The sequence below is a fragment of the Sagittula sp. NFXS13 genome, assembly GCF_040148795.1.
Taxonomy (GTDB): Bacteria; Pseudomonadota; Alphaproteobacteria; order Rhodobacterales; family Rhodobacteraceae; genus Sagittula; species Sagittula marina.
On record NZ_JAGEMH010000003.1, the window covers coordinates 386,766 to 443,221 of the forward strand.

Consider the following 56,456-nt stretch of genomic DNA (forward strand, 5'->3'; position numbering starts at 1 on the left):
ATAGCGCAGCCAAAGCAGGCTGGCGATTGCGATGATCCCGGCCATCATCACCACCATGAGCAGCGTCACCATGGCTTGCAGGATGCGCAGGCTGCGGGGGGGCTGATACTCAGCAGTCTCGGGAGCGTCCATGGAGCGCCTTTGTGTCACGATCACGGCCAACCCGCCGCCGCGTCTTGATAAGGCGCTGGCGCGCGATGTGCCAGAGGCTGCGTCCCTGTCGCGCACCCGCCTGTCCAAATTGATCGCCGAAGGCGCGGTGACACGCGGCGGCGAGGTGTTGACCGATGCGAAAGCGCGCGTCGCCGAGGGTGACGTGATCGAAATCGCGGTGCCGGAGGCGGTGGATTATGATGTGCTGCCGCAGGATATTCCGCTGTCCATCGTTCATGAGGACGCCGATCTGATCGTGGTGGACAAGCCTGCAGGGATGGTGGTGCATCCGGCGCCTGGGTCGCCGTCAGGAACGCTGGTAAACGCATTGCTGCACCACTTTGGCGGAGAGCTGTCGGGTATCGGCGGCGAGAAGCGTCCCGGCATCGTGCACCGCATCGACAAGGACACCAGTGGGCTTTTGGTCGTGGCTAAGTCCGACCGGGCGCACCATGGCCTTGCGAAACAGTTCGAGAAACACACTGCCCGTCGCGCCTATCTGGCGCTGGTGCACGGGGTGCCGGATCTGGCGGACCCACGCCTGATCGGCACGCGGGGCGTGTCCACCGCGCCGGGGGGCGAGATCAGCATCACCTCCGGCCTCGGGCGGCACAGGACAGATCGACAGCGCCAAGCGGTGTTCTTTGACGGGCAGGGACGGCACGCGATCACCCATGCCAAACCGTTGGAGACCTTTGGAGACCCTGCTTGCCTGACGCTTGTGGAATGCCGGTTGGAGACGGGGCGCACGCATCAGATCCGTGTGCATATGGCACATGCGGGCCATGCGCTGGTCGGCGATCCGGTTTACGGTGGTCGGCGCAAGCTGAAGGAAAGCGCGTTGTCGGCGCAGGGCTTTGCCTCGGCCAACGCATTTGATCGTCAGGCGCTGCACGCGGCGGAGCTGGGCTTTGTTCATCCCGCGACGGAGGAGGAAATGCTGTTCTCCTCGCCGCTGCCGCAGGACATGGCCGAGATGCTGGCGGCGCTGCGCGGCTGACAGCGCTCTCGTTCCGCCGTCATTCCTTTGCAGAAAAGCCGACGAGAACCTCCCTTTGGGGCGGTTCTTTCTTATGTCTCCCCGAAAGCTGATAAAAAATGTCAGAAAAGAAGGCGGGCTGTGCGCACATGCACGTTAGATCGTGTTACAACGCCTTTCTTTCGGATTGGGAACGGTTAGGATTGTTTAACGTTTAGGCAATATGAAACTTGAAACGGCGCTCTCGCATACCCATTTGAATGTTAAAGGTCGTTACATGATCGCCAGAAAAGGGACAGACATGAGCAACTATGCAAATCTCCCGGCGCCGTCGCCGGAAGCCGGTCTGAGCCGCTACCTTTCGGAAATCCGGAAGTTTCCGCTGCTGGAACCGGAAGAGGAATACATGCTGGCCAAGCGCTGGGTCGAGGAAGAAGACACTGAGGCCGCGCACCGGATGGTTACGTCTCACCTGCGACTCGCGGCCAAGATCGCCATGGGATACCGCGGCTACGGCCTGCCGCAGGCAGAGGTGATTTCAGAGGCGAACGTCGGCCTGATGCAGGCTGTGAAACGGTTTGATCCTGAGAAGGGCTTCCGCTTGGCGACCTACGCCATGTGGTGGATTCGTGCTTCGATTCAGGAATATATCCTGCGGTCTTGGTCGCTGGTAAAGCTGGGCACGACCTCTGCACAGAAGAAGCTGTTCTTTAATTTGCGGAAAGCGAAGTCGCGGATCGGTGCATTGGAAGACGGTGATCTGCGTCCGGAGCATGTTCAGAAGATCGCCACCGACTTGGGCGTGACGGAGACCGAGGTGATCTCCATGAACCGGCGTTTGTCCGGTGGCGACGCCTCCTTGAACGCGACTGTCGGGTCCGAAGGCGAAGGGACGATGCAGTGGCAGGATTGGTTGGAGGATGAAGATGCCGACCAAGCTGAGGATTACGCCGAGCGCAACGAACTTGAAGCGCGCCGGGAACTGTTGACCGCCGCGATGGACGTTCTGAACGATCGGGAAAAGGACATTTTGACCCAGCGTCGGTTGGCGGAAAAGCCTGTGACACTGGAAGATCTGTCCGGTCAGTACGACGTAAGCCGTGAGCGTATCCGCCAAATCGAAGTCCGGGCGTTCGAAAAACTGCAAAAGCGTATGCAAGAGCTTGCCAAAGAGCACGGTATGCTCGCTAGTGCATGAGATAGGGATCGGTTGAGCGGCCGGTTCCTGACGACCCTGCCCAAGACTTCCCTCACAGATTCAAAGGTTCGGGTTGGCCCCCGTCGGAGAAATCCGGCGGGGGTTTTTGCTTACCGACGGCCGTAGCTTGCGGTCGCAGGTCTGTGCGCTAACGTGGGCGGACAGACGTGAGGGAGAGGAACAATGGCGCACCATGTGAGATGGGGCATTCTAGGCGCGGCGAAATTCGCGCGCGAGCATATGGGACGTGCGATACATGCCAGCGAACGCGGGGCACTTGTGGCGCTGGCCACTTCTTCGATCGAGAAGGCGGCACCTTTTGCAGCGTATGTGCCGGGGCTGAAGGTGCACCTGTCGTATGACGATTTATTGGCCGACCCGGAGATCGACGCAGTCTACATTCCGCTGCCAAACCATTTGCATGTGGAATGGTCAAAGAAGGCCTTGCATGCAGGCAAGCACGTATTGGTGGAAAAGCCTCTTGCGATGGAAGCGTCACAGTTCGACGATGTCATCGCGGCACGTGACAGCTCAGGCAAGCTGGCGGCAGAGGCTTATATGGTTGTGCACCACCCGCAGTGGGCCAAGGCCAAGACGTTGTACGAAGAGGGGGCAATCGGCACAATCAAACGTGTGTCGGTGGCGTTCTCTTACGACAACCGCGCAGACACCAGCAACATACGCAACAATCCTGAAACCGGCGGCGGCGCCATCCCGGACATTGGTGTCTATGCCTATGGCACGGTGCGCTTTGTGACCGGGGAGGAGCCTTCAGACATCCTGTCCACATGTATTGAACGCGAAAACGGCGTGGATGTCTGGAGCCATTTCACGGCGCGCTTTCCGTCGTTCCATTACAGCAGTGTCGTGTCGATGCGCATGGCGCCGTTCCAGGAAGTTGTGTTTCATGGAGACGGTGGTGTGATGCGACTGACCGCGCCGTTCAACGCGGGCGTTTACGGCGAAGCGTCTGTCGAGGTGCAAGATACGTCGCTGGAGGTCACGCGCTGGCGCTTTCCTGCGGTCAATCACTATGTAAAGCAAGTGGAGGCATTCAATGCGTCTGTGCTGGATGGGGTGGCGTACCCCTGTCCGTTGGAGTTTTCCAAGGGCACGCAAAAGATGATCGACATGATCTGGGCGGCCGACAGAGCCTAAGGTTTGAAATGTACTCGCCCTCGCGTTGCAGGGCTGCCGGGGGCGAGTGTTGTTTTACAGATCCTGGATCGTGATCACGACTTTACCGGTTGATTTGCGGGTGCGCAGCATTTCGAGACCTTCATCGGCCTGATCCAATGGAAAGGTGTTGGAGACATGCGGGTGCAGCCGGCCGTCTGCGTGCCATTGCATCAAAGTCGCGAGGCTGTCCGTCAGCACCTCCGGTTTGAAGGCCAGATAGCCGCCCCAATAGACCCCGAGAACCGAGAGGTTCTTGACCAGAAGGTGGTTGGACTTGATCTGGGGCACCTCGCCTGAGGCAAAGCCAATGGGCAGAAGGCGAGCGTCCGGCTTGCACGCGCGAAAGGCGGCGTCCCATTGGTCGCCGCCGACAGGATCATAGACCACATCCGCCCCGCCCAGTGCCTTTACCTCGGCACGGATGTCTTGCGTCCTTGCGTCAATCAGGTGATCCGCACCGGCGGCCTTGGCGGCTTGCAATTTGTCCGCGCCCCGTGCGCAGGCGATGACATTTGCCCCCATGAGTTTGCCAATCTCGACGGCGGTGAGGCCGACTCCCCCGGCAGCGCCCAGAACCAACAATGTTTCCCCCGGCTGCAGGCGCGCACGATAATCCAGCGCGACGTGGCTGGTGCCATAAGCGATCTGAAAAGCTGCGGCGTCAGTGAAGGGCATGGCGTCGGGCAGTTTGACCGCGCGGATGGCGTCGAAACAGCCAAGCTCCGCCAGCCCGCCCTGGCCCCCAAAGACCGCCACGCGGTCGCCAACAGCGAAGCCCTTGACGCCGTCGCCCAGCGAATCAATAACCCCTGCAACCTCCATTCCGAGCGTGAAAGGGTGGGAAGGTGTGTCCTGATAGGTGCCTTTGATCATGAGAAGGTCAGCAAAATTCAACCCACAGGTGGCGATTCGGACGCGAATCTCTCCTTTTGCGGGTACGGGTTCCGGAATTGTGATTACACTTGGACGTGTGTCTGGGGCTGGTACTACGTACGCACGCATAGGGTGCTCCTATTCTTTCGAGTATTACTCCTGCGCGAATGCGCCGATGCTTTGAACTGAAGAATGAACGTCGTACAGCCCCACATCAACAATACTTAAGTTTTTTCAACTTTATGTTGAAAAGCAAACTTGTTTACCATCTTTAGGCGCTTGTTTGGGTTGATTTTGGATACATATTTGATGTAGCACCATAGGCCATACACGTGCAGGATGAGGCTGGTACGGGTCACGATCCAATTACCGGGCCGCTCATCGGCCAAACCCAAAGAACAGGAAAAAAAAGATGGCGCACCCCGTTGATGTTCACGTTGGCAAGCGAATTCGGCACCGTCGCTGGCTCGTGGGCATGACCCAACAGCAACTCGCTGAAAAGGTCGGTATCAAGTTCCAACAGATTCAAAAGTACGAGACAGGGGCAAACCGTGTCAGCGCATCCCGGCTTTGGGATATCGCCGACTCTTTGGAAGTTCCGGTCAGCTTCTTCTTCGAGGGCATCGAGTCCGAGAGCGGAGCGGCCCTGACATCGGAAAATGTTCCGTCTGACATCCTGGGTGACAAGGAAGCACTCGACCTCGTTCGGTCCTACTACGCCATCCCGGAAAACCAGCGCCGTCGCCTGTTTGAGTTGGCGCGCGTCCTGTCCGACGTGGCTTGAGCCAAGACATTATCTGCGATAGCCGGAGGAGGGTCTGGCTAACGCAGAGGTAATGCTGGTGGATATTTCAAAAGAGCTGGCAGAGGAGTTGACCTCCACTGCTGAGGCACTCGCCGATGCAGCGCGTGACGTTATCCTGCCATACTTCCGCCAATCCGGTGGGCTTGAGGTGCAAAACAAGCTGAGCACGGGGTTTGATCCTGTCACAGCAGCAGACAAGGCTGCGGAACAGGGCATGCGCGCCGTTCTGGCAACGCGTCGGCCCGACGATGCAATCCTTGGCGAAGAATTCGGACATAAAAGCGGCAGCACGGGGCTGACTTGGGTTTTGGACCCGATTGACGGCACCCGCGCGTTTATGTCCGGCACGGCCACGTGGGGCGTGCTGATTGCCGTCTCTGACGAGACCGGGCCGCGCTTTGGCATGATAGACCAACCCTATACGGGAGAACGGTTCCGCGGGGGTTTGGGCATGGCCAATTGGCAAGGTCCGCGCGGCGGTGGAGCGCTGTGCACGCGGACCACCGGTGCGCTGAGCGATGCGATTTTGTTCACAACCTTTCCCGAAGTAGGCACCCCTGCGGACCGTGCAGGCTTTGAGGCCGTTCGCGACGAAGTCCAGCTGGTGCGCTATGGCATGGATTGCTACGCTTACGCGCTGTTGGCGATGGGCCAGGTCGACCTTGTGATCGAGGCGGGGCTGCAAGCCTATGACATCCAGGGGCCGCTGGCCGTCATCCAAGGGGCAGGTGGCATCGTCACCAACTGGCAGGGCGGGCCCGCGCACGACGGTGGAAGGGTCCTCGCAGCGGCCAACCCGAGCATACACGCGCAGGCGCTGGAGATCCTCAAACGCTTCTGAAGGGGCACCATATGACCGATTGGCTGATCCGCAACGCGCAAACGGTACTGACGATGGATGACGCAGGGGCGGAGCTTTCGGGCGTCGATATCCGCGTGTCGGACGGGGTCATTGCAGAAATCGGCACGGGGCTGACCAGCACCGGCGAGGTGATCGATGCTGCGTCCTGTGTTGTCACGCCGGGCTTGGTCAACACCCATCATCACCTGTATCAGACCTTGACGCGCGCCGTTCCTGGTGGGCAGGACGCGCTGCTGTTTGGCTGGCTACAGACGCTCTACCCCATTTGGGCGAAGTTCGGCCCCGAGGAGATGTTCATTTCTGCACAGATTGGCCTGGCGGAGCTGGCGCAGTCTGGCTGCACGCTGACCTCCGACCATCTGTACCTGTACCCGAACGGCGCCCGCCTGGATGATACGATCGCGGCTGCGCGTGAAGTGGGTTTGCGCTTTCACCCCACACGCGGGTCCATGTCGATCGGTGAAAGCGACGGTGGATTGCCACCTGATGCGCTGGTGGAGCGGGAGAGCGCGATCCTGGAGGACTGCATCCGTGTGATTGATGCGTTTCATGATGCGACAGAGGGAGCGATGGTGCGGGTCGGTGTCGCGCCTTGCTCACCGTTCTCGGTCAGCCGCGATTTGATGCGCGAAGCCGCGCTTCTGGCGCGTGACAAGGGGGTCATGCTGCACACCCATCTGGCGGAAAATGACGAAGACGTCGCCTATAGCCAGGCCCATTTCGGGTGCCGCCCAGGCCAATATGCCGAAGACCTGGGTTGGACTGGAGACGACGTCTGGCATGCGCATTGTGTAAAACTGGACGGAGCAGAAATCGACCTTTTTGCGCGTTCGCGAACCGGGGTGGCGCATTGCCCATGTTCCAACTGTCGGCTGGGGTCTGGCATTGCGCCAGTCCGGGCCATGCGTGATGCGGGTGTGAAGGTGGGGCTTGGCGTGGACGGCTCGGCGTCAAACGACGCGGGCAATCTGATCGGCGAAGCCCGGCAGGCCTTGCTGTTGCAGCGCGTGACGCGGGGGGCCGATGCCATGAGCGCACGTGAGGCGATGCGGATTGCCACGCGTGGCGGTGCAGAGGTGCTGGGGCGGCAGGACTGCGGTCAAATTGCTGTGGGGAAACGCGCGGATATCGCGATGTGGGATGTCTCGGGGATCGAAAGCGCTGGAAGCTGGGATCCGGCGGCGCTGTTGCTGGCAGGTCCGACGCGGGTGAAGCATCTGCTGGTTGAAGGCCGTCAGATCGTGCGCGATGGGCATGTGGTGACTTTCGACGTATCTAAAGCTATCCGGCGACAAAATGCGTTGGCCGCGCGCTTGGCGTGATCCAGTGGTCTCGAGATTGCATATTTGCAAAGCCAAGGTGAGTGCCTGTGTTCAACGCAATACGTTAGAGGGGTTCGAAACGGCAGCTCCGTGCAAAGCCTGCAAGCACGACGACGCAGCCGCTTTCACACAAATCGACGGCATCAACTGGCAGAGTGATCCTATCGCCCGCACTGCTTCGTTGCGGATGTGACCAAAGCAACGCTTGTGGTAATCATGATGCAAACATGGCCCGCTTGACCGCAAAGCCCTGGCGCTTCAGCTGATACCGTGGAGAAGCCTTGGAAGCATCAGAAGGGCAGGCACGTTGGGTATGAATTGTGGCCCCACATGAAGCCACCCCCGCAGTGGGCGGTGCAATCGGCAGGACCCTGCAGATTGATGCGCGGAGTTGACCAATGCGGGGGTCTTTTACGAGTGCGATCATCGCCTTGGCGGGCCGTCGACCTCCGCCTGCGCAGTGCCCTGCCGGACAGGGAGACAGTCTGCGCCAAAGTGTTTGTCCAAGGCCCGCTGCTCAGAGATTCTGCGAGTAATGATCTGCGCGCGGCATGGTTCATGACTTCGAGCGGCAGGTCGCGAAGCTTCGAGGCCGGGCCGTGGCGCTCATCCGTAATCGCTATTGGCAGGCGCGTCACAGAGCACTTAAACTCACTCTGTTTGAAGAAAGGGGACTTAAGCTTACGCAGCGATCGGTGAGACGATGCCAGCGACCCAAGAACTGGCGGAACTATCTGCGGTGGCTTTGTGGCAAAATTAAAATTCTGGCGTGAACGCTTTAAAGAAGCCGCCGGTTAGTGCCGCACGGACGAAGGGGAACAGCGGTTCAATGCGCGTATGAGAGTTATGGAAAAGCAGAAGGCACTCGACATTAACCAAGCCGATCACGCGGAGATATAATCGCCTGCGGGGCTTGGATTTGCGACATATATTATCGCCTACGGTATTGTCGCGTCGGGCATATGTTAGGGACATTTGAGAATGAGAAACGGCATTTTTCATCAGATCGCGCCGATTGCGATAGGTATTTTGATTGCTGGCAGTTTGCCGCAGAGCAGTGACGCGCAGCCCGTGCGCCAGATGCTGAATGGGTTTCGGGCAGAGCAGGGTCTTGGGCCCTTGGCGCCCTCCGGGCAACTGGAGGAAGCCGCTAAAGCGCATGCGCTGGATATGGCGAGCCGCGGGTTCTTCGATCATCAAGGCTCCAGCGGCAGCAATGTGCTGCAGCGTGCTCGGGCGGCTGGGTACGCAGCTTGTACCATTGCCGAAAACATCGCCAAGGGACAGCAGTCAGTGCATGAAGTGCTGGGCGATTGGGTGCAATCGCCGGGGCATCGAAATAATATTCTAAATCCGGACGTGGTGGATTACGGGCTTGTCCGTGCACCTGGAGATATTTGGGTGTTGGTGCTGGGGAAGGATGGCTGCTGAGCGCTCAGCAGCCTCAGTTTGATCGCCAATTCCTAGAGGGCGGGACTGCCCGCAACCCATGTCTGCACGATGGCGCGGTCGTCGCCCATCATAATGGTCGGAAAGAGCGCCTCCCATATGTCGTCGGCGCGTGTGGCGCGTTGGGCGATGGCTGGGGTGGAGGCCAGGTCGACAGCGATGAAATCCGCCGCGGCGCCGGGCACAAGCCGCCCGATACTGTCGTCTCGCAGTGCAGCGGCGGAGCCTTCTGTGGCGAGCCAAAGCAGTTCTGACGGGTGCAGCGCGCGACCGCGGAGTTGGCCGATCTCGTAGGCCGCTGCCATGCTGCGCAGCATCGAAAAAGAAGAGCCGCCGCCAGTGTCCGTTGCAAGTCCCACCGTATGGCCCGCTTGCGTCAAACCATCCATGTCGAACAATCCGGATCCGATGAAGGTATTCGACGTTGGACAGTGAATCAGTCCTGCTCCGACCTCTTTGAGGCGGGATCTTTCCCGATCAGTGAGGTGGATGGCGTGCCCGTAAAGGCCATTCCGACCGAGCAGTCCATGCGCTTCGTAAGTGTCCAGATAGTCTCTTGCTTTCGGAAAAAGCGACAGCACCCAGTCGATTTCGTCCACCTGCTCTGACAGATGGGTTTGCATCAGGCAGTCTGGATGTTCCGCCCAAAGTTGACCCAGCGCAGACAGCTGTTCTGGCGTGGAGGTGGGCGAAAAGCGTGGTGTGATGACATAGGAAGCGCGGCCTTTTCTATGCCAACGGTCCAGCAACGCCTTGCTGTCGTCATATGCAGTTTGTGCCGTGTCTTTAAGTGCGTCGGGCGCGTTGCGGTCCATGCAGGTTTTCCCTGCAAAAACACGCATGTTGCGCTTGGCTGCCGCCTCAAACAACGCATCGACGGATGTCGGGTGAATAGTGCAAAAACTGCAGACCGTCGTGGTGCCATGTGCGAGCAAGAGGTCGAGGTAGCGTTCTGCCATTTCCTTGGCGTAGGCCGGGTCCTGGAACCGGATTTCCTCCGGAAAGGTATAGCTGTTGAGCCAATCGATCAGACGTTTGCCCCAACTCGCGATCATACCTGTCTGGGGATAATGCGCATGTGCGTCGATAAAGCCTGGCAGTAGCAAATGGGTGCCGTGATCCTGCACCGCAGCATCAGGATGTTCAGCCCGAAGGGTCTGTGCTTCTCCGACCTGTTCGACTATTCCATTATCGACCAATATTGCGCCTTCGATGACATGTTTTGCAGCATTTGCGCCCTCGAAAAACGGGTTTGCGTTGAACTGGATCAACTGTCCAAGGTGCAGCGTTGCGGTCATCTGGATCTCCTTTGGGCACAGGGTAATGCTGCGCGCGCAAAAGGACAATCGGGCCTGTTGCTCTGATGGGTGATGACGTAGTGTTCGGACCGATACAGGCGGAGGCACCCAAATGGCAGAGACCAGCGAAGCACCCGAAACCGAAGAGGTGCGTGACGAGGGCTATGATCTGAACCGCAAGGCGGTTGCCCAGATTCTGTATGCCGTCGACACGGAAGACCGGGACCAGCTTGTCGCGCTGATGGAGCCGCTGCACGCGGCAGACATCGCCGACCTTTTGGAACAGGTGAATGCCTTCGACCGGATGCGGCTGATCCGTCTGTACGGTCAGGAATTCGACGGCGACATTCTGTCGGAGCTGGATGAAACACTGCGCGAGGAGGTGATCAGCGCCCTGTCGCCGCAGGTCCTGGCAGAGGCCGTGCGCGAACTGGATTCGGACGACGTGGTCGATCTCATCGAGGATCTCGATGAAACGCAGCAAGGCGCGATCCTTGATGTTTTGACAGAAAGCGGCCGTCTCGCTGTTCAGCAATCGCTGACCTATCCCGAGTTCTCGGCCGGGCGTTTAATGCAGCGCGAAGTGGTCATGGCGCCGGAACACTGGAGCGTTGGTGAGGCCATCGACTTCATGCGCTCCACGGACTACCTGCCGGAACAATTTTACCACATGGTTCTGGTGGACCCAAAGCTGCGCCCCGTGGGGAATGTGACCTTGGGTCGGATCATGTCGTCGGCGCGGGATGTGACGCTGAAGTCCATCGCCGAAGAGTCGTTTCATGTCATACCGGTGCTGCGCGACGAGGGGGAAGTGGCCTATGCCTTCAACCAATACCACTTGATCTCGGCACCGGTGGTGGATGGCAACGAGCGGCTCGTTGGTGTCATCACGATCGATGACGCCATGACCGTTCTGGATGAAGAAAACGAAGAAGACATCCTGCGGCTTGCCGGTGTGGATGGTGAATCGCGGCTGTCGGACAGGGTGGTCGACACGGTGAAGCGCCGTATCCCGTGGCTTGGGGTGAACCTTGTGACCGCGGTTCTGGCGTCGCTGGTGATTGCGCAGTTCGAAGCAGCCATCACAGAGGTGGTGGCGTTGGCGGTGTTGATGCCTATCGTCGCGTCCATGGGCGGGAACGCAGGGACCCAGTCCCTGACTGTTGCCGTGCGCGCCCTGGCCACAAAAGACCTTACCGGGTCGAACCTATGGCGGGTTATCAGGCGGGAAGGCGTTGTGGGGCTTATCAACGGCGTGGCCTTTGCCGTGGTCATGGGAATCGTTGGAATCATCTGGTTCGGATCGCCCGCACTCGGCGGCGTCATCGCAACCGCCATGGTGATCAATATGGTCGTCGCCGGGTTGGCGGGGATCGTGATCCCTGTGGTTTTGGAAAAGGTCGGTGTTGATCCGGCGCTGGCTTCTGGCGCGTTTGTGACGACCGTGACGGATGTGGTTGGCTTCTTCGCCTTTCTTGGCTTGGCTGTGGTGATGCTGCTATGAGCCTTGAAGATCGCAAAGCTCAGGCGCGAAAGGCGGCGTTTGCTGCGCGCAAAGCGGCTTTTGACAACCGATTGCCCGGCCAGGCTGGCAGATTGAGTGAGGTTTTGGCAGGCTACCGGGGCGTGGCCACGGCTGGCTATATGGCGATACGGACGGAGATCGACCCTGTGGCCGCCATGGCCGAAGCGTCGGCATATGGTGTGGTCGGCGTTCCGGTGATCGAGGCGGCAGGTCAGCCGCTGACCTTTGGCGTGTGGGAGCCAAACTGCGAGATGACGGTCGGAGCGTTTGGAGCTCTCATCCCGGCGTCTGGTGAAAGGATGGAGCCTGAAATCCTGATCGTGCCATTGGTGGCGTTTTCCCGGGCTGGTGGGCGGCTGGGCTACGGCGGTGGTTTTTACGACCGCACACTGGAGAAATTGCGGGCCAAGCGCGCGACCATGGCCATCGGATTTGCATTTGCTGCGCAGGAAATGGCTGACCTGCCTTTGGAAGACACGGATCAGCCTCTGGACCTGATCGTCACAGAGGCTGAGGTCATAACGCCCGGCTGAAGCGCCGAACATAACGTCTGCAATGGTATGCGCTCAGAGGGCGCGCCATCCAATATCCCGGCGACAAAAGCCCTGCGGCCACTCCACGGCATCCACCATTGCGTAAGCGCGGTCGCGGGCTTCCTGCAGAGTCGCACCGCGAGCGGTGGCGTTCAGGACCCGCCCCCCTGATGCGGTGATCGCGCCATCTTTCTCAGTCGTACCGGCATGGAACATGACGCTCATGGAATCCTCTGTCAGCTTGTCGAGGCCGCTGATCACAGTGCCTTTTTCGTAATCACCGGGGTAGCCTTCGGCGGCCAGCACAACGGTCATAGCGTGGTCGTCAGCCCAGTTGACCTGGGCCTCTGACAGGCGGCTCTCGGCACAGGCCTGGATCAGGTCGAGCGCCTGTGCGCCCAGCCGGAGCATCAGCACCTGGCATTCCGGGTCGCCAAAGCGTGCGTTGTATTCCACAAGGCGCGGTTGGCCATTTTCGATCATCAGACCGACATAAAGGACGCCTTGGTAGGGCGTGCCGCGTTTGACCATCTCGGCCATGCAGGGACGCACAATTTCATCCAGCGCTTTTTGCGTCACGGCTTCGTCCATGATCGGTGCGGGAGAATAGGCCCCCATGCCGCCCGTGTTCGGACCCGTGTCGCCCTCGCCGACGCGCTTGTGGTCTTGCGCTGTGCCGATGGGGAGGCAGTCGTTGCCATCCACCAAGACGAAGAAGGACGCCTCTTCGCCGGTCATGAACTCTTCGATCACGACCTCTGCGCCCGCGCCACCGAAGACGCCGCCAAACATGTCGTCCACGGCGTCACAGGCCTTGTCGAGGGTTTCGGCGATAATCACGCCTTTGCCTGCGGCCAGACCATCTGCCTTGACCACGACCGGGGCAGTTCCTGCACGGATATGGACCTTTGCTGCATCTGCGTCGGTGAAATGGCCGTAAGCAGCGGTGGGCGCGTCGCAGGCGTCGCAGATTTCCTTGGTGAAGGATTTGGATGCTTCAAGCTTTGCCGCCTCGGCGGAGGGGCCGAAAACTGAAAGGCCTGCCTCGCGCAACCGGTCCGCGACGCCTGCCGCCAGCGGCGCCTCGGGGCCGATGATAACCAGATCGATGGCGTTCTCTGCGGCGAATTCAACCACCACGCCGCCGTCATTTATGTCGATTTTTGCACATTCGGCGATACGCGCGATGCCGGCGTTGCCCGGTGCGACAATCAATTTGTCACATTTCGGGTTCTGGAGCGCAGCCCATGCGAGGGCATGTTCGCGGCCACCGCTGCCGAGGATGAGGATGTTCATGAGCGTGCTCCTTGTCTGGCCGGGCGCCTTCCTCGGCCAGCCTCAGATCCCCGAGATATTTCGGGGCCCAAAGAAGCAGGCGGGCGCTTTCGGTTCCTTGAGCCGTGCTTTAAGGTCGGGGCGCGTGAAGGGCAAGGTTTGGCTGATGGACTTGATCGACGACGATGGCGCTGGTGGGGCCGACAACACGCCGGAATTCTCGGTATCGGAACTGTCCGGCGCGGTGAAGCGCGCCATTGAGGGCGGCTTTGGCCATGTGCGGGTACGTGGCGAAGTGGGGCGCGTGTCGCGGCCAAGGTCCGGGCACGTCTACATGGATCTCAAGGATGACCGGTCGGTGATTGCCGGTGTCATGTGGAAAGGCGTCGCGGCCAAGTTGGCGACCCAGCCCGAAGAGGGGATGGAGGTCATTGCCACGGGCCGTCTGACCACCTTTCCCGGACAGTCCAAATATCAGATCGTGATCGAGGATATTGCTCCGGCCGGGGCTGGCGCTTTGATGGCGATGCTGGAAAAGCGCAAGGCGCTGTTGGCGTCAGAGGGATTGTTTGACCAGTCTCGGAAGCGGTCCTTGCCATATTTGCCGGAAATCATCGGCGTTGTGACCTCTCCGTCCGGTGCGGTGATCCGGGACATATTGCATCGGTTGCGGGATCGGTTTCCGCGAAAGGTGCTGATCTGGCCGGTGGCCGTACAAGGGGCGAAATGTGCACCCGAAGTGGTGCGCGCCATCGAGGGCTTCAACGCGATGACACCCGGCGGCCCCTTGCCGCGCCCTGATTTGCTGATCGTGGCGCGTGGCGGTGGATCGGTTGAGGACCTTTGGGGGTTCAACGAAGAAGCGGTGGCGCGGGCAGCGGCGGCCTCGGACATTCCGTTGATATCAGCCGTCGGCCACGAAACGGATACGACTCTTATCGACTTTGTTTCGGATCGGCGCGCGCCTACGCCCACCGCAGCGGCAGAACTTGCGGTGCCAGTGCGTATGGAATTGGCGGCGGTGACGCGTGATTTCGGCGCGCGCATGACGCGGGCCATGGGACTGCGGATCGAGCATCGCGGTCAGCGGTTGCGTGACCTCGGGCGCGCCCTGCCACGTGCCGAGACCTTGATGGATGGGCCTCGTCAACGTCTGGACGTGATGGGTGATCGCCTGCCTTCCGCACTGCGGCGTGGGGTGGATCGACAGCGCCTGCATCTGTCAGAGGTGACAGGCTCGCTGCGTCCGTCGATCCTGCGTCGCGCGTTGGAGACTGAGCGCCTACGGCTGGCCGATCGCGCCGGGCGGCTTTCGCTGCGCGGCGTACAGCGCGAGATGGCACAGGGGCGTGAGCGGTTGGATCGCTTGGGCAACAGAATGTCGGAAGTGCAGGGCGCAAGAATTGCTGAAGCGCGCAGCAAGGTCGACGCGCTTGGACGTCTGAACGAAACGCTGGGCTATCGCGCGACCCTGAAGCGCGGCTACGCGGTGGTGCGGGGCGACGGCGCGTTGGTTACATCTCGGGACGCGGCGCAAACGGCGCAGCGGTTGGAGATCGAGTTTGCTGATGGCGTGCTTTCACTCGATCATAATGGCTCTGTAGCCAAGGAACCGACCCAACAGCCCACTGAAAAGCAAAAGCCGCGCAGCAAGCCCGGGAAGACACCGCCGGAGCAGGGAAGCTTGTTTTAAGCACCGTTAATATCTGGTTAACGAAACCGGGCAAACCAACACAATCCAATGCTTGGCTGCCATGCATCTGCGGGGGCTTTCCTTTTGTGCTGCGCTCGCATAGGCTTTTCTGCATTGCTGCATCTGCCAGGGAGGGGAGCCTGTGGTCGACACGAAAAAACCGTTGCTGATCAAGCGCTACGCCAGTCGTCGCCTGTATAACACCGAGACGTCCGACTACGTCACGCTAGAGGATATCGCGGGGTTCATTCGCGACGATCGCGACGTGCAGATCGTCGACCTCAAGTCCGGGGATGACCTCACCCGCCAATACCTGCTGCAGATCGTGGCCGAACATGAAAGCAAGGGCGAATCTGTCCTTCCAATCAGTGTGTTAACGGATCTTGTACGCAGCTACACGACGCAGGCAACATCGACCGTTCCGGCGTTTCTTGCACAGACGTTCGAGTTGTTTCGCGACAGCCAGTCGAAGTGGGTTGAGGGCGTGCAGACTGTAAACCCGTCCATGGCCAAAAGCATCGAAGCCATGCAAGCGCAGCAAGAGGCCTTTCTCAAGGCGATGACCGGCGGTGTGCCGATGGGCGCGTCCGGTCCGGAACCGGAAAAGACCGAGGGCGAAGATCTCAACGATATCAAGAAGCAGCTGGCTGACTTGCAGTCCAAGCTGTCGAAAATGAGCAAGTAAGCCTTCCGGCTGTGATCAATGTTGAAAAGGCGCGCAAAAGCTGCGCCTTTTTTCGTTTTATAGATCAGTCTTGGATCTTGTTGATACCATCCGCTGCGCGCCACAGGCCGCGCGCATGTTCAGGGCAAGGGGCGCGCGGGGTGCCTCTTGCCCTGTTTCACATCAATTAAGTCCCGTAAGCCAACGTCTCGGACATTGTGGAGTCTGCGGCCCGGATGAGAATTTCCGCGACCGCGTCGCATTCGGCGGGGGTCAATCGCGCGGGCAGTCGTGTATCACATGCGCACATCAACATGGCGCGTGTTTTCGGAAGGTCTACCTGTTCGGGCAAGAATTGCCAGTTCCAGAACGCACGCGCGTTGTCTGTCGTGAGGCCAAAGACCTGGACTTTGACCCCGGCTTCCGCTGCGACAGCAACAAAGGTACGGACCTGCGCTTCGCTCATTCCGTCGAGATTGAACTGCAACGAGTCTGGGGCGCGGTCTTCGGGTGGCAATTTTTCGGGCACAGAGATCCAGGGCGAAGCATCGATCTGCGCTGCCACATGATCATGGTTGCGGCGACCATCGGTCACACGGCGCGCGATATGGGGTATTTGTGGGCGGATCACTGCGGCGGAAAGGTTCGACATGCGAAGGTTGTATAGCGGCAGCTTGTTTTGCCAACGACCAAAAGCCTGCTCCAGTTCGGTGGTGTTTGCTCCGGGACGCAGGTGCTTTTGCCACATATGTTCATAAGCGCCGGACAGAATGACGGCGCGCGCCACGAGGTCCGGGTCATCGGTAATCAGAATACCGCCTTCGCCCGCGTTGAGCATTTTGTAACTTTGAAAGCTAAAGCAACCGATACGGCCCAAAGTGCCGATCTTTCGGCCATGCCATGTGGTGCCAAGGCTGTGAGCGGCGTCTTCGATCACCGGAATGCCGCGCGCGTCGCAGAGCTCAAGGATCGCGTCCATGTCGGAAGTGTGTCCGCGCATGTGGCTGACAATGACGGCTGACACGGTGTCGAGCTTGGCGGTGAAATCGTCGATCTCGATGCGGTAATTCGGGCCGCATTCGCACAGAACCGGGACCAGATCCGCGTGGATGATGGATGAAGGAACTGCCGCGAACGTGAAACCCGGGATCAACACTCGGGCGTCGCGCGGCAGGTCGAGCGCTTTGAGCGCCAGAAACAATGCGGCCGAGCATGATGACACGGCCAAAGCATAGCGCACGCCCATCTCCGCCGCGAACTCACGCTCCAGAAGGGTAACAGGGGCGTTTTCCGGAGCTGTATAACGGAAAAGATCACCGGACTGGAGTAGTCTGTCGATTTCGGCCCGGGCTTCCTCAGGAATTGGCTCGGCGTCATGCATGTTCGGGATCATGGTTTTCAAAATCCTTAAGTTCGGTTTCAAAAAATGTAAAACAATTCGCCGAAAACGCAAAGACTGAATGCTCCCCGTTCAAATAAAGAGCAAATGCGTGTCAGGGCGGAAACAAAAATCAGAGGCCGAGGCGGTCTCGCAATGCAAACCAGCTCATCGCCAGAACCAGAAGCGGGCTACGTAGCGCTGCGCCGCCCGGGAACGTCGGGGTGGGCAGGGCTGCAAAAGCATCGAATCCCGACGATTGGCCCCGCACGGCTTCGGCAAGTAGTTTTCCCGCCTGAACCGCATTGCCAACGCCATGCCCGGAATAACCTGAGGCGGAGAGAATGTTCGGTGAGAGGCGTGCCAGATGCGGCAAACGCTTCAGCGTGATGGAGAGGGTTCCGCCCCATGCGAAGGGCAGGGCGGCCTCCGCCAGATGTGGAAAGATGCGCGAAAGCGGTTTGCGTACAGTCGCGCGGATGTCCTTGGGAAAGCGGTACCCGTAGGACTCGCCGCCGCCGAACAACAGCCGCTTGTCTTCGGACAGGCGGAAGTAATTCACCACAAATAAATCATCTGCCACGGCCACATCCTGTGCCAAGACCTGATCGGCAGCCTCTCCCAATGGTTCTGTCGCGACGATGAAGTTGTTGATTGGCATGACCTTTGAGGCAACGTGCTTTTCCAGACCTCCGAGATAGCCACCGGTGGCCAAAACAAGGTGATCCGCCTGCACATGACCCGTATCCGTATATACGGTTACGGTATTTCCCTCCGCGATGTGCGTCACTACGCTATCTTCAAAAAGCCTTGCGCCCGCGCTATCTGCGGCGCGCGCCAAACCCTGTGCAAGCTTCAGGGGCTGCAGGTGCGACGCGCCCATATCCAGAATGCCGCCTCGATAGGCAGGCGACGGGCAGACTGCGTGAAAATCCTTTTCTGGCATAGCACTGATGCCGTAATCGTAAGTACGGCCCATGTGGTCTGCAAATCCGCGCATCCAATCGTAAGATGACTTGGAGGTGGCCGCCCAGGCCACACCAGGTTTCATCGCGCAGTCGATCTGATGCTTTGCGACCAAATCATGGACAAGCGCTTTGGCGTCTTCTCCCAAGTCCCACATATGTCGGGCTGCTTCTGGCCCGACCATTTTTTCCAAGGTCAGTTGATCTTGCCGCTGACCGGACCCAAGCTGCCCCCCGTTGCGACCAGATGCGCCAAAACCCACGCGGTGCGCTTCGAGCAGCACCACATCCAGTCCTGCCTCTGCCATGTGCAGCGCTGCAGACAGGCCAGTGTAACCGCCGCCCACGATGCAGACATCCGCCCTGACGCTCCCTTCGAGTTTTGGAAACGGTGAGAGGCGACCCGCCGTCGCGGCGTACCAGCTGTCTGGATACTGTCCACGTCGATCATTGGAAAACAGCAGGTTCATAGCGGCCTCTTCGGTCAAAGGTATCCCAGTTATCCCACCAAGGGCGTCAGGGGCGGCAGCGCCCTATCGGGCGAAGCCCTCGAGGTGTGACGCCATGCGGCGGCCCGGGGGGATCAAACGTTGAGCAGCAGGTGCTCCCGCTCCCACGGGGAAATGACCTGCAGGAACTCTTCATATTCGGAACGTTTCACGATCCCGTAGACGCGGCAGAACTCCGGGCCCAGAACTTCGTGCAAATCACGCGCTTCTTCGAATAACTCCAATGCTTGCCCCAGAACCTGAGGGAAGTCACCGTCGCCCTCATATGCATCGCCACGGAACTCATCCGTGGGCTCAAGCTCTGCCATCAGGCCGAGATACCCACAGGCCAGGGACGCGGCTATTCCCAGGTAAGGGTTGCAATCCATGCCGGCGACGCGGTTTTCCACACGACGGGCGGCGGGTGGGGCAAGCGGAACGCGAATGCCAGTTGTCCGATTGTCGCGTGCCCACTCAAGGTTAATTGGCGCGGCGTGATCTTTCACATAACGGCGGTAGCTGTTCACATATGGCGCAAGGACGGCAATCGCGGCAGGCATGTGTCGCTGCATTCCCCCGATGAAATGGCGAAACGCCGGGGTCTCTTCGCCATCATCATCAGAGAAGATGTTCTTCCCGGTTTTCACATCCAGAATGGAATGGTGGATGTGCATGGCCGAACCTGGCTCATCCGCGATAGGTTTTGCCATGAAGGTTGCAAAACAGTCGTGGCGCAATGCGGCTTCCCGGATCAGACGCTTGAAGTAGAAAACTTCGTCAGCGAGCTTTACCGGGTCACCGTGGCGCAAGTTGATTTCCAACTGGCCGGCGCCACCCTCTTGCGTGATTCCGTCGATCTCGAAACCTTGCGCCTCCGCAAAATCGTAGATGTCGTCGATCACCGGGCCGAATTCGTCCACGGCCGTCATGGAATAGGCCTGACGCGCGGCCGCAGGGCGCCCCGAGCGACCCATCATCGGCTTGATGTCATGCGCCGGGTCAATGTTGCGCGCGACAAGAAAGAATTCCATTTCCGGCGCAACAACGGGCTCCCAACCCTGATCGTGATAGAGCTGCACGACCTTTTTCAGCACATTGCGCGGGGAAAACGGCACAGGCTCGCCATGGCGATCAAACGCATCGTGGATGACCTGAAGCGTCCAGTCGCCGGTCCATGGCGCGGCTGTGGCCGTGCTAAGGTCCGCGCGTAGAATCATATCGCGTTCGATGAAACCGTCTGCGCCCGCAGCTTCGCCCCATTCGCCGGTGATCGTCTGGTAAAAGATCGAGTCCGGCAGATGAAAGTACTCTTGCTTCGCGAATTTGGTCGCGGGCACCGCCTTGCCGCGCGCAATGCCGGGCAGATCGGGAATGATACATTCGACCTCGTCCAGGCGCCGTTCTGAAAGGTAAAGCTTCGCGGCCTCTGGGATGTCGTTGCTGAAATCGCTCATTCGATGGTCCTTTCCCGGAAGAATCGCGCGATCATCGCAGCGATGTCTGCACTGTCCAGAGGGGTGCCAAGTGCGGCCCCGGCTTCGTCCAGCCGCTCATCGGGTACCACACCGGGGCCACGGGTTTCCAGCAATGCACGCTCGTAGGCATCGTTGAATTCCGGATGTGGCTGCACGCTGAACGCCTTGCCCGGATAATATAGCCCGGCATGGGCACAGAAGTCGTTGCTTGCAATGGTTTGCGCGCCTTCCGGCGGGGTGATAACCTGATCCTGATGGTAGGCGTGGATCACCTTGTCGCCGTCAGGAAATGTGTACCGCTTCGGCCCGACGGACCAGCCGCCGCTGTATTTCTCTACATGTCCGCCAAGGGCCTGGGCGATAATCTGATGCCCGAAACAGATGCCGACCAAGGGAATCGAGGCGTCGAATATGTCGCGGATCATGTCGCGCAGCGGCGGAAGGAAGTCATGGTCCTCATAGACGCCAAAGCGTGAGCCGGTAATGAGCCAGCCGTCGGCTTCGTGGATGGTGGCAGGGAACTCGCCGTCCAGCACAGCCCAGGTCTGAAAGTCGAAGCCAAAGGGCGCCAGCATCCGGACGAACATGTCGGGGTAATGTCCGTGCGCCTCGACGAGGTCTTCGGGTACGGGACCGGTTTGTAAAATGCCGATTTTCATGGATCACCATTTGGTTAACCGTAGATCCGGCCCCTCTACGGGGCCGGGGGGTCAGACGGTATCGAGGTAGATGTCGGTGCGTTCGCTCTCTGTCAGATCTTCCATGTCACGACATTCCTGACGCTTCATCATGACCATGTTGCGGATCATTTCACGCGGGAAAATGCGCGGCATGATCGTGGAGTTTTCGAACGTATCAATGGCGGTTTCCCAGTCGGTGGGAATGGTGGGCAGTTTTTGCGCATAAGCGTTGCCCGTGATCGGCGGAGGCGGCATCTCGCCGTCCTCGATGCCCACGAGTGCCGCGCCGAGGATCGCTGCCAGCGCCATGTAGGGGTTCACGTCGCCGCCGGAGACACGATGCTCGATGCGGCGGGCCGCCGGACTGCCGGATGGGACACGGATCGCAACCGTGCGGTTCTCATGTGCCCAGCAGATCGCACCGGGCGCGTGGGCACCGGGAACAAAGCGTTCATAGCTGTTCATGTGGGGCGCGTAGATCAGCGTGCTGTCCTTGAGCGCGGCCATGCAGCCCGCGATGGCGTGATGCAGAAGCTCGGTGCCTTCGGCGCCGCCATTGTCGAAAACGTTCTCGCCGGCCTCGTTCAACACGCTGAAGTGCGCATGCATCCCGGAGCCCGCGTAATCGGCGTAGGGTTTCGCCATGAAGGACGCCGCAAAGCCGTGCTTCCGGGCAAGGCCCTTCACCAACTGCTTGAACAGCCAGGCATCGTCGGCGGCCTTCAGTGTGTCTTCTTGGTGCAGAAGGTTGACTTCGAACTGGCCAAGGCCTGCCTCTGAAATCATTGTGTCGGCCGGAATATCCATGGCCTCGCAATAGTCGTAGAGGTCGGTAAAGAACGTATCAAAGGCGTCAAGCGCGCGGATCGACAGAACCTCGGCCATATCGCGGCGCTTGCCGGAACGAGGAGAGACGGGCACGCGCAGGTTTCGCCCCGAGTCGTCGATCAGGTAGAATTCCAACTCTACAGCCGAAACCGGTGTCAATCCGCGCGCCTTGTAGCGTTGCAGGACATAGTTCAGGGCGTGGCGAGGGTCGCCGTCATAGGGCCGTCCGTCGTCGTGGTACATCCACAGCGGAATCAGCGCAGAGGGGGCCTCCAGCCAGGGCATCGGGACAAAGCCGCGCTCGGTCGGGAAGAGGGTGGCATCCCGGTCGCCGCTGTCGAACACAAGGGGGCTGTTTTCAATGTCTTCCCCCCAGATGTCCACTGACAGGGCGGAGAAGGGGAAACGCGTTCCATCGTCAAGCATCTTGATGGCGGAGCGAATTGGCATCCGTTTGCCACGTGCGACACCGTTCAGGTCACAGGCAGCAGCGCGAATGGTGCGAATATGCGGGTTTTCGTGCAGCCAAGAGGCAGCGGGGGCAGGCATGGTGGCCTCGTTCTCGAGATTTGATCAAATTCAGAGATAACGAGAAGAGACCACCGATTGCAAGCTCAGAGCGTGATAAAGGTCACGCAAAGAATAAGAGTGACAAGATTTCAATCGGTACCAAAAAGACGGCAATGCACCCCAAGCAAAGGGTGCGGCGTTTGTGTCTGGGCAGTTCACGGTAGAATTCAGCCCGTTCGAGCATCATGTAGGTGCCCGCGATTAAACCAATTCGCACTATATAAAGACCAAAGATAAACGACGGTATCATCGTGTTTCCTCTATGAGTCTATAATGCTGGAATAGTTGACATATTCAGTAGTTTGCAGGGAGGGGCGAACTCGTACCCGGTGTACACTTCGCGACATAACCGTGTGATTGGTTAACGCCAGGGCACCCTGTGAGAAGGTGCCGAGATTTAACGCAGTAAAGTTGGCCTGAAGCGGAACCTTGGACGTGACGCAACTGGCAAGTGTCGGTTCAAACGGCGGTTCACTGCACCGAAGACACCGATGATGATCAGCGTGACCAGAATGAAATATCCAGCCAGAATAGGGTAGGGCACAAACGGGTTGAAGGTCTTGTCGGCGAAGTAGCTGGCGTAATAAAGCGCATCGCCGCGTTGTTGCCAGGCCGGAAAGCCTGAGAAGAAGACCAGTGTGGTGGAGTGAAAGAGAAAGATCGCCTCGTTCGTGTACGCGGGCCATGCCAGTCTCAGCATAGTGGGCCAGGTGATCTTGCGAAACCGGGGCCATCCGGAAATTCCGTAGGCGTCCGCTGCTTCCATATCGCCTTTGGGTACACTCAGAAGCGCGCCGTAGAAAATCTCTCCGGAGTAGGCGGCGGTGTTTAGAAACAGCACGATCAACGCGCCCAGCCATGCAGAGGGGAGCGCGTCAAACACATCCGACACCTGCTTCAGCGACAGGAACGCGAAGTAGGCAAAGAAGAACTGAATAAACAGCGGTGACCCGCGGAAGATGAAGATGAACCATTCCGCCAACTTGCGGAGCACGACGTTGGATGATGCTTTGCCCAGAGCCACGGCCGTCGCAAGGAAGAAGCCAAACAAGAGCGCCACGACGCCAAAGTACACGTTCCAGATCATACCGGAGCCGATCAACGTCACTTGCTGGCACAAAGTGAAATCGTCCCGGGGAAGCAGCCGCTCGCCATATCCCAATGAGCGAAAGGCATACTCCTGAACCGTTGCCCAACAACTCATGCGCCGTGCCCCCGTTTCTTCGGACGGTCGATGTCGGGACGTGCGGTGTGCAGCGTCGAAAGGACGTGCTGCTGATTTACGGGTTCCATCACGCAGCCTTCCTTTGGGCTTCGCCGCCGGTTGTTGCCTGGCCAAGCGTCAAACGCGCCATGACACGGCTCAACACCTTTTCGGACACCCATGTGAAGACCAGGTAGAACACCAAGAGCGCCGCGAAATACCACATGCGCCAGTCCCCGTGCGGGTAGTCGGTAAACCGCGCGGTTTTCGAGCCTCCCAATTCCTTCGCCCAATAGACAATGTCCTCGACGCCCAGAAGGAACAGCAGCGGGGTGGCCTTGATCAGCACCATCCACAGGTTCGACAGGCCGGGCAGGGCATAGACCCACATCTGCGGCACAAGGATGCGCCAGAAGCTCTGTCGGTGGTTCATCCCGTAGGCTTCGGCGGTCTCCAGCTGGCCACGCGGTACGGCGCGCATGGCGCCGAACAAAACGTTCCCGGCAAAGGCGCCGAAGACAATCGAGAAGGTCAGCACGGCAAGCAGAAAGCCGTAGGTCTCATGTACCCATTGCGCCGCGTTGCCCAATGGCAGCTTGGCCGCTTGGCACACGACAAAGTCGCTGCCCTGACGGATCGGCTGATCCCAGTCGGGGCATTTGACCTCATGACGAAGCCATTCGAAAAATTGGTCTAACGCGATCACAAAGAACAGGAAAAATGCGATGTCCGGGACCCCTCGCACGATGGCGATGTACCCTTTGCCGAGCCAGGACAGCGGTGCAAATCGCGCCCGTGCCGCCATGGCCGCGGCAAATCCGAACCCCAGCGCCACCGGTGCTGTGATCGCAAGCAGCAACAGCACGGTCCCGAAAGAGGCGTAAAAGGCCATGTGCTTGCCCGTGGTCAGATAGCACAACAGCCAGCTCAGACCTTCTAGGGTCGATGGGTCAGCACAGGTGAAGATGGTCGGTCTCCTGAAAGATGCGCCCCGGCGCGACGGTCGGGGCGCAAGCGAGCTTTAGAATGCCGGGCTGTCTTCGCCCAGATACTCTGCAATCATCTCGTTCAGCGTGCCATCGTCCTTCATGGACTGGATCGCTGCATCGAATTTCGCACGCATTTCCGGATCGCTTTTGCGGAAGGCCATGCCGATGCCGCCGCCGAGCGGGACGTCGTCACCGATGAACATGATCTCACCGCTGGATCCCTCAACGACGGGAAGCAGGTAATCCTTGTCGGAGAGGACGGCATCTGCTTCACCCGCCCGCATTGCTGCAACGGTTTCATCAGGCGTCGGGTATTCCAGCAGCGTCGCGCCATCCATGCCAGTCACATGCGCGGCCTGAATAGTACCGGTCTGCGCGGCGATCACGGAACCAGAGAGGTCCACATCGCCCATGGCAACGAAAGCCGACGGGGAAGGAGGCGTGTAGTTCTGGGTGAACGCAACCACTTCCTCGCGCTCGGGCGTGATGGACATCGCTGCGATGATGGCATCGTAGTTGCCGGAGACGAGGTTCGGAATGATCGAATCCCAATCGTTTGTGACCCACTCGCAGGTCATCTCGGCGCGTGCGCAAAGCTCATCCCCCAGAACCCGCTCAAAACCGTCGACTTCGCCTGCGTCGTTGATGAAGTTGTACGGAGGGTAGGCGCCTTCGGTGCCCAGACGGACGACTGAATGGCTTTCGGCAAAGGCCGCTCCGGCCACCATCGCCAGCGCAGCGGTTCCGATCAGTAGTTTTTTCATTTTTAGCTCCCTTAGTGGTGGGCCTGAGGCCCGGTCGGTGCGGTCTAACGCCGCCTCAATCGTGAACGGTGGACATGAGAAAGCCCTGAAGCCGCTCGGATTTCGGTGCACCAAAAAGCGTTTCTGGCGGCCCCTCTTCTTCGATCATGCCTTTGTGCAGAAAAACAACATGATCGCTGACGTCGCGGGCCATTTTCATGTCATGGGTGACGATAATCATGGTGCGGCCTTCTTCGGCCAATGCCTTGATCACCTTGACCACTTCTTGCTCCAATTCTGGATCAAGCGCACTGGTAGGTTCGTCGAAAAGCAGCGCCTCTGGCTCCATGCACAGGCCGCGTGCGATGGCGGCGCGCTGTTGCTGTCCGCCAGAGAGTTGCGCCGGGTAGGCATCGCATTTGTCGCCGATCCCGACCTTAGCGAGGTACCCGCGGGCGGCCTTCTCGACCTCTGCCCGCTCGCGTTTGAGCACGGTCAGCGGCGCCTCCATCACGTTTTGCAGGATCGTCATATGAGCCCAGAGATTGAACTGCTGGAAAACCATGGACAAGTTGGTGCGAATGCGCAGGACCTGCTTTGGATCCGAGGGCCGACGATGGTGGCCCTCGCCACGCCAGGTGACCGGTTCGCCTTTGAACAGAATCTCGCCCTGTTGGCTGTCTTCAAGCAGGTTGCAGCATCGCAGCAGCGTGGATTTTCCCGACCCCGATGACCCTATGAGGGAAATGACATGTCCACGTGGCGCGCTGATATCGACGCCTTTCAGCACCTCCAGTGGCCCATAGGCTTTGTGAAGGTTGCGGATCTGTATGACGGGCGTGTCTGTTGCAGCGTCGGTCAAGGTTGCCTCTGGCGATGGAATTTCAGGCATCAGACGCCTAATTCCTGATCTTTTGCAAGAGCTTTGCCAAACTTTTGTGGCGCTAACGTCCCGTCATGCGAGGGATGCATTTGCGTTGAGCAGAACGATGTTCGACCCACTCTCCCGTGGCGTGTTATGTGGCCTTCTCGACGCGCTGCCGGGCGAGCGCGCTGTCCACATCGTTTACGCCCAGAAGGTTTGAAACGAGACGCAACAGCGCGTCTTCGCGTTCGTCGCGCTCATGATCGGCCAGAACGACAGTCCAAAGCGCCTCGATCACGGCGATCCGGTCATCGTAGAGAACAGCGTCTTTTATGGCGCGGGTAAAGCGAACGGTATCCGGGGCCTCGGTTTCCAACTGCTCGGCGTGGCTGCGCAATTCGTTGGTTTCGGTTTCGTCGAGACCGTAGCGCGTGGCGATGATCCGATCGATACGCCGCACTTCTGCCGGCTCGTATTGCCCATCGGCGCGGGCAACGCGCACCAGAAGCGCTGTGAGGGCAAGACGTGCGTCTCCATCCGGCATTTGCTCGGGCTGGGGCGCGGTGAGGCGGCGGAGGAAATCAGCAAACATGAGGAGGTTATAGTCTCGTCTTCGACCGTGCCAAGGGCACAGATTCGTGTGGAACGTCAGGAGATCACTGCGGAGGCGCGTGCGGCTTCGGAATCCATGCTCTCAACACTGAGGTGGTTCTCGATCAAGTCGATCAGCGCCTCTTCTTGTTGATCAGTGATGCCGTCCGCCAAGGCGACCTTCCACATGGCCTGTGCTGCTTCCAGGCGGTGCGCGTAATCGACGTGCTCTCGAATCAAGTCGGCCAGTTCTTCACTTTCGCCGGCACTTTCTGACAGCCGCTCGCACATGGCGCGCATCTTGGCGGCCTCGACAGGATTGATGTCGTTCCACTCGGCGAGGATCCGGTCGATCTGCTCGATTTCCTCGAAAAGGTAGGCGCGGTCGATCTGCGCAACGCGCACCAAAAGCGTGCCAAGGGCGTGCTTGGCATCCATCGCGGGCAAAGGGGCTTGCTTGGGAGCCTTGTTGGCAAAGAAGTGGGTCAGGCGTTCAAACATGGGATCCCCCGTCTGTGTGGTGCTATGGTAAAAGTAACGGGGGCCGAGGCGTCAGGGTTTCAGCTTTGAAAACAAGGTTTTCGTGAGGTGTTGCAGTTCCGCCTCCAGCCCCCAGGGCGGATTGACCGTGAACAGGCCGGAGCCGATCATGCGATGCCCGTCCCGCGCGGGCGGGAAGCGGACCTCGTGTCGCAATCCGTCCGGGTGATCCTGCTCCAAGCTGCGAAGCATGGGCAGATGCGGTGCATCGGTCAGGATCGGATACCAGATCATGATAATGCCGACATTCCATTTTTTTGCCAACGTCTGCACGGTCTTGGGCAACGTGATATAATCGGACTTCACCTCCCAGCTCGGGTCAATCAGGCAGAGGCCGCGGCGCGGGTCCGGTGGTGTCAGCGAGACCGCGAGTTCGTAGCCATCCTGCTGATGTATGTGCGTATTTCTCGCCCGGATGTTTTGGCGCAGAGCCGCGTGTTCCTGCGGGTGCAGCTCAGCAAGATGCAAACTGTCCGTGTCTCGCAACAGGTGGCGCGCGATGAGCGGCGAGCCGGGATACGCATTCGGGCCATGCTCTGTGCGGATTGCCTCGATGGTCTGCCGATAAGGATTTTCTGTCGGCAAAAGATCAAGGATCTTTGTAATTCCCTGCGCAGCCTCGCCAGTCTTTTGCGCCTCGGCCCCTGACAGATCGTACAACGCGCGGCCTGCGTGCGTCTCGATATAAGAGAGGGCCTTTGGCTTTTGCGTCAGATAAGCCAACGCGGAAGCGAGCGCTGCGTGTTTGTGTACGTCGGCGAGGTTCCCGGCGTGGAAGGCGTGCTGATAACTTAACATACCCCCTGCGTAAGCTGCTCAGATACGGCGGGCAAGAGCCGCTATTGCGCGGCGAGTTTTACGGCTCCTAAACAAGGGTAAACCTGTTGGAAGGCCCGGACCGATCGGGGTGTTTTGGGGAAACCGGCCGGACGTTAACGAACTGATGGCAGCTCCGTCCCCTGAACACCTGGAGACCGGTATGGTTGTGGTGATTCTATGGCATCTGTCCGATTCGCGCCCTAATTGAGGGGCCAAAAGCACACCGCATTGCGGTTGAGTGAGGGCATTAATGCAATTTTAAGAGTTTAATTTTGCCCCAGTGTCGCCTGCGCGACAGACGTTTGCACCATAAAAATAAGTGCTTTTGGCATTCATCACCAGGGCAACCCGACATTTTTGCAACCGGAGACTTGCTTTATACGTGTGTGCAATGCCGCGTTTTCGCCTGCATAATCAGTCAGGATTAAGAAAATGAGGACACCGAGGTACCATCAAATGCTCAGGAAAATCACCGATATTGCGCTAACAGCGTCCTTGGTTGTGGGCTTTACCGCTAGCGCGGCATCGGCGTTGAACCGCCATCAAATGCATGAGATGGGTGCTTTCCTTATCAACTCTGCCGGGTATGCCTGCGAGGGTGTCAACGCTATGGCGCCGGCGGAAGCGGATCATGTCTACAAGGTTCGCTGCGGCACTGTGTCCTTTGGTAACCGTTTCAGCATCAACGCCCGCACGGGTGAAGTTTGGAAGGTGACCGTAGGTCCGCAATGAAAGCTTTCTGCCTCCGGTTGAACCGTGAGCATCAAGCCAAGAGTGTTTTAAAGAGTGGCGACTGTGTCTGACCAAAACTGTAACGGAAGACGAAGCCATGAACTCCGACAAAACAATGTCGCCAACAACGTTTTGGCCGACTGACTTAACAAGCCCTACGATGGTGTTCCCGGACGAGTCGGCAAGAGCGCTGGCAGTCTGGAAGAAGCAGCGCCTTGCATCCGATCGCATGTTGTCGATCCATCACGAACCCGAGGCTGAGTCTCCCTCGGGCGGTCTTGGTGTGATCTGCTGGGTGTTTGGAAGTGCGGTCCTTATGACTGTTTCCCTGATCTGGCTCATCTTCTGATCAAAGGGCGGCATGCTGTCGCCTTTTGAGCAAGGTCGCCACCAGAAGAGCGAGCCGTGCGGGCTATCCCTCCCGAACGCCTTGAGCCGCCTGAGCATCTTCGCAGCAATTGATCCGAGTTTCTGAAACATAAAAATCGACCTGAGGCGCGCTCAGGTCGATTTTTTGCATTTGTCTTCTTAGACCGGAGATCCCCCGATCAGGGGGATCAGAACAGCCGGCTGACTTCCTTGGCTGCGCGTACAAAGTCGCGGAACAGCGGGTGCGGCGCGAAGGGTTTGGATTTCAACTCCGGGTGGAACTGAACGCCGATGAACCACGGGTGGTCCGGCCATTCAACGATTTCCGGCAGTTTGCCATCGGGTGACATGCCGGAAAACACCAGCCCCGCCTTTTCGAGCTGATCCTTGTACTTGGTGTCGACCTCGTAGCGGTGGCGGTGGCGTTCGTCGATCGTGGTCTTGCCGTAGATCTGCGCCACGCGGGAGCCTTCGGTCAGGGTCGCATCGTAGGCGCCCAGACGCATGGTTCCACCTTTGGCGTCGTCCGGGCGGCGATTAACCTTTTCATTGCCCTGTACCCACTCTTTGAGGTGGTAAACGACCGGCTCGAAGCGGCGTTCGCCGGATTCGTGGTCGAACTCCTCGGAACCGGCTTTCTTGACGCCTGCCACGTTGCGCGCTGCTTCGATCACAGCCATCTGCATGCCGAGGCAAATGCCGAGATAGGGGATCTTGTGCGTGCGGGCGTATTCCGCGGCCTTTATCTTGCCTTCCGTGCCGCGTTCGCCAAAGCCGCCCGGGACCAGAATGGCATCGTATTTTTCAAGATGGGGTGCCGGATCTTCGCGGTCGAAGAGTTCGGCGTCCACCCATTCGACTTTTACCTTCACGCGGTTGTAGATGCCGCCGTGTGTCAGCGCCTCGGCAATGGATTTGTAGGCGTCTTCAAGCTGGGTGTATTTGCCGACGATGGCGACAGTGACTTCGCCCTCTGGATTGAAGATACGGTCAGACACGTCTTCCCATTTGGACAGGTTCGGACGGGGCGCAGGCGTGATGCCAAAAGTGTCGAGAACGGCCTGGTCCATCCCCTCGCGGTGATAGGCGATGGGGGCCTCGTAGATGGATTTCAGATCCTGCGCCGCGATCACGCTGTCGGGCCGGACGTTGCAGAAAAGCGCGAGCTTTTCGCGTTCCTTCTGGGGGATCGGGCCTTCGGAGCGGCAGACGAGGATGTCAGGGGCAAGACCGATGGAGCGCAATTCCTTGACGGAGTGTTGCGTCGGTTTGGTCTTCAACTCGCCAGACGCCTTGATCCACGGAAGCAGCGTCAGGTGCATGAACAAACACTGGCCGCGCGGCTTATCCTGCGAAAACTGCCGGATGGCCTCGAAGAAGGGGAGGCCCTCGATGTCGCCGACAGTGCCGCCGATCTCGCAGAGCATGAAGTCGACCTCATCCTCGCCGATTGAGATGAAGTCCTTGATCTCATTGGTGACGTGCGGAATCACCTGAATGGTTTTGCCAAGGTAGTCGCCGCGGCGCTCTTTCTCCAGGACGTTGGTGTAGATGCGTCCCGAGGAAATGGAATCGGTGCGCCGCGCGGGCACGCCGGTAAAGCGCTCGTAGTGGCCAAGGTCGAGGTCGGTCTCCGCGCCGTCGTCGGTCACAAAGACCTCGCCGTGCTCGAAGGGCGACATCGTGCCCGGGTCGACGTTCAGGTAGGGGTCGAGTTTGCGTAGGCGGACGGAATAGCCCCGTGCCTGAAGCAGCGCGCCAAGCGCGGCGGAGGCCAAGCCCTTGCCGAGCGAAGAGACCACACCACCGGTGATGAAGATGAATCGCGCCATCTGGGAACCCCGTGTTCTTGCCTGTCGATTGATGCCCAAGCGGGCGAGCGCGCCGCCGGACAGCGGGGCTTGTACCGCATGTGTCACCGGCTGCAACACGGGATTTAGCTAATAGCGGATTCGAGCCGTAAAGTCCAGATCAACGCTAAATCATGTGGGCAAGGGGGCGCCGATAAGCAAGGGATTGTAAGTATTTCGCCATTCCAGCCTTGACGCCAGACATGAAAAAAGGCGGCCAATTCAAGCCGCCTTTCAGGAATGCTGTGCCGAGGTCGGCTTAGTCTGCGCGAGGCGTCAGCGGGGCTGTTGAGCCGTCTGCGGAGGCCGGGGGCAACATGCTGTCCATATCAAGATCCGCGCCCGGAACGGTCGGTGCGGCGTCATCGGAGGACTGCGAGCCCAGCGGCGCGAGACGGTCGAGGATGGACGAGCCTGCGGAATTCTGTGCGGCGAAGATCGTCAGCGTGATGGAGGTGACGATGAAGGCGCCAGCGAGCATCCACGTGAATTTCGCCAGCGGCGAAGTCGCCGGGCGAGACCCGGCCGGGCCGCCACCGCCGCCCATACCAAGGCCTCCGCCTTCGTTGCGCTGAAGCAGCACGACCCCGATCAGGCCGAGGGCAAGGAGAAGATGGATGATTAGTACGACGTTCTGCATGTGGCCTGCACGATCATTGCGGAGTTCGCGGCTATGTAGGGGATGCGTGCCGGAGACGCAAGGCGCATTGCGGTGGCAAGGGATGCGTTACTCTTCGACGTCGTCGGTATCCACTTGCCCGGAGATCGCGCGGCGAATGATCGACCAGCTCATGCCGATGCCCAAAACCAGAGAGCCTGCAAGGATGGCCACCCATGTGGCAAGGCCGGGGTCAGAGATGGAAATCAGGCCAAAGTCGCTTGCAACCCATAACAGCGCCCCGAAGAGCGCGAGCACGAAAATAACCCCGCCCGGCCCGATACTCCGGAATGTTGCGCGCAGATAGATGACATATCCCGCGAGCAGGAGCAGGCCGACCAATGTCACCACAGAGGGTGTCTGCCCCCAGTAGGCTTGTGCGCCGCGGAAGTAGTTCCAATCCGTCGGATTATAGGTCGCGGCCAGCAGCAAAAAGGCGAACAGCCAGCGTAGAAAAAAGGACATTGGAGCTTCCTCGACTTGATCGCGCCTATAGGTGGGGGATGCGTGGCGCGCTGTAAAGGCCACCGTCCGTGGCGGTTCGCGCGATTTTGAGGTTTCGCTATGCCACTTGCGCCTTTATACGGGCGCGGGTTTGAGATCACCGAAAGGACTCAGAAATATGGCAAACGTCGTGGTTGTCGGCGCCCAGTGGGGCGACGAAGGCAAGGGCAAGATCGTGGACTGGCTGTCGGAGCGTGCCGACGTCATCTGTCGATTCCAAGGCGGTCACAACGCAGGCCATACGCTGGTGATCGACGGCAAGGTCTACAAGCTGCACGCGCTGCCATCCGGCGTCGTGCGCGGTGGCAAGCTGTCCGTGATCGGCAATGGCGTGGTGCTGGACCCTTGGCACCTGATGAACGAGATCGAGACAGTGCGCGCCCAAGGTGTTGAAATCACGCCTGAAACACTGATGATCGCTGAGAACACGCCGCTGATCCTGCCGATCCATGGTGAGCTCGACCGGGCGCGGGAAGAAGCGGCCAGCAAGGGCACAAAAATAGGCACCACAGGTCGCGGCATCGGCCCGGCCTACGAGGATAAGGTGGGCCGCCGTGCGGTGCGCGTGGCCGATCTTGCCGATCCGGCGACGCTGGAGGCCCGTGTGGATCGCGCTTTGCAGCACCACGATCCGCTGCGCCGTGGCTTGGGTATCGAACCCGTGGACCGTGACGCGCTGCTGGCGGCGCTGCGCGACATCGCAGAAAAAGTCCTGCCTTATGCCGCGCCGGTCTGGAAGGTGCTGAACGAAAAGCGCAAGGCGGGCTCGCGTATCCTGTTCGAAGGGGCGCAAGGGGCTTTGCTGGACATCGACTTTGGCACCTATCCCTTTGTGACCTCGTCCAACGTGATCGCAGGGCAGGCGGCGACCGGAACAGGGATCGGCCCGGGATCGATCGACTATGTTCTGGGCATCGTCAAAGCCTACACAACCCGCGTTGGCGAAGGTCCTTTTCCGACCGAGCTGGACGACGATGACGGTCAGCGTCTTGGTGAACGTGGCCATGAATTCGGCACCACGACGGGCCGCAAACGTCGTTGTGGCTGGTTTGACGCAGCGCTTGTGCGCCAGACCTGTGCGACTTCCGGCGTCAACGGTATCTCCCTGACAAAGCTGGATGTTCTCGATGGCTTCGACACCCTGAAGATCTGCGTGGGCTATGAGCTGGACGGCAAGACGATGGACTACTTGCCCTTCGCCTCTGAAGAGCAGGCGCGCTGCACGCCGATCTACGAAGAGATGGAGGGCTGGTCCGAGTCGACCGAAGGGGCGCGCTCCTGGGCCGATTTGCCGGGCGCTGCGGTGAAGTATGTGCGCCGTGTTGAAGAGTTGATCGGTTGCCCGGTGGCGCTACTGTCTACCTCTCCCGAACGGGACGACACAATCCTTGTGACGGATCCGTTTGCCGACTGACCCGCAGGAGGGACGCATGGAACTGTCGTACAAGGCACGGCGGCGCTGGTCGCTGGTTCTGCTGATCTTTGGCCTGCCGGCCTATATTGCAGCGGTCTGGTTCCTGTTGAGCCTGTTTGATCGCCCGCCGTTGTGGTTGGAGTTCATCATTTACGTGGCGCTCGGCGTGGTCTGGGCGCTGCCGTTCAAGTTCGTCTTCAAGGGCGTGGGACAGGCAGACCCGGATGCGGATCCGGTCGAGTTTGAAGATGACGGATTGAAATAGCAGAATGGCCTTCCCTGATGGGAGGGCCGTTTTTCGTTGAAGTCAGCCATAGTACTTACCGGATGGACTGTGATTGCCGTCGGGCTCCCTGGATCGCATTAAAGGCCAGAGCCACCGCGCCTCTGCAAAACATCGCGATCTGGTCAGAACTCATCTGTCTGCTTTGCCCGCCTTTGGCCGCGGCGTATCTGTCAAAATCTCCTGATCGCCATAGGCATGTGTCTGTCGTCCGGGGCGTTTTACGGCCGGATGCGAAAACGGCGCCCCGATGGGACGCCGTTTTAGATGTCTTCTACGCAGCTGTTTACCCGGCAGCGCGGTCCGGTTTGAAGCTGATCCGGTCAGAGGCGGTAAAGCGACCTCCTGAGGTCTTCTTGATCTTACCTTCGCGAAGAAGTTGACCAAAGCTGCGCAGGCGATCCTCGCGAGAGGACTCCTGGGCTTCGGCAAGACGCACCGTCGACATCAGTTGCGGACGCGAGAACTGATCGCGGCCCTCTACATACGCCATGTAGGCTGCCGCCGCTTCGAGCAATTCAGGCAGTTCGGTGGCACCGACTTGTTCCGCATAAACGACGAAGCCGTCGCTGTCGCTGGTGGACCCGGTTTCGCGAGATTCCACGTCTGCCACACGCTGCACCCGGCGCGGACGCACCGGAACTGTGCGTGGCAGGTCTGAGGACACAGATGCCTTTCGCGCGCTTTCATCTTCGACGCGCTGTTCCGCCACGAGCTTCAGCGGGGCAGGGCGCGATGCCTGCTCGACCGGGCGTTCCGTCCTTGCCGCAGGCGCGGCTTGCGGACGACGCGGGCGCACCACATTCGCGAGGTCCTCGCGGTAAGGCTCCTGAACCTCCGCCGCATCAGCGCGGCGGCCGAGCAGCCGGTCCGCCTTGGTCGCGGCAACGGCGGCGCGCAGATGAGCGATTGCGGTGCGGCGACGGTTCCCTTCGGGCTCTTCCATTTCCGTATCGGTCTGCTCCATCAGACGCGAGGTATCGTCGTCCTTCACCTCGCGTTCCGTCAGCATCACCCGAGCAGGGCTGGCCATCTTAACCGTCTTGCGAGCGGAGTCGCGGATCATCTCCTCAAGACCGTCCTCCGTCTTGTCCGCTGCGCGGTCGGGTGTGCCCAGGGAGCCGGCCATTCGGGCGTCGATGGCATCGAGGTCGGCGGGCCAGCGCATACGCGCGTCGTCGTCCTCATCCTCCTCAGACCCGGTGCCGGTTGCCGACACAAGTGGGTTGTCGAGGCGAAATGGCCCAGGTTCGACCGATTGACCGTCCTCTTCGTCATCATCCTCGTAATAAGAGGCTTCGTCATCCCAGCCCTCAGCGCGGATTGGAGTGTCGTCGTCAGTTGTCTCTTCGTCGAAACGGGCATGGAGCCTGCGGGTGGCATCCTCGTCGTCCTCATCCTCGTCCCAATCGTCAAATTCACCGCTCAGCTCTGCCTTGACGGCTGCGAGTTCGCGGGCGAGTTCGTCTTCTTCCTCAGGCGACAGGGTGCTCTCGTCGGACATGGGCACCGGCGAGGCTCCGGCCCTGTCGGCAGAGGCATCGGCGGCCTCGGTCTCATCCTCTTTGTCGATCTCTTCCAGTGCGCCCTGTTCAACCGCGCGCTGGAAATCAGCTCGTTTTACCTTGACCACCCGCGCTCGGAGCGGAGCTTGCGCGGGCTCGGGCGCCTCAGGTGTCACGTCTTCCTCTGGCACGTTCGGAAGGTCCGCTGCCTCTATAGCATCCTCAACGTGGCCCGTCGTTACATCGGCGGTATCCCAAGCGTCGAAGTTGTTGTCGTCCGCCGCGGTGGGGGCTTCGAAAATCTCGTCGGCGGTGCTTTCGACATTGGTTGGCAAAATTTCTGGCTCGGCGGAGTGGGTTCCCGCCGTAGTGTCGCCCATCAGGCTCGCGATGGTGTCTGCAAGGACGCGGTCCTCGTCCCATTCGGGGGCTGCGGATTCCTTGGTCAGGGCGGCCGTTGGAGTGTTGTCAGTCTCTGGCGCCCGGTCGTTGTCGAATTCGCCAAGGAGCGCGGTCAGAGCGTCGTCATCCTCTTCTTCGCCGGGAATATTATCGTCAGCGATAATCAAATTCGTATCTGCACGTACCGGCATCTCGGCGGTTGCGATGAACGCAGGATCGACTTCGTCGGTCTCATCAGCGTCATAGCCGTCTTCGATGTTTGCCTCTTGCGCGTCGTTGCTGGCAACGACGGCGCGGATGCGGTCGAGTTTGGCGGCCACGCTTTCAGAAGTGGAGGGCCGCGGAGCAGGCGCGGTGACCTCCGCGGTGGCGGCAGCCACCGTATCGGCAATAAAGGAGTCGTCAGATGTTTCGGCCACATCAGGCTGATATGCAGTCTGATGCGCCGTGTCGTCCGCCTGCGGAAGGGGCGTTTCAACAACGGTTTTCGGCGCTTCATCGACGATGGCAGTGGGAACCTCGGGCAGCGGCGCCTCCGCTGTGTCGAGCGGGATTTCGGTGAGAACGGCAGTTGCCTCAATTGTGTCATCGTCGGGCAGCGTATCTGTGGGCGGCTCGGGGTCGGCTGCGCGCCGGGTCGGTCCCGCCGCAAGTGCCGCGCTGAGTGCGCTGGACGAGGCCGCCTTGATGGGGGAGCCAAGCGTGAGCTTGCCCTCGCCATGTTCCGATGATTGGGCAAGCTGGGCACGCATCATTTCCGTCGCCATCTCGGAATCGAACTGAGGAGGCTCTGCGCCAAAGAAACGGTCATTGCCGACCACACCTCGGAAGAAATGTGTTGTTTCCTTGACCACCGCGAGCGGATCTTCAAACCCTTCTGCCGTACAGGAGAAGGTGCCGTAGGAGACGGTCAGGATCTTGCTCGAACTCACCATGTGCTGTTCACTTTCGTTCGTTATGCAATAGTGTGTTTACCATGATCATCGGGACCAAAGCTGAACGAATCTGTGCCCACAAGGGTATCATTTTGTGACTTGATTGTGGTCTGTTTCTCGAATTGCCATTAATCTGCCATGAACGTTAAAATTGTTGAAACAACGGCGCAGGTCGTTTTGGTGGGCGGCGGTGCCTTGCAGGACAAAGTTCTGCGAGAAGTTTTGCAGTATGCAAAGGTTGTCGTGGCCGCCGATGGCGGAGCGAACCCTGTGTTGTCGGCGGGGCGGATGCCTGACGCGGTCTTTGGCGATATGGATTCGCTTTCAGATGACGTGAAGGCGCAGCTTGCGCCTGGCGTTCTGCGCCAGGTGGCAGAGCAAGAGTCGACCGATTTCGACAAATGTTTGCGCCACATAAAAGCGCCGCTGGTCATAGGCTATGGGTTCCTCGGACGCCGGTTGGATCACCAACTGGCGGCAATGAATGTACTGGTGCGGCGACTGGAGACGCGCTGCGTCTTGGTGGGGAAATATGATGTGGTCTGTCATTGCCCGCCCAGTATCGTGCTGGATCTGCCCATCGGGTCGCGGTTTTCGCTTTTTCCCATGCGGCGGGTTACAGCGCGGTCAGAGGGCTTGCGCTGGCCTTTGGACGGGATCCCCTTTGCGCCCGGTGGGGTGACGGGCACCTCTAACGAAGTTTCAGGCCCTGTGCGCCTTGAATTCGAAGCGACAGGGATGCTGCTTATTCTGCCGGCGGAGCACCTGGATGCACTGGTTTCGTCATTAGAGAACGCGCCGCACTGGCCCGTTCCCGCATGACGATATAAAGGCCGCTGCCAATGGTCACGGCGATGCCGCAACTGGCGAGCGGGCCGGGAGCTTCGCGCCAGATCAGCCAGCCAATCAGGGTTGCAACGGGAATTTCGAGATATTGCATCGGCGCAAGCGTGCTTGTCGGGGCGTATTTGAGGGCCCAGGACATCATCAGGTGCGCGGTTGTTCCAACGATCCCCATAAGCACAATCAAGAGCCAGATATGCAAGGTGGGCGAAATCCACGACATTTCCTGCACGGAAACGGGCGTCAATGCCATGACCGGTACCAGCAGTGCCAAGGCGATCGGACCGGCGACGGCGTGTTGTGCGATTGGGTCTAGTCGGGCCCCGAGCTTGCGGCTGAGCAGCATATACAAGGTGAAGACAAAGGCGACGAGCAATGGAAGCAAGGCCGGTGCGCCGACCTCGGCAAATGCGGGTTGAACGACCATCAGCGTGCCGCCAAAGCCTATGGCACAGGCAACCAGGCGTTGCGGACCCACGTGCTCTTTCAGAAACACGTGACCAAGAAGCAGCGCCATGAAGGGCATGACGAAAGCGATGGCGATGGCATCGGCGATGGGCAGGTAGAGCAGCGCGGTGACCATCAGCATGATGCCAGAGATGTGGCAGAGCGTTCGCGCAAGCAAAAGAACAAACGTCCCACGCGACATACTCCATGATCGCCCCAGAACTAGGCTGAGCGGCACAAGGATCAGCGTCTGGGCGGCGAACCTTAGGGTTGTGATCTGACCAACCGAGATATGCGCGCCCAAGAGCTTTGCCAAAGCGTCACCGAGAGGGGCGCACAGGCAAACGGCCAGCATCAATGAAATGCCCAACATGGGACGGTCGGCATGGGTCATGCGCCGGACGATACGGCCCGTGGCGCGTGTCGTCCAGTGGCCGACGCGGCTGACCGCATAAGTCCTAGGGGAGGAGTGACAGCCAAACCCAGGCGGTCAGCAAGGACAAGCTTGTGGCGATCAAAACGCCTGAGGCTGCGACCCGCCGCGCCCGCCCGTACATGTTGGCAAAGACATAGGTGTTGATCCCTGGCGCCATCGCGGCCGTCAGTACGGCGGAGCGTTTTGCCTCGGTCGACAGGCCGGTCAGGGTGCCCAGCGTAAAGGTGATCGCCGGGTGCAACAGCAAGGACACCGCACAGATAAATGCGATGACACGGAAATCGCCCTCCGGCTTGTAGCGGTAGAGCACGCCCCCCATGCCGAACAATGCCGCCGGCAAAGCGGAGCGGATCATCAGATCAAGCGCATCGGTGATGACAGCAGGCAGTTGCGCATCGGTCAAATTGGCCATCACGCCCAAAGAGATGCCGATCACCAGTGCGTTGCGAAACATGGCTTTGAGCACCCGTGCGGGCACTTGTGCGCCTGGCAGCTTATCCCGCCCGGCGCGATAGACCTCCATCGTCGTAATCCCGATGCCGTAGCAAATCGGCGAATGCAGGGCGATGATGACATAGTTTGCCTGAAGGGCCCCTTCGCCGTAGGCGCGTTCGGTTAATGGCAGGCCCAGCATGACCGAGTTCGCAAACAGGCAGCAAAAGCCTATGGCAATGGCGTCTTCCCAGTCGCGCTGAAACAGAAAACGTCCGCCAAGCAGACCTACGGTGAAACCTGTCACCGACCCGGTATAGAATGAGACAATCAGCCATGGGTTGAAATCCGGCCCAAGATCAAGCTGCCAGATACCCCGAAACAGCAGGCACGGAATGGCAAAGTTCTGGGTGAATTTCATCAGCCCGTCGACCGCGCTCTCGCCGAAGCCCCCCTTCCACGCGGCGAGATATCCCGCCCCGATAAGGAGGAAGACGGGAAGAATGACATCAAGGAGCGCTTGCATCAGGAGGGCCTAGGGTCGAAGGGCGCAGAGGCGCCCGTTATACGTCATACGTCAGGACCATGCCGTCATAGGCCGGTGTAATGTGATCCGGGGTCTCGGCGGCCACGGCGTCATAATCGAGATCGATATGCATATTGGTGAGCACCGCATGATCGGGCTGCGCGCGTTCGATCCATTCCAGGGCAAGTGCCAGATGTGCGTGGGTGGGATGCGGTGTACGGCGCAGCGCGTCGAGGATCCAGCATTCAAGGCCATGCAGATGTTCCCAGGCGGCTTCGGGAATCTTCACCACATCCGGCAGGTAGGCGAGGTCGCCGATGCGAAAGCCCAAGGCGTCGATGGCGCCGTGGTTTACCCGGAACGGTGTCAAGGTCACGTCGCCGCCGTTGCCTGTGATGGTCAGCGGCCCATCAATGGTGTGCAGGTTCAAGATGGGTGGGTAGGGCGAGCCTTCGGGCTGAACAAAGGCATAGGCGAAGCGCGAGATCAGGTCGTTCTGCGTTTCTCCGTCTGCCCAGACATTCAGGCGTTCCTTGGTGTTAAATACGATCTGGCGCAGGTCATCAAGGCCGTGCACATGATCGGCATGGGCGTGGGTCCAGACCACGGCGTCAAGGTGCCCGACACCTGCATCAAGCAGCTGGGCACGCATGTCGGGGGTGGTGTCGATCAAAATGCGGGTGGTGCCAGCGTCAGAAATCCGCTCCACCAGCATCGAACAGCGGCGACGGCGGTTTTTGGGATTGGAGGGGTCGCACTCTCCCCAATGGCCGCCGAGACGCGGCACACCTCCAGAGGAGCCGCATCCAAGGATCGTAAACCGCAACTGATCCGTCATGTGGAAACCTGCGCCGGGGACCAGCTGGCGGCCTTGGAAAACAGCCGGTCGAAGTTGGCCTCTGTCGCCTTGGCGAAATCCTCGTAGGACAGACCAAAGACCTCTGCCGCCTTTTGTGCGGTGTGCACGACGTAAGACGGCTCGTTTTGTTTGCCGCGATAGGGCGGCGGTGCAAGGTAGGGGCTGTCCGTTTCGACCAATATCCGTTCCAGCGGCGCGGTGGCGAAAATGTCCCGAAGCTCCTGTGACTTGGGGAAGGCCGTGATGCCCGACATGGACAGGTAGAACCCCAGGTCGAGCGCGGCCCTGGCCAAGCCGGGCGTCGAGGAGAAGCAGTGCATCACACATGTATAGGGACGCGCGCGGTAGCCGTCTGTCAGGATCTGCGCCATGTCATCATCCGCGTCGCGGCTGTGAATGATGAGCGGCAAGCCGGTTTCCTGCGCCGCCTCGATGTGGATCTTGAGCGAGGTCTTCTGCACCTCGGCACTGTCTGCCGTGTAATGGTAGTCCAGCCCGGTCTCGCCGATGCCCACGAATTTGGGGTGTTCGGAGAGCTTCACGAGCTCCTCTACCGAGGCAAGGGGCTCTTCTGCGGCGCTCATCGGGTGGGTCCCGGCTGCATAGAACACCGGATCGAAGGTCTCGGCAATGGCGCGGACCTGCGGTTCTGTGCGCAGTTTGGTGCAGATGGTCACCATTCTATGCACCCCGGCTTGCGTTGCGCGCGAGATATAGTCCGGGCGGGCCTCGTCGAAATTCGGGAAGTCGAGATGGCAGTGGCTGTCTGTAATGAGGGGCGTGGTAATCATGGGGCCTCCTTTGTGCCTTGGTATCTAGGAGGACACGCAGAGGGTCAAGACGACGGCACCTCTGTATCTTCAAGCTCCTGCGAAGAAGGCTGTAGGTTAATCAGGCGATGCGTGAGTTGCGTAATGCTTTGCTCGAAGGGCTTGGCGCGGGAGCCGAACCGCGCGTCCGGTCGAGGAGAGGGCAGGTCGAGGTTAGTCGAGACGTTTTATTACCGATATCGTACTCAGAATGCCGAGTTTTCGGGGTCGGACTGCAATGATCGACCGCAATGGGTGTTACATGCCTCGGGGCGCGGGGCGAGCGGGCGACCAAAACTTGGTCTGACGTCATCATGGACACCAGGGGCAAATTGCAACAAAGCTTGAAATTGCTGGCGTCACCGTCTCGTTCAAAGGTGACGCCTTATAGTGCATGTAAATGGTCACGGCTCACAGCCGGTCGGCGGCCCAGCTATCCGTTGCTTGTTTTCGGACCAACTCGATCTCGGCTTCGGATACATCTTCCAATGTCTGATCGCCGCGGAACAATTCGTCGTGGAATAGGTAAACCCGGGACAGGAAGTGCCCGAACTCAAGAGAGCCTTCGCCGCTGCGTTCGCCGTTTCCGCTGGTCGACACCACGACGCCGCCGCCCCAATCCTGCCCACTGTCGTTGTTCGGGTTGTAAAAATAGACCCGCATGTTTCCGACCTGATCTTCGGCGACGCGCAGAATGGCAATAGCGTGCCAGCCAATGAATTGTTGATTTGGATCTGTGACCGCGATGCCGGCGGGTTGCGGGTGGCTTACCGGAAGATCGCCATTGTGATGCGGGTGATAGGTGGCAAAGAAGCGGCGCAGGAAACTGTCGTAATCCGCGAGTTTTCCGGTCGCCACATCCACGGCGACAGCGCAGTCGCGTGACACCCACCATCCGTGAAACTCAGGGTTGATCCAACGATGAGGATCTCCATCACGCCCGATGCAAAGCTGCCCCATACGGGCATAGATCTTGTCAAGATGTGCCACCAACAGCACGGAGACAGGATCAGCATCAATCGGGCCAAATCCGGCCAGACCGACGGGCAAGTTTGCAGAGTTGATCTCGTTTCCTTCAAAATGCATCAGAATCGCATCGAATTCCGAGGCTTGATGAATGATACGAAGCAGGTAGTCAGGTTCGACTTGGGACCACATGGCAATGGCGCGCGCCGACTGACAGGTGGGATTGGCGCCTTGGCCAACGCCAAGTGGCTGGCCGATGATTTGCAGCACGCCCGCAAGAACATGCGTCTCCGGCGAAACAACATCACCAAAGCCAAGGCTGATGCGGTCACGGGCGGAACCGCGCACCTTTTGCCGCAATTGCCGATCCAGAGCCGGGACCATCGGCGCATGGTGCAGAACACCACGTTCCAGCAGCATTGTCAGACCGTAAATGGCCTGAGGCGTCGACAGTGTGACGCCCGCGCGGATCAGGTCCTCGATCAGGCGGCGGTAGTGGCGCCAACAATCCAGACCGGTTGTTCCCAAGCCCAGCGTTTCGGGCACCAGCGCGCGATCATGGTAATCCAGCGCGTATAGCAGGAATGTTACATGGTAGTCTGAGACAAGGCCGGTGTCGTGCATCGCCCGCGCGAAGCCCATGGCCTCGCGGGACAGGGCGGCCTCGTCAAAATGTTCGATCCGTTCAAGGTAAGCGGCAACACCCGGATCATCCAGAGAGGCGACGGTCGGGCCGAACAGGGCGCTTACAAGACGTTCCGCGCCAAGCCGCTCGCTGCCCGGCTCGGTCCCGTTTTCGTTCAGGGCGATGGCTATCTGCGCAATCATGTCTTTGACAACGCCGACCTGAACCGAGCGCTGTTCAAGCAGTCGCCAGATTTCAGTGACAAGCGCGCCTAGGACGTCCGTCAGGCCGATGTGTTCGGAAATGAACCGCAGGATCCGTTCCTTGGTCTCTTGCCGCTCGCCCAAGGACCGCGTCGCTTCGTCCGACTGGCCAAAGATATCCCTGAGATTGAGGGCAAGGACCTGCGTCAAGAAATGCCGTGCGGTGTCCTGATGCAAGTTGCGGTGGCGTGTCGCGCCCGTAGCAACCGACAGGAACCGGCACAGGCTTGAAACCTCGATGGCAACAAGACCCGTGTCTTCCGCAAGCAGCGTGTTGGCCGAAACCTGTGGAAGCAATGCCTCCGGCTTGTCCCAGTCCGATCCGGCAAACACGCCGGCGAGATCCATGGGGGCCGCCCGTTCGAAAATTGCATCCATCCCGCCCTCTGTCTGCAACAGCTGCCAGACAAGGGTCAAAACGGCTCGCTGAGCTTCCAGTTTGGTATCGGGCTGCGCCTGTCGGAGATCTTCAATCGCGACGTCCAGATCATCCGACAGCCGGGAGCAAGACGCCCGGCTGTCGATATTATTATTTTGGTCGTCGTTGAGCGTTCTCATCAAACGTAAAAATCCAACTCTTCCTGCGCTTTCAGCAGATCACGCAGTTTTATGGGATCATCACCAGCAAAGAACAAGAGCCCCCAGTGCGTGCCAAAGGCCGACCTGTCCGGGACAGTTTCCTCTGTGGGCGCAACCAGTTCGTGCGATTCGAAATACGGATGTTCCGTTGTTTCCTTCGGCATCTCCAGTTTGCTGACCACGCGGCGTCGCGGATAGACACCGAAACAGCCCGCGTAGCACTTGGCATCCTCAACCTCACGGGGGAAGAAGGCGTCGACTTCTTCCTTGGTGCTTTTGGGGTCGAACACCAGCATGGACGCCTGATAGGCGCTGAAACCGTAGGCCCGTTCGATCAGCTCAAACGCCTTGAAGCCCGGCGGACGATAGGCGACTTCGCCAAAGTACATTTCGCCGTCGGAGGTGACGAAATACTCCGGGTGGATCTGGCCAAACTTGATGTCAAACGTCTTGATCAGCTTCTCGATCTGCTTGGTGATCGCGTCGCGCCAGCTCTCCAGTTCCTTGGTGGCCGGTACGAAGACAGAATACCCCAAGGTTACGTATTCAGAGATGTTGAGGAACTTGATTTCCCCATCATGAATCCAAGCCTCGACCGCAAATTCCCAACCGTCGAGATGGCTTTCCATCAACAGCGGATATTCTTCTTCGGGAATCTTGTCGATGTCCTCGATATCGCGGATCATCCGGTGGCCTAGGCAACCGGCCTTGTCGAAGGCCTTGACGTGGATCGGGTCATCGGGGTCGCCGTCCAGCTTGAGCAGCGTCTGATTGACCCGCTTCATGAAGCGGATGATGTCGTCTTTTTCATAGGCTTCTTCGAAGATGCCGACGCGGATGCCGCCCAGCTGAGCCCGGCGCTTCATCAGCGCCTTGTCGCGGAACAGGATGGACTGCCCGTACATGCGCGGCTTGTCCATGAGCACCGAGTTGATCGCGCCGGACCATTCAACGGTTTCCTCGAACAGCGGGATGGCCACATCGACGCCGTCGTCCTTGAGGCGCTGGGCGATTTCCATCGACCTGTCGTTGAGCCGCGCAAAGTCCCATGGAATGAACGGAATGTTATTGGCCTGGCAGAAATCTGCGGCCCAGTCGGGCGCCACTACAACGTAGCGGCGGTCAAATTTCTGAGCCGCCTTGATTGCGTTAAAGCTCCAGCCGAGCAGGGCGATATATCCCTTGTTCGGGTCTTTGGGGGTTTCAGTTCCACGCACGGAATCCAGCGTCGGATCGGTCCAGCCTGAGACAACCTCGGTCGTTGGGGCTTGGGTTTCTTTGGACATTGGATGGCTCCTCATCAGTTGCGCACTAAACTGGCGCCTGATCGGCAGCACCAGCAGTCTACATGCAATCCTTGAGCGGTTACCTAACGTGAAAGGCGGAAATTTCCAATCAAGCCACGGTTTCGGCTGACTGACTGCTCCCCGCGCGGAAGGGGTTTCACGGCCGCACATCAGAAGAAGCCACAGCGAAACAGACCGATCGCATTGGAACCCAATCAGGCGTCGCACTGCAGGCAATCGCGAAGAAGGATGCCGTGTGACGGCCGCTTCCGTTTCGAAATGCATTCCCTACTGGGTAAAGTGCTGGTCCGCGCAAAACGCGAAATCGCCGCTTTACGCGTGGGAGACATTGAGAAGCTAAGAACTGTAGAGCGCTCTGAAATCCGTCCGACGGTCGACACATCTTTTGATGGCGGCAATGGCCGGCTGCCCGCTTTCGGATTGGAGCGAAGCGCTGCTGCCTAACCGGATCGCCGCGCATGCTCGTCCCTTGGAACAGCTGCGCCTCGTTCAAGGGCGAAACCTCGCGACCTGAAATGCCAAATTGCCCCCTTGTCGATCTGGCCGGGCATTCGGACGGTGGGGGGGTGATGTTGGAAAAGGCGGCGGCCTGGGCAATGACGGTCAAGGCGGGCAAGCACCCATGCGGCTTAGGCCACCAGATCAGCCACGCGTTGCACACCTTGCAGCTCGCAAGGACGAAATCGAGCACGAAGCACTTGCGCACTGCGATAAAACAGCCATATACCATCCATACAGATGGAGAGGCACCAATGGCAGAGATAAGGCACTTCAGGGATAAGCAGCCTGAGAACGAGAAGATCACCATCAATCTCGGCTTCGTCGACCTCGGTCGCATCGATTTGCTGGTCCAGGAAGGGTTCTATTCGAACCGCAGCGACTTCATCCGCACGGCGATCCGCAAGCAACTCGATGCGCATGGGGAGGCCGTCGACCGGTCCATCGAGCGCCACACCATGGAGCTGGGCCTGCGGGACTTTGGCCGGGCGGAGCTTGAACAGCTTCGTGCGGCTGGCGAAATCCTGCATATCAAGGTGGTGGGCCTCGCGCGCATCGCCTCCGATGTCACGCCCGAGCTCGCTTTGGCGACCATCGGCTCAATCACGGTTCTCGGCAGCCTTCAGGCATCCGCGGACATCAAGAAGGCTCTCGCTGACCGCATCCTGTAGCGGCGGCTCTTTGCAAGGAAAAGCAGATGATGAATCTCAACGTCGGCGCATGGCGCCAGGCGACCGGGCAAACGCGCGCCGCGCAGTTTACCTCCGCCAACGACCTCGTGACCCGCACGCTGGCCAGGCACGGTCTTGGCGCCGGGTCGCCGTCCGGCACGCCCTTGGGTTCTGTCGGTGACACCGGTCCCGCGGCGCTGTCGGGGCTGATGGCGCACCTCCGACCCCAAGGACAGCCTCCCGGGGCCTTGGACCTTCCCAGTGGCGCGCAGTTTGACGCCGACAGCTTTACCTGCGCGGCGGGAACGCGCGGCTACCGCACCTATGTGCCTGCCTCCGCGCGAGACGGGGTCACCGGCCTTGTCGTGATGTTGCACGGCTGCACCCAGACGCCGGAGGACTTTGCCGCAGGCACCGGAATGAATGCCTTGGCCGAACAGCATCGCTTTGTCGTCGTCTATCCGCAACAATCGCGCGGTGACAACGCCCAGTCCTGCTGGAACTGGTTCAGCCGGGGTGACCAGGCGCGCGACCGGGGCGAGCCTGCAATCCTTGCAGGCCTCACGCGCGAAGTGATCGCGCGCCACGCCATTCCTGAGGGCAGAGTGTTCGTGGCAGGCCTCTCCGCGGGTGCGGCGATGGCTGTCATCCTTGGTGGCACTTATCCGGAGTTGTTCAAGGCCGTGGGCGCCCACTCCGGTCTGCCCGCAGGTGCGGCGAAGGACGTTCCCTCCGCCTTCGCGGCAATGGCTGGTAATACGATCGCGAGCGCGCCGCGCACGGCGGCCGCGCGGACCATCGTCTTCCACGGCGATGCCGATGCCACGGTTCACCCGTCTAACGGTGAGAAGATCGTGCGCCAGGCTCTGCAAGGAGGTCCGGGGCAGTCCCTACAGACCGAGTCTGCGGGCACCATGGGCGGACGGTCCTATCGGCGCTGCACAACTTTGGACGCCGACGGCACAGAAACAGTGGATCATTGGATCGTCGAGGGTCTTGGACACGCCTGGTCAGGTGGGCAGTCGGCAGGCAGCTATGCTGATCCAAACGGCCCCGATGCGAGCGCCGAAATGATCCGGTTCTTCTTCGCCCCCTCTGCGGGATAAGTCGACAAGAGGGCGCGCATCGGCGCCTGTATAGCGCGCAGCGGTTGTGATCACCACGATTGCTGCGGCGCTGATCGGGGCATTGGCGCTGTTAGTTATTCTAGATGGCTGTAGTTGGATACCGACCGAAGTGCGCACAGATGCAGGCTGCTTGGACATCTGGGTTAAAGGAGTCTCCGCAGCACCTGTTCCTACCGGCTCAAAAACTTCCTACCGGCTCAAAAACCGCGTCCGTCAGAAGCGCCGATGCCGCGCAGCAACTTGTCATGGGCCGTGCATTCGCCAGCGCGAACAGACAACCGCGACCGGATACAACGGCCCGGCAGTGCGCAACAGTAGGCGGTCGGAGTGGAACCCGGCTTGGGCCCGCTGGGTGCAGATCGGTGATCGGCCTGCAGGATGCGCATATCCGTCTCGACACCGGCATCGTTGTCACCTCTGATGTGAAGGTCGTGACCAACAATCGCACGGTTCTGGACATCCGCCACATGCCGGGAGCGTTTATGGCGGGCCCGGACCTTCGGGCTGGGTCGGATCGGGGGGCTTTGGCGTTCGCGGTCAGGAAAGCGTGTTGGAGGACTGCATCGCCTGCATGTCCGGGGTGCCGGGCTTCAAGGTGTTTGCCAATGTGGCGACGGGCCATGTGCGCGGCACGCGGTTCACGCGGTGCCGGTCGGTCGGATCGGCCTCCTACGGCTTCCACTTCGCAGGCGAGAGCCACTGCCCGATCCTCGACACGGTGCTGACCGACTGCGGGTCCGATCGGGATATGAAGGCGAACCTTTACGCGACCTGCACGATGGATCTGACGGCTGGCAGATTCCAGTTCTGACCCGAAATTAGCTTTTTGCAGTAGATGCCGAAGTTTCTCCAAGGATGCTGTTGCGGCTTGTAAGTGTCATTATATGAAGCGTGCGAGGCTTCGCGCTCAAACCCCCTTTAAATATGGTTCAAACGGGCGTTATCGGCCAAAGACTGGCATCGTTTTGTGCTGGTTCGGATCTCGGAACTGCGAAGCGAATTTTTGGGCCTAATCGCCTTTTGAGCTCTCCGGCTCAAGAATGCCGCATCATCGTGTAGGCCGCGTCTGGTGACTGGATCTGAAGGGGGCGCCGGCGCCGAAGGTGGTGCAGCACTGTCCGGCAGACGGCGACCATCTCCAGATCTCTAGCTTGCCATCATGGCGCTCTACGAGGCGGTCCGGTGCTCCCGCAGGATCGTGACAACGCCGCTCGCGATGATGATTGTCGCACCGAAAACCGTGATAAGGTCCAGGCTTTCGCGCCAGATGAGCCATCCAAAGAGCGTGGCCCAGAGCAGGCCGGTGTAGTCGAGCGGTGCAACGACCACCGCAGGGGCCAAGCGGAAAGCTTGGGTCATCATTGTCATCCCGGCGGTGCCGAAGATTGCGATGCCCGCGAACAGCCAAAGGTCCCCAGCGCGAACCGGAACCCAGACGAAAGGCACGATCAGCGCACTCAGCAACGCTCCGGCCCCTGTCAAGTAAACGAGCAAAGTCCATACGCTTTCGCGCTTGTCGACCCAGCGGGCGCTGAGCATGAGCAGCGCGTACACCAGCGCTGTCGCCACCGGCAGAAGAGAGATCACTTGAAACGCCGCTCCTCCCGGTCGGATGATCAGGAGAACCCCAAGAAATCCGACGAGAACCGCCATCCAGCGCCGCCACCCCACGTCTTCCCCGAGAAACAAGGCCGAGATCACGGTGATGAAGAACGGAGCGACGAAAATCAGCGCGGTCGCTTCGGCGAGCGGCAGGTAGATGAAGCTCGTGAAGAACATCAACGCGGCACCGACCCAAAGCGCGCCGCGAAGCAAATGAGCGGCAGGTCGATGCGAGCGCAGTGCCGCGCGCCCGCCCATCAACAGCGCGATGCCGATGGTGAAGGGCAAGGCGATGACATTCCGCAAGAAGAGTATCTGGAGAGGTGAATACCCGTCGGTCAAGGCCTTGGCGATCGCATCGTTGGCGCTCAGGCAGGCGACCCCTACACACATCAGAAGCATACCCTGGACATGGGACCCGTGTGCTTTGGACGGTGCGGTATTCATCTGATTTCCTTCGAGCGGTTGCAGGGCCTAATGAACTTACTGACTGTCCGCGTTTTTTCGCAACCACGTAGCTGGATTTGCATGCAAGCCGCTACGGCTGGAAAAGGAAAACGCGCCCCGCAGGGCGCGCTTCAATGTGGTGCTACTTCGAGCTTGTTAACGGCTCGACCGCGAATTCTGAACTGAACCAATCATCCCATATGTCCACACAACAATCAAATTGCAAAGGCAGCTGTTAGCTTCGACATTTCTCGACGTTGATCAGAGTCTTGGAGGGAAAATGCGGCTTGGTTTGGATATTGGGACAACCTCGATTGACTGGTGGCTCTAGGGTCAGGACCCATTGATTTCCGTTTAGCGGCGTGATTCAGGGCTCGAAAACGGCGTGATTCAGGGCTCGAAAACCGAGCGGTGAACATGTCTGATCTTTTCTGGTTGAGCGACGCGCAGATGGCGCGTCTTGAGCCCTTCTTTCCAAAGTCCCACGGCAAACCCCGCGTCGATGACCGGCGTGTGTTGAGCGGGATTATCTTCATCAATCGCAATGGGTTACGGTGGCGAGATGCCCCTGTTGGCTATGGACCTCATAAGACGCTATACAACCGTTGGAAGCGGTGGAGTGATAAGGGTGTCTTCGCCCGGATGATGGCCGGTCTGGCCGCCGAGCACGGCGAAAAGAAGACTGTGATGATAGACGCAACCTACCTGAAGGCCCACCGAACAGCGACCAGTATGGGCGTGAAAAAGGGGGGCGCGGACGCCTGATCGGCCGCACCAAAGGCGGCATGAATACGAAGCTGCACGCCATCTGCGACAGCGAAGGCCGGCCCCTGAACCTGTTCGTCACGGCGGGTCAGGTCAGCGATTACATCGGCGCTCGGGCATTGCTGAGCAGCCTGCCGGACGTGGACTGGCTGCTCTGGGACCGTGGATATGATGCCGACTGGTTAAGAGAAGCGTTGAAAGACAAAGGGACACGCGCATGTATCCCCGGCCGAAAACAGCGCAAGAAAACCGTCAAGTACGACAAGCGCCGATACAACCGGCGCAACCGGATCGAGATCATGTTCGGCAGGCTCAAGGATTGGCGGCGAGTGGCTACCCGATACGACCGCTGTCCGAAGGTCTTCCTGTCGGCAATCGCCCTCGCTGCAACTGTCATTTATTGGCTATGAGTCCTGACCCTACGACCAAGGGCAAGAATATCCGTGACCCGCAATTACAGAAGGCGCTCTGTGTCGCGACCATAGGCAAAGATGGCAAAGACTTAGAGCAAGCGCTGCGCGCGTTTTCCGAGAAAGACAGCCCTTATCAGGGCCTGCGCCGGGTACGCCTGATTGAAACCCTTCAAAAATCCGCTCGCGTCGAGATCGGTGAGACCGAAAAAGGCAAGCCGCTCAAGGCCTATATGGGCGACAGCAACTAATGCTATGAGCTGTGGAAGCTGCCGAATGGAAAGATCGAGCCAAAGGTCGTAACCACCTATGAAGCTCACACCGGAATTGAGAGGCGACCGCATCCGGCTGCCAAACGGATCCTACGGATTTTCAAGAAAGACATGGTGGCTATCGAAAGGGAAAACAAAACAAAAATCTATTTTGTACAAAAACTTGATCGCGCAAACGGCCTGTTTCTCGCCCCTCACAAGGACGCAAACTGCGACGCGAGACATCGAGACAAGACAGATCCGTTCAAGTTTCTGCAAATGGGTTCCGGCACTCTTGTGAAGTCCAAGATACGGCGTGTTGTTGTCGATGAAATCGGCCGCATCCGGGACCCTGGACCTTTGAAAATCTGAACAGATCCGCAAGAATCAAAAATCAGTGCCACCTTTCCAGTGATTTGTCGTGTCGATTTCGGGTTTTCAAATTGGATCGGGTCATTGATATCGCAAGTGACGGGCGCCATCTTTAGCGTGAAAGAGGTTTCATGAAAGTCAGCGAGAGCGGGGCCGAGATTGGCCGAGTCGCGCTTGATGAAATCACCGCCGTCATCATCCATGCCCATGGCACGACCTGTTCGAGTGCTTTGCTTGCTGAGCTTGCGGATCGCGGTGCGCCAGTGGTGTTTTGCGCCGCCAACCATGTCCCGCGCTCGGTCCTAATGCCACTCGTCGGGCATTAAGCCCAAGGGGCGCGCCTACGGGCGCAATGGCAAGCCAAAATTCCATTGTTCAAGTCGGCGTGGAAGCACGTCGTCTTCCCAAAGATCCGAATGCAGGCCGCCGCACTTGAGGCGCATGGCCATGCGCATGCCCCGCTGGAGATGATGGCGCGCAAAGTCTCAAGTGGTGACAGCAGCAATCTCGAAGCGCAGGCCGCACGTTACTATTGGCTTCTGATGATAGGGAATAACTTTTGTCGGAACCGCGAGCCACCCGATATCAACGCGCTACTGAATTACGGCTATACCGTGCTGCGTGCCGCCATCGTCGCCGCAGGTTTGCATCCGGGTATCGGGTTGCATCACTCCAACAGGGGCAACGCTTTAGCCCTTGCAGATGATCTCATGGAACCGTTCCGCCCGCTCGTAGATTGCACTGTCCACCGTCTTCCAGCGAGCAATGGCACCGAAGTTAACACACAGGCGAAACAGGAGTTGGCCCGGTTGATCGCCCTCGATCTGCTTTTGGCTGTCGGGCAAAGCCCGGTCTCGGTTGCGCTTTCGAGACTCGCAACGTCTCTCGGACAGATCTTCGAAACGGGACAGCTTGCAATGGCCCTGCCGAGAACGCCAGACGCGCTGACGCTCGCGGGGCTCGGTGGATGACCCTTCGCTCAACCCATTTGTCAGGATACCGGATCATGTGGGTACTCGTAATATTCGATCTGCCGACCGACACTAAGCCACAGCGCAAGGCGGCCACAGATTTTCGCAGTTTCCTGCTCTACGAGGGTTTTGAGCGCAGCCAGTTGTCGGTTTACGCCCGGTTTGTAAACGGTAAGGAGGGGTTTCAGACCCGGATCAACGGAATCGAACGCAATCTGCCGACCAAGGGCGATATGCAGATCCGGTATTTTACCGACCGACAATATCGAGATGTTTTACATTTCTCGGATCAAGGTCGCAGGGACGCCCGAAAAAATCCAGACCAATTGTTGCTGTTCTGATGAAAATTTCGCAAAAACACTCTTCCCAAACCTGTACAAACCTATGCATTTACAAAGGTTTTTGCGGAGATCTAGACCATCAGTTCAGAAACCAAGGTCCAGCCGCAAAATCCTGACTAAGTGGTTGGCTACTCTGCAGAATGTCCCCACCACACGGCCTTTCCGACAATCCTTGGAGTGTTGATTTCCGCGCCGCGCAGCTCCTGCGGGTCATAGCGGGCGGTGTTTTCTGAAACGAGGATCAGGCGGTGCTCTGATGGACGGTGCACGGCTTTGACCTGTTGATTGTCACAGAGAACTGACCGGGTATTTTCACCGAGATTAGACCCACCCTCAATTCCGCGTCGTGGTTTATGACGCATTAATGTTTTGGTCTCCTTTGCAGTTTTCGTTGCTGCCTCGGAACTGGCCTTGAAGCGGTAGCTGTCGTTTCCGGTTTCGAGGATGTGACAGCGGTGTGTGAGCCGATCGAGGAGTGGGGGCATCTTTGCGTGGCCGAAGACCTGCGCCCATTCTGAGAAGCTGAGGTTTGTGGTGATGATGAGGCTGGTACGCTCGGACCGGTGACCACCGCGCCGGGCAATGACGGAGCAAACGTGCGGCTCTATGCTTCGGCGGCGGGGGCGATCAGCGACGTGCGGTTCATAGATTGCATCTGGGCGGGGGCCGTGGCCAAGGGGGGCCGCCTGCTGATGGACGGGCCGCCGGGCGATGTCACGGCGGGCCCGACCAGGGTACGCGTGCTGGGTGGGCAGTTGACCCCCGGCGCGGTGTTCGCGCAGGGACCGGGCTGCACCCATGTCACGTTGCAGGCTCTGATGGGGTCGCTCTCGGCGGAGCTGTGGAAGGGGTCGGCCTCGCATCTGTCGGTGCGTGGCAACGAACTTGACATGGACGCTGCCGGGCTGGCCGTGGTGGAGATGCTGTCAGGGACCGAACAGACGCGGCTGAACGTGACAAGCAACACGATCACCGGCATCTATGCGCAGGCGGTGGACGTGGACGACAACGTGACGGGAGGACTGGTGAACGGCAACGACTTCGACGGCCATGTGATCAACGCCGAGAACCAGACGGTCGGGACGAACATCTGAACGGGAAGGGGGCTTAACGCCTCCCTGCCAAAAATCGCGTTGCTGTAAAGAACTGTGTCTAGCACTGTAGGGAAAGACACTTCTTTACAGTGATGCCGGAAGAGGGCGGTGGATGAGGGAAGAAACCGGAAGGCCTGCAAAACAAGGCGATCTGGGATCAAGGACGCAAGGTGCGCTGCTTGGTCGGTGTTTTGCAGTCGAGGGTGAAACCGCCATTTGATGGGCGATCTCGGCGCGTAAGCGCACTTATGTGAAGCTTGCGGGCGTCACGGCGTAAACCCTTTTCAATCCTAGTTTAATGGAGTGTTTAGACTGAGCGTGGGCTGGAGCATGAGCAAGTGCGGGCCCTCGGAACTGGAAAACAATGCCGTCGCTTCAATTCCAGTTTCCAGAATGCTAATTGTCTATTTATATTATATAGTTAAGTTGTGGTCGTACATTTTTCGGGCAGACGGAACTGGAAAGTGATTTTGCGTGCTGCTCAGCGCTCTTGAGGGATGAAGTCGTGAAGAAATTGAACTATGCCGCTGCTCTTTTAATGCTTGCAAGCATGGCAAATGCAGCTTCTCTGCATGTTCGAGATGCTGATACAATCGTGGTTGACGGTACACCTGTTCGACTGAACGGTGTCGATGCTCCCGAGTTGCGGACGGCCGCGGGCAAGAATGCAAAACGCTGGGTTGTCAACTATTTGCGGGGGCGAGAGGTAAGCTGTGAGCTTAACGGTGAACGGTCTTATGATCGATGGATAGGTGTCTGCTATGCCGATGGTCAAGACATCGGTGCGGCGGTCATCGCCGCAGGTCATGCGTTGGATTGCCGTCGCTATTCTGGTGGGCGATACAGGCACTTGGAAACGCCTGCTGCTAGGTCAAAGATTCGCCGAGCCGGCTACTGCGATTGAAAGATAACTCTCACAGAGATGAGCAACCGATGTAAGGTTTGATGTGGCCGCGAAGGTATTCACACCGGCTTTCGAGTGGGCGGAAATTTGGTCCCGGATAGCAAGGGCGAGTTTCTGCGTAATGTGTAGATCATCTTTTCTCGGGAGTGCAAAGTCTGCCCTGTCCGGCCTTTGAGCGACTGGCCAGACTCTGCGTTCAGCTTCAACAAGCCAACCGTTCGCTGCGCTTGCGAAGCAGGGCAGCAGTCGGATGGCAACTGTGCGGGACGAAGCGCTCCTTGGAACATGAGGTGACGGGGGCTATACGCAAACCATGAAATTCTTGGCTATCTCAGGCAGTGCTCGAAAAATATCAACCAACACAGCGATGCTGCGTGCGGTGTCTGCCATGGTGCGCCCGGACCACGCAGTATGTGTCTTCGACGGGATCAGTGACTTGCCAGTCTTTTCGCCCGATCTCGAAGCGCACTCATTGCCCGAGCCCGTTCAGAACTTCGCCGCGAAGATCAAAAGCTGCGACGGGCTTATCATCGCAAGCCCCGAATATGTCAGAGCAATTCCGGGCGGTTTGAAAAATGCGATAGACTGGCTCGTCTCCCGTGACGAGATCATAAACAAGCCAATCGTTCTGATGCACGCCTCGCATCGTGGTGATGATATGCTCGCTCAAATCCGTATTGTTTTGTCCACGGTCAGCACGCAGTTTGCAGATGATCTATTTCTGCGTTTTGATCTGATGAAGAAAACCCCTTTCGAAATCGAGGAGCATCTGAACCTGCCTGCGAACCGCCTTAAAGTAAGCGAATTCGTCCAGAATTTCGCTGCACTTTGCGGTCAATAAGGGCTCGTTCCCGACCTTCGCTGCGCCGCAGGGCCAAGCGCCTGGTCGCCCCTCGCGTGGCGTCGCTCCCGGCCCTTTGCCGACCTTCACGCCAAGCGCGAAAGATGGTCGGTGCCAGACCTGAGCTGACAACTCGGTCCTCAGATAGAATGGCCCAGTGATCTCTGCCAAAAGCCCACAGCGGACGTTCATCGAAAAACTGGTTGGGGAAATGACCTGTTCATGGGGCTATTCGTATAGCAACGCCGTTTTGCCGCCGTGATTACTCTCCTCCTCATCTAGTCCAAGGCATAGGTGATGAGATCTTCGAGAGACCGTGGTTGGAGCCTGTCGGAGATCATTTTCAGAATATCCGGCACATGCGCATGGAACCTTTTGAGTTGGTTGTGAGCGACACGGTCCTGGTCGCCCATAAAATCGAGCACTGGCTTCTGGCGTTCATACTCATCATGCCAGTATTTTCCGATCAAAGCCCGCCCAACCGGGTCAAAAACGTCGGCATCTGGAGCAGTGAAGAGCCTCACCTTTGACATAAAGCGTTCCAGATTATGACCAGCGTGATGCCAAATTTGGTAGAGTTCCGTCATGCAAGCGACGGAATGCAGGTATTTTTCAGTCAGGACCACAAGGACCCGATCTCCGTCCACCAATTTTTCCATGAACTCAGATATGCTCTGGCCAAAATCTATTTCATCTTTGTCGCGGCGAATATAAATGCCCTTCTCTTTGGCTTGGGCGCAGAACTCATCGACGATCTGCGCACGAGCTGGATTGTCAGTATCGCCCCAAGCATACGACACAAAGAAATTCGCAGGGGCATTAGGATCCGCGCCATAACTCACCTTAGAATCTCCTTCAGGTCGATTTGGCGTGGGTGCATTCGGTGTCACTTGGAAGAGGTTCATAAGCTCCTCGCAAAGCTGTTCCAGCACTCGGATAAGCTTTGGTGCGCCTCGGCCCTTGGCAGAAAGATGCAAACCGCAACCTCGATCTGGATCGTGGGACTGTTCAATCAAAACACGTGCCTGATGAATACTGCTGTAGCCGCTGAACCCGTGGCGCCAATAGGTACCATTAACTTTCGCCTGCTGCCCGATCTCGACCAGAAGTGTTCGCATGAGGCCGGGAGCTACTTGCTCAAAGAAGTAGGAATGCTCTGCGTCAGGGGCTTCAATAGGCGCAGGGTGCTCTCCACCCAAATGGTCGGGGAGCGCATCAGGGGCGATGTATATAGCCATGTCGTCGTTTCGGCCGCCAGATACTTGAAAGCAGATTCTGCTCTGACGCATAAAGGAGACGAAGAGCTTTTGTTCCTCCTCCGAGTAGCCCTGCTGGTCCCAAATAAAGCTCCCCATGACCGAGCGGCTAAATCGGCCTCGGCTATCCAGGAGATTGGTCCAGCATTTTTGCCGCTCATAGATCGCGTATATTGCTTCCAGCGCCCAAGCCTGATCGAGGATGACAATGCTCTGCTT

Annotated in this window: 55 protein-coding genes and 2 pseudogenes (2 of these 57 cut by a window edge); 28 read left to right on the plus strand and 29 right to left on the minus strand. The window is 59.0% G+C overall.

Annotated features, from left to right (window positions below):
* Positions 1-132, minus strand: the 5' end (the start) of a protein-coding gene (locus J4E08_RS09705) for a DUF6476 family protein (RefSeq protein WP_349538292.1). The gene continues 168 nt to the left of window position 1, outside the view; the window shows 132 of its 300 coding nt (coding positions 1-132); it begins with the start codon at positions 130-132; the stop codon falls past the left edge of the window.
* Between J4E08_RS09705 and J4E08_RS09710 the strand changes: the two genes are divergently transcribed.
* The 3 genes from J4E08_RS09710 to J4E08_RS09720 all read left to right on the plus strand — a co-directional run bounded on the left by J4E08_RS09710 (position 131) and on the right by J4E08_RS09720 (position 3,488).
* Positions 131-1,153 carry an RluA family pseudouridine synthase gene (locus tag J4E08_RS09710; protein WP_349538293.1) on the plus strand — a complete coding sequence of 341 codons (1,023 nt, stop codon included), beginning with the start codon at positions 131-133 and terminating at the stop codon, positions 1,151-1,153. The two genes, J4E08_RS09705 and J4E08_RS09710, sit on opposite strands and share 2 nt — an antisense overlap.
* Before the next feature lie 280 nt (positions 1,154-1,433).
* Entirely contained in the window at positions 1,434-2,330 is an 897-nt protein-coding gene (gene rpoH, locus J4E08_RS09715; RefSeq protein ID WP_183963259.1) for an RNA polymerase sigma factor RpoH, read from the plus strand.
* Positions 2,331-2,513: 183 nt separating this feature from the next.
* Positions 2,514-3,488 carry a Gfo/Idh/MocA family protein gene (locus J4E08_RS09720; RefSeq protein ID WP_349538294.1) on the plus strand — a complete coding sequence of 325 codons (975 nt, stop codon included), beginning with the start codon at positions 2,514-2,516 and terminating at the stop codon, positions 3,486-3,488.
* A 54-nt stretch (positions 3,489-3,542) separates the two neighbouring features.
* Here J4E08_RS09720 and J4E08_RS09725 read toward each other — a convergent pair whose 3' ends face one another.
* Entirely contained in the window at positions 3,543-4,511 is a 969-nt protein-coding gene (locus J4E08_RS09725; RefSeq protein ID WP_349538295.1) for an NADPH:quinone oxidoreductase family protein, read from the minus strand.
* 283 nt (positions 4,512-4,794) lie between these two features.
* Here J4E08_RS09725 and J4E08_RS09730 point away from each other — a divergent pair, with 283 nt between their 5' ends.
* From J4E08_RS09730 to J4E08_RS09745, 4 genes are all read left to right on the plus strand, one after another.
* The gene (locus J4E08_RS09730) at positions 4,795-5,166 is read left to right on the plus strand and encodes a helix-turn-helix domain-containing protein (protein WP_183963253.1); all 372 of its coding nucleotides are present in this window, start codon (positions 4,795-4,797) and stop codon (positions 5,164-5,166) included.
* Positions 5,167-5,218: 52 nt separating this feature from the next.
* Entirely contained in the window at positions 5,219-6,028 is an 810-nt protein-coding gene (locus tag J4E08_RS09735) for an inositol monophosphatase family protein (protein ID WP_349538296.1), read from the plus strand.
* Between the two features lie 11 nt (positions 6,029-6,039).
* Entirely contained in the window at positions 6,040-7,371 is a 1,332-nt protein-coding gene (locus J4E08_RS09740) for an 8-oxoguanine deaminase (protein WP_349538297.1), read from the plus strand.
* Positions 7,372-8,352: 981 nt separating this feature from the next.
* On the plus strand, positions 8,353-8,802 hold the full coding sequence (locus J4E08_RS09745) for a CAP domain-containing protein (protein WP_349538298.1): 450 nt from the start codon (positions 8,353-8,355) through the stop codon (positions 8,800-8,802).
* 32 nt (positions 8,803-8,834) lie between these two features.
* On the opposite strand, the gene guaD is transcribed toward J4E08_RS09745, so the two are convergent.
* A complete protein-coding gene (guaD, locus tag J4E08_RS09750) occupies positions 8,835-10,118 on the minus strand; it encodes a guanine deaminase (protein ID WP_349538299.1) in 1,284 nt (427 codons plus the stop codon).
* A 112-nt stretch (positions 10,119-10,230) separates the two neighbouring features.
* Here guaD and mgtE point away from each other — a divergent pair, with 112 nt between their 5' ends.
* Together mgtE and J4E08_RS09760 are read left to right on the plus strand one after the other, a co-directional pair.
* Positions 10,231-11,622, plus strand: coding sequence for a magnesium transporter (gene mgtE / locus J4E08_RS09755; protein WP_349538300.1), 1,392 nt, complete (start codon positions 10,231-10,233; stop codon positions 11,620-11,622).
* Entirely contained in the window at positions 11,619-12,176 is a 558-nt protein-coding gene (locus tag J4E08_RS09760; protein ID WP_349538301.1) for a 5-formyltetrahydrofolate cyclo-ligase, read from the plus strand. Before mgtE ends, J4E08_RS09760 begins: the two co-directional genes overlap by 4 nt.
* Positions 12,177-12,209: 33 nt before the next feature.
* Here the strand turns inward: J4E08_RS09760 and purD are convergent, their stop codons facing one another.
* Positions 12,210-13,472 (minus strand): phosphoribosylamine--glycine ligase, encoded by a 1,263-nt coding sequence (purD, locus tag J4E08_RS09765; protein ID WP_349538302.1) that lies wholly within the window; start codon positions 13,470-13,472, stop codon positions 12,210-12,212.
* Between the two features lie 145 nt (positions 13,473-13,617).
* Here purD and xseA point away from each other — a divergent pair, with 145 nt between their 5' ends.
* Together xseA and phaR are read left to right on the plus strand one after the other, a co-directional pair.
* Positions 13,618-15,144 carry an exodeoxyribonuclease VII large subunit gene (xseA, locus tag J4E08_RS09770; protein WP_349538487.1) on the plus strand — a complete coding sequence of 509 codons (1,527 nt, stop codon included), beginning with the start codon at positions 13,618-13,620 and terminating at the stop codon, positions 15,142-15,144.
* Between the two features lie 142 nt (positions 15,145-15,286).
* On the plus strand, positions 15,287-15,829 hold the full coding sequence (gene phaR, locus J4E08_RS09775) for a polyhydroxyalkanoate synthesis repressor PhaR (protein WP_349538303.1): 543 nt from the start codon (positions 15,287-15,289) through the stop codon (positions 15,827-15,829).
* A gap of 166 nt (positions 15,830-15,995) precedes the next feature.
* Here phaR and J4E08_RS09780 read toward each other — a convergent pair whose 3' ends face one another.
* From J4E08_RS09780 to J4E08_RS09835, 12 genes are all read right to left on the minus strand, one after another.
* Positions 15,996-17,201 (minus strand): DegT/DnrJ/EryC1/StrS family aminotransferase, encoded by a 1,206-nt coding sequence (locus tag J4E08_RS09780; RefSeq protein ID WP_349538304.1) that lies wholly within the window; start codon positions 17,199-17,201, stop codon positions 15,996-15,998.
* 118 nt (positions 17,202-17,319) lie between these two features.
* Positions 17,320-18,621: an NAD(P)/FAD-dependent oxidoreductase gene (locus J4E08_RS09785; RefSeq protein ID WP_349538305.1), complete on the minus strand. Its 1,302-nt coding sequence runs from the start codon at positions 18,619-18,621 to the stop codon at positions 17,320-17,322.
* A gap of 113 nt (positions 18,622-18,734) precedes the next feature.
* Positions 18,735-20,093 (minus strand): glutamine synthetase family protein, encoded by a 1,359-nt coding sequence (locus tag J4E08_RS09790; protein WP_183963234.1) that lies wholly within the window; start codon positions 20,091-20,093, stop codon positions 18,735-18,737.
* Positions 20,090-20,773, minus strand: a complete 684-nt coding sequence (locus J4E08_RS09795; RefSeq protein ID WP_349538306.1) for a type 1 glutamine amidotransferase — start codon at positions 20,771-20,773, stop codon at positions 20,090-20,092. Before J4E08_RS09795 ends, J4E08_RS09790 begins: the two co-directional genes overlap by 4 nt.
* 51 nt (positions 20,774-20,824) lie before the next feature.
* Positions 20,825-22,171 carry a glutamine synthetase family protein gene (locus J4E08_RS09800; protein ID WP_183963230.1) on the minus strand — a complete coding sequence of 449 codons (1,347 nt, stop codon included), beginning with the start codon at positions 22,169-22,171 and terminating at the stop codon, positions 20,825-20,827.
* Positions 22,172-22,589: 418 nt separating this feature from the next.
* Entirely contained in the window at positions 22,590-23,396 is an 807-nt protein-coding gene (locus J4E08_RS09805; RefSeq protein WP_349538307.1) for an ABC transporter permease, read from the minus strand.
* Positions 23,397-23,484: 88 nt separating this feature from the next.
* Positions 23,485-24,288 (minus strand): ABC transporter permease, encoded by an 804-nt coding sequence (locus J4E08_RS09810; protein WP_502949257.1) that lies wholly within the window; start codon positions 24,286-24,288, stop codon positions 23,485-23,487.
* A gap of 129 nt (positions 24,289-24,417) precedes the next feature.
* Entirely contained in the window at positions 24,418-25,149 is a 732-nt protein-coding gene (locus J4E08_RS09815) for a transporter substrate-binding domain-containing protein (RefSeq protein ID WP_183963226.1), read from the minus strand.
* A 55-nt stretch (positions 25,150-25,204) separates the two neighbouring features.
* Positions 25,205-26,020, minus strand: coding sequence for an ABC transporter ATP-binding protein (locus J4E08_RS09820; RefSeq protein WP_349538308.1), 816 nt, complete (start codon positions 26,018-26,020; stop codon positions 25,205-25,207).
* Between the two features lie 124 nt (positions 26,021-26,144).
* A complete protein-coding gene (locus J4E08_RS09825) occupies positions 26,145-26,585 on the minus strand; it encodes a tellurite resistance TerB family protein (RefSeq protein WP_349538309.1) in 441 nt (146 codons plus the stop codon).
* A 56-nt stretch (positions 26,586-26,641) separates the two neighbouring features.
* Positions 26,642-27,085, minus strand: coding sequence for a tellurite resistance TerB family protein (locus J4E08_RS09830; RefSeq protein WP_183963220.1), 444 nt, complete (start codon positions 27,083-27,085; stop codon positions 26,642-26,644).
* 51 nt (positions 27,086-27,136) lie between these two features.
* Positions 27,137-27,922, minus strand: coding sequence for a 23S rRNA (adenine(2030)-N(6))-methyltransferase RlmJ (locus J4E08_RS09835; protein WP_349538310.1), 786 nt, complete (start codon positions 27,920-27,922; stop codon positions 27,137-27,139).
* Positions 27,923-28,399: 477 nt separating this feature from the next.
* Between J4E08_RS09835 and J4E08_RS09840 the strand changes: the two genes are divergently transcribed.
* Together J4E08_RS09840 and J4E08_RS09845 are read left to right on the plus strand one after the other, a co-directional pair.
* Positions 28,400-28,675 carry a hypothetical protein gene (locus tag J4E08_RS09840; protein WP_349538311.1) on the plus strand — a complete coding sequence of 92 codons (276 nt, stop codon included), beginning with the start codon at positions 28,400-28,402 and terminating at the stop codon, positions 28,673-28,675.
* A gap of 97 nt (positions 28,676-28,772) precedes the next feature.
* Positions 28,773-29,024 carry a hypothetical protein gene (locus tag J4E08_RS09845; RefSeq protein WP_349538312.1) on the plus strand — a complete coding sequence of 84 codons (252 nt, stop codon included), beginning with the start codon at positions 28,773-28,775 and terminating at the stop codon, positions 29,022-29,024.
* A 208-nt stretch (positions 29,025-29,232) separates the two neighbouring features.
* Here the strand turns inward: J4E08_RS09845 and pyrG are convergent, their stop codons facing one another.
* The 3 genes from pyrG to J4E08_RS09860 form a co-directional block, all read right to left on the minus strand.
* Positions 29,233-30,876 carry a CTP synthase gene (pyrG, locus tag J4E08_RS09850; protein ID WP_183963210.1) on the minus strand — a complete coding sequence of 548 codons (1,644 nt, stop codon included), beginning with the start codon at positions 30,874-30,876 and terminating at the stop codon, positions 29,233-29,235.
* A 277-nt stretch (positions 30,877-31,153) separates the two neighbouring features.
* Positions 31,154-31,534: a preprotein translocase subunit SecG gene (gene secG / locus J4E08_RS09855; RefSeq protein ID WP_349538313.1), complete on the minus strand. Its 381-nt coding sequence runs from the start codon at positions 31,532-31,534 to the stop codon at positions 31,154-31,156.
* Positions 31,535-31,621: 87 nt separating this feature from the next.
* Positions 31,622-32,017 carry a DUF6524 family protein gene (locus J4E08_RS09860; RefSeq protein ID WP_349538314.1) on the minus strand — a complete coding sequence of 132 codons (396 nt, stop codon included), beginning with the start codon at positions 32,015-32,017 and terminating at the stop codon, positions 31,622-31,624.
* A gap of 157 nt (positions 32,018-32,174) precedes the next feature.
* On the opposite strand from J4E08_RS09860, the gene J4E08_RS09865 reads away from it, so the two are divergent.
* A complete protein-coding gene (locus J4E08_RS09865) occupies positions 32,175-33,470 on the plus strand; it encodes an adenylosuccinate synthase (protein ID WP_349538315.1) in 1,296 nt (431 codons plus the stop codon).
* A 16-nt stretch (positions 33,471-33,486) separates the two neighbouring features.
* A complete protein-coding gene (locus tag J4E08_RS09870) occupies positions 33,487-33,735 on the plus strand; it encodes a DUF2842 domain-containing protein (RefSeq protein ID WP_183963202.1) in 249 nt (82 codons plus the stop codon).
* Positions 33,736-34,039: 304 nt separating this feature from the next.
* Here J4E08_RS09870 and J4E08_RS09875 read toward each other — a convergent pair whose 3' ends face one another.
* Entirely contained in the window at positions 34,040-36,595 is a 2,556-nt protein-coding gene (locus tag J4E08_RS09875) for a hypothetical protein (RefSeq protein ID WP_349538316.1), read from the minus strand.
* A 138-nt stretch (positions 36,596-36,733) separates the two neighbouring features.
* On the opposite strand from J4E08_RS09875, the gene J4E08_RS09880 reads away from it, so the two are divergent.
* Positions 36,734-37,417: a thiamine diphosphokinase gene (locus J4E08_RS09880; RefSeq protein WP_349538317.1), complete on the plus strand. Its 684-nt coding sequence runs from the start codon at positions 36,734-36,736 to the stop codon at positions 37,415-37,417.
* Here the strand turns inward: J4E08_RS09880 and J4E08_RS09885 are convergent.
* The 6 genes from J4E08_RS09885 to J4E08_RS09910 form a co-directional block, all read right to left on the minus strand.
* Positions 37,341-38,279, minus strand: a complete 939-nt coding sequence (locus J4E08_RS09885) for a DMT family transporter (protein ID WP_349538318.1) — start codon at positions 38,277-38,279, stop codon at positions 37,341-37,343. The two genes, J4E08_RS09880 and J4E08_RS09885, sit on opposite strands and share 77 nt — an antisense overlap.
* Positions 38,280-38,343: 64 nt before the next feature.
* On the minus strand, positions 38,344-39,279 hold the full coding sequence (locus J4E08_RS09890) for an AEC family transporter (protein WP_349538319.1): 936 nt from the start codon (positions 39,277-39,279) through the stop codon (positions 38,344-38,346).
* A 37-nt stretch (positions 39,280-39,316) separates the two neighbouring features.
* Positions 39,317-40,117 carry an MBL fold metallo-hydrolase gene (locus tag J4E08_RS09895; RefSeq protein ID WP_183963192.1) on the minus strand — a complete coding sequence of 267 codons (801 nt, stop codon included), beginning with the start codon at positions 40,115-40,117 and terminating at the stop codon, positions 39,317-39,319.
* On the minus strand, positions 40,114-40,929 hold the full coding sequence (locus J4E08_RS09900) for a TatD family hydrolase (protein WP_349538320.1): 816 nt from the start codon (positions 40,927-40,929) through the stop codon (positions 40,114-40,116). The genes J4E08_RS09895 and J4E08_RS09900 overlap by 4 nt, the downstream gene beginning before the upstream one ends.
* Positions 40,930-41,358: 429 nt before the next feature.
* Complete coding sequence (locus tag J4E08_RS09905; RefSeq protein WP_349538321.1) at positions 41,359-43,359, minus strand: hypothetical protein; 2,001 nt, start codon at positions 43,357-43,359, stop codon at positions 41,359-41,361.
* A complete protein-coding gene (locus tag J4E08_RS09910) occupies positions 43,359-44,951 on the minus strand; it encodes an ATP-grasp domain-containing protein (protein ID WP_502949258.1) in 1,593 nt (530 codons plus the stop codon). Before J4E08_RS09910 ends, J4E08_RS09905 begins: the two co-directional genes overlap by 1 nt.
* A 488-nt stretch (positions 44,952-45,439) precedes the next feature.
* On the opposite strand from J4E08_RS09910, the gene J4E08_RS09915 reads away from it, so the two are divergent.
* The 3 genes from J4E08_RS09915 to J4E08_RS09925 all read left to right on the plus strand — a co-directional run bounded on the left by J4E08_RS09915 (position 45,440) and on the right by J4E08_RS09925 (position 47,794).
* Positions 45,440-45,856: a ribbon-helix-helix domain-containing protein gene (locus tag J4E08_RS09915; protein ID WP_349538490.1), complete on the plus strand. Its 417-nt coding sequence runs from the start codon at positions 45,440-45,442 to the stop codon at positions 45,854-45,856.
* Between the two features lie 26 nt (positions 45,857-45,882).
* Positions 45,883-46,962 (plus strand): extracellular catalytic domain type 1 short-chain-length polyhydroxyalkanoate depolymerase, encoded by a 1,080-nt coding sequence (locus J4E08_RS09920; RefSeq protein ID WP_349538322.1) that lies wholly within the window; start codon positions 45,883-45,885, stop codon positions 46,960-46,962.
* Between the two features lie 571 nt (positions 46,963-47,533).
* On the plus strand, positions 47,534-47,794 hold the full coding sequence (locus J4E08_RS09925; RefSeq protein ID WP_349538323.1) for a hypothetical protein: 261 nt from the start codon (positions 47,534-47,536) through the stop codon (positions 47,792-47,794).
* Positions 47,795-48,150: 356 nt separating this feature from the next.
* Here the strand turns inward: J4E08_RS09925 and J4E08_RS09930 are convergent, their stop codons facing one another.
* Positions 48,151-49,032, minus strand: a complete 882-nt coding sequence (locus J4E08_RS09930) for a DMT family transporter (RefSeq protein WP_349538324.1) — start codon at positions 49,030-49,032, stop codon at positions 48,151-48,153.
* 417 nt (positions 49,033-49,449) lie between these two features.
* Between J4E08_RS09930 and J4E08_RS09935 the strand changes: the two genes are divergently transcribed.
* From J4E08_RS09935 to cas2, 6 genes and pseudogenes are all read left to right on the plus strand, one after another.
* Positions 49,450-50,207, plus strand: a protein-coding gene (locus J4E08_RS09935; protein ID WP_349538325.1) for an IS5 family transposase whose coding sequence is annotated in 2 segments (ribosomal slippage) — positions 49,450-49,771 and positions 49,771-50,207 — 759 coding nt in all. Because the reading frame shifts where the segments join, the coding sequence is not laid out codon by codon here.
* Positions 50,204-50,458 (plus strand): hypothetical protein, encoded by a 255-nt coding sequence (locus J4E08_RS09940; RefSeq protein ID WP_349538326.1) that lies wholly within the window; start codon positions 50,204-50,206, stop codon positions 50,456-50,458. Before J4E08_RS09935 ends, J4E08_RS09940 begins: the two co-directional genes overlap by 4 nt.
* 132 nt (positions 50,459-50,590) lie before the next feature.
* Positions 50,591-50,830: a hypothetical protein gene (locus tag J4E08_RS09945; RefSeq protein WP_349538327.1), complete on the plus strand. Its 240-nt coding sequence runs from the start codon at positions 50,591-50,593 to the stop codon at positions 50,828-50,830.
* Positions 50,831-50,961: 131 nt separating this feature from the next.
* Positions 50,962-51,156 (plus strand): hypothetical protein, encoded by a 195-nt coding sequence (locus J4E08_RS09950; protein ID WP_349538328.1) that lies wholly within the window; start codon positions 50,962-50,964, stop codon positions 51,154-51,156.
* 18 nt (positions 51,157-51,174) lie between these two features.
* A pseudogene (gene cas1, locus J4E08_RS09955) lies at positions 51,175-51,801 on the plus strand (type II CRISPR-associated endonuclease Cas1); the annotation flags it as partial.
* Complete coding sequence (gene cas2 / locus J4E08_RS09960; RefSeq protein ID WP_349538329.1) at positions 51,798-52,142, plus strand: CRISPR-associated endonuclease Cas2; 345 nt, start codon at positions 51,798-51,800, stop codon at positions 52,140-52,142. The pseudogene cas1 and the gene cas2, both read left to right, overlap by 4 nt.
* 362 nt (positions 52,143-52,504) lie before the next feature.
* Here cas2 and J4E08_RS09965 read toward each other — a convergent pair.
* Positions 52,505-52,699 (minus strand): annotated as a pseudogene (locus J4E08_RS09965) (ATP-binding protein); the annotation flags it as partial.
* Between the two features lie 39 nt (positions 52,700-52,738).
* On the opposite strand from J4E08_RS09965, the gene J4E08_RS09970 reads away from it, so the two are divergent.
* The 3 genes from J4E08_RS09970 (at position 52,739) to J4E08_RS09980 (ending at position 54,981) form a co-directional block, all read left to right on the plus strand.
* A complete protein-coding gene (locus J4E08_RS09970; RefSeq protein WP_349538497.1) occupies positions 52,739-53,236 on the plus strand; it encodes a hypothetical protein in 498 nt (165 codons plus the stop codon).
* A gap of 505 nt (positions 53,237-53,741) precedes the next feature.
* Complete coding sequence (locus J4E08_RS09975; RefSeq protein ID WP_349538330.1) at positions 53,742-54,140, plus strand: thermonuclease family protein; 399 nt, start codon at positions 53,742-53,744, stop codon at positions 54,138-54,140.
* A 313-nt stretch (positions 54,141-54,453) separates the two neighbouring features.
* Positions 54,454-54,981, plus strand: a complete 528-nt coding sequence (locus J4E08_RS09980; protein WP_349538331.1) for an NADPH-dependent FMN reductase — start codon at positions 54,454-54,456, stop codon at positions 54,979-54,981.
* A 278-nt stretch (positions 54,982-55,259) separates the two neighbouring features.
* Here the strand turns inward: J4E08_RS09980 and J4E08_RS09985 are convergent, their stop codons facing one another.
* A protein-coding gene (locus tag J4E08_RS09985; RefSeq protein ID WP_349538332.1) for a leucine-rich repeat domain-containing protein crosses the window boundary here: on the minus strand, positions 55,260-56,456 show its 3' portion. The gene runs 1,617 nt beyond the window's last position; the window shows 1,197 of its 2,814 coding nt (coding positions 1,618-2,814); its start codon lies beyond the right edge, outside the window; its stop codon occupies positions 55,260-55,262.

Coding starts and splice junctions, on each gene's coding strand:
- J4E08_RS09710 (WP_349538293.1), top strand. CDS start 131: ATGGAGCGCCTTTGTGTCACGATCACGGCCAACCCGCCGCCGCGTCTT.
- rpoH (WP_183963259.1), top strand. CDS start 1,434: ATGAGCAACTATGCAAATCTCCCGGCGCCGTCGCCGGAAGCCGGTCTG.
- J4E08_RS09720 (WP_349538294.1), top strand. CDS start 2,514: ATGGCGCACCATGTGAGATGGGGCATTCTAGGCGCGGCGAAATTCGCG.
- J4E08_RS09725 (WP_349538295.1), bottom strand. CDS start 4,511: ATGCGTGCGTACGTAGTACCAGCCCCAGACACACGTCCAAGTGTAATC.
- J4E08_RS09730 (WP_183963253.1), top strand. CDS start 4,795: ATGGCGCACCCCGTTGATGTTCACGTTGGCAAGCGAATTCGGCACCGT.
- J4E08_RS09735 (WP_349538296.1), top strand. CDS start 5,219: ATGCTGGTGGATATTTCAAAAGAGCTGGCAGAGGAGTTGACCTCCACT.
- J4E08_RS09740 (WP_349538297.1), top strand. CDS start 6,040: ATGACCGATTGGCTGATCCGCAACGCGCAAACGGTACTGACGATGGAT.
- J4E08_RS09745 (WP_349538298.1), top strand. CDS start 8,353: ATGAGAAACGGCATTTTTCATCAGATCGCGCCGATTGCGATAGGTATT.
- guaD (WP_349538299.1), bottom strand. CDS start 10,118: ATGACCGCAACGCTGCACCTTGGACAGTTGATCCAGTTCAACGCAAAC.
- mgtE (WP_349538300.1), top strand. CDS start 10,231: ATGGCAGAGACCAGCGAAGCACCCGAAACCGAAGAGGTGCGTGACGAG.
- J4E08_RS09760 (WP_349538301.1), top strand. CDS start 11,619: ATGAGCCTTGAAGATCGCAAAGCTCAGGCGCGAAAGGCGGCGTTTGCT.
- purD (WP_349538302.1), bottom strand. CDS start 13,472: ATGAACATCCTCATCCTCGGCAGCGGTGGCCGCGAACATGCCCTCGCA.
- xseA (WP_349538487.1), top strand. CDS start 13,618: ATGGACTTGATCGACGACGATGGCGCTGGTGGGGCCGACAACACGCCG.
- J4E08_RS09780 (WP_349538304.1), bottom strand. CDS start 17,201: ATGATCCCGAACATGCATGACGCCGAGCCAATTCCTGAGGAAGCCCGG.
- J4E08_RS09785 (WP_349538305.1), bottom strand. CDS start 18,621: ATGAACCTGCTGTTTTCCAATGATCGACGTGGACAGTATCCAGACAGC.
- J4E08_RS09790 (WP_183963234.1), bottom strand. CDS start 20,093: ATGAGCGATTTCAGCAACGACATCCCAGAGGCCGCGAAGCTTTACCTT.
- J4E08_RS09795 (WP_349538306.1), bottom strand. CDS start 20,773: ATGAAAATCGGCATTTTACAAACCGGTCCCGTACCCGAAGACCTCGTC.
- J4E08_RS09800 (WP_183963230.1), bottom strand. CDS start 22,171: ATGCCTGCCCCCGCTGCCTCTTGGCTGCACGAAAACCCGCATATTCGC.
- J4E08_RS09805 (WP_349538307.1), bottom strand. CDS start 23,396: ATGAGTTGTTGGGCAACGGTTCAGGAGTATGCCTTTCGCTCATTGGGA.
- J4E08_RS09810 (WP_502949257.1), bottom strand. CDS start 24,288: ATGGCCTTTTACGCCTCTTTCGGGACCGTGCTGTTGCTGCTTGCGATC.
- J4E08_RS09815 (WP_183963226.1), bottom strand. CDS start 25,149: ATGAAAAAACTACTGATCGGAACCGCTGCGCTGGCGATGGTGGCCGGA.
- J4E08_RS09820 (WP_349538308.1), bottom strand. CDS start 26,020: ATGCCTGAAATTCCATCGCCAGAGGCAACCTTGACCGACGCTGCAACA.
- J4E08_RS09825 (WP_349538309.1), bottom strand. CDS start 26,585: ATGTTTGCTGATTTCCTCCGCCGCCTCACCGCGCCCCAGCCCGAGCAA.
- J4E08_RS09830 (WP_183963220.1), bottom strand. CDS start 27,085: ATGTTTGAACGCCTGACCCACTTCTTTGCCAACAAGGCTCCCAAGCAA.
- J4E08_RS09835 (WP_349538310.1), bottom strand. CDS start 27,922: ATGTTAAGTTATCAGCACGCCTTCCACGCCGGGAACCTCGCCGACGTA.
- J4E08_RS09840 (WP_349538311.1), top strand. CDS start 28,400: ATGCTCAGGAAAATCACCGATATTGCGCTAACAGCGTCCTTGGTTGTG.
- J4E08_RS09845 (WP_349538312.1), top strand. CDS start 28,773: ATGAACTCCGACAAAACAATGTCGCCAACAACGTTTTGGCCGACTGAC.
- pyrG (WP_183963210.1), bottom strand. CDS start 30,876: ATGGCGCGATTCATCTTCATCACCGGTGGTGTGGTCTCTTCGCTCGGC.
- secG (WP_349538313.1), bottom strand. CDS start 31,534: ATGCAGAACGTCGTACTAATCATCCATCTTCTCCTTGCCCTCGGCCTG.
- J4E08_RS09860 (WP_349538314.1), bottom strand. CDS start 32,017: ATGTCCTTTTTTCTACGCTGGCTGTTCGCCTTTTTGCTGCTGGCCGCG.
- J4E08_RS09865 (WP_349538315.1), top strand. CDS start 32,175: ATGGCAAACGTCGTGGTTGTCGGCGCCCAGTGGGGCGACGAAGGCAAG.
- J4E08_RS09870 (WP_183963202.1), top strand. CDS start 33,487: ATGGAACTGTCGTACAAGGCACGGCGGCGCTGGTCGCTGGTTCTGCTG.
- J4E08_RS09875 (WP_349538316.1), bottom strand. CDS start 36,595: ATGGTGAGTTCGAGCAAGATCCTGACCGTCTCCTACGGCACCTTCTCC.
- J4E08_RS09880 (WP_349538317.1), top strand. CDS start 36,734: ATGAACGTTAAAATTGTTGAAACAACGGCGCAGGTCGTTTTGGTGGGC.
- J4E08_RS09885 (WP_349538318.1), bottom strand. CDS start 38,279: ATGACCCATGCCGACCGTCCCATGTTGGGCATTTCATTGATGCTGGCC.
- J4E08_RS09890 (WP_349538319.1), bottom strand. CDS start 39,279: ATGCAAGCGCTCCTTGATGTCATTCTTCCCGTCTTCCTCCTTATCGGG.
- J4E08_RS09895 (WP_183963192.1), bottom strand. CDS start 40,117: ATGACGGATCAGTTGCGGTTTACGATCCTTGGATGCGGCTCCTCTGGA.
- J4E08_RS09900 (WP_349538320.1), bottom strand. CDS start 40,929: ATGATTACCACGCCCCTCATTACAGACAGCCACTGCCATCTCGACTTC.
- J4E08_RS09905 (WP_349538321.1), bottom strand. CDS start 43,359: ATGAGAACGCTCAACGACGACCAAAATAATAATATCGACAGCCGGGCG.
- J4E08_RS09910 (WP_502949258.1), bottom strand. CDS start 44,951: ATGCATTTCGAAACGGAAGCGGCCGTCACACGGCATCCTTCTTCGCGA.
- J4E08_RS09915 (WP_349538490.1), top strand. CDS start 45,440: ATGGCAGAGATAAGGCACTTCAGGGATAAGCAGCCTGAGAACGAGAAG.
- J4E08_RS09920 (WP_349538322.1), top strand. CDS start 45,883: ATGATGAATCTCAACGTCGGCGCATGGCGCCAGGCGACCGGGCAAACG.
- J4E08_RS09930 (WP_349538324.1), bottom strand. CDS start 49,032: ATGAATACCGCACCGTCCAAAGCACACGGGTCCCATGTCCAGGGTATG.
- J4E08_RS09940 (WP_349538326.1), top strand. CDS start 50,204: ATGAGTCCTGACCCTACGACCAAGGGCAAGAATATCCGTGACCCGCAA.
- J4E08_RS09945 (WP_349538327.1), top strand. CDS start 50,591: ATGGTGGCTATCGAAAGGGAAAACAAAACAAAAATCTATTTTGTACAA.
- J4E08_RS09950 (WP_349538328.1), top strand. CDS start 50,962: ATGAAAGTCAGCGAGAGCGGGGCCGAGATTGGCCGAGTCGCGCTTGAT.
- cas2 (WP_349538329.1), top strand. CDS start 51,798: ATGACCCTTCGCTCAACCCATTTGTCAGGATACCGGATCATGTGGGTA.
- J4E08_RS09980 (WP_349538331.1), top strand. CDS start 54,454: ATGAAATTCTTGGCTATCTCAGGCAGTGCTCGAAAAATATCAACCAAC.